This window comes from Salegentibacter salarius, assembly GCF_900168265.1.
GTDB lineage: Bacteria > Bacteroidota > Bacteroidia > Flavobacteriales > Flavobacteriaceae > Salegentibacter > Salegentibacter salarius.
Genome location: NZ_FVZF01000004.1, coordinates 1 through 57463 on the forward strand (window position 1 = coordinate 1; position 57463 = coordinate 57463).

General features: G+C 37.5%; 57 protein-coding genes, 1 tRNA gene, 1 pseudogene and 1 riboswitch (1 of these 60 cut by a window edge). Of the genes and pseudogenes, 13 read left to right on the forward strand and 46 right to left on the reverse strand.

The features are described from left to right. Positions 1-290 (reverse strand): annotated as a pseudogene (locus B5440_RS03485) (transposase); the annotation flags it as partial. A 236-nt stretch (positions 291-526) separates the two neighbouring features. Here B5440_RS03485 and B5440_RS03490 point away from each other — a divergent pair. Further along, positions 527-1714, forward strand: coding sequence for a proline dehydrogenase family protein (locus B5440_RS03490; RefSeq protein WP_070054939.1), 1188 nt, complete (start codon positions 527-529; stop codon positions 1712-1714). Between the two features lie 110 nt (positions 1715-1824). Here B5440_RS03490 and B5440_RS03495 read toward each other — a convergent pair whose 3' ends face one another. The 3 genes from B5440_RS03495 to B5440_RS03505 all read right to left on the reverse strand — a co-directional run bounded on the left by B5440_RS03495 (position 1825) and on the right by B5440_RS03505 (position 4686). Further along, positions 1825-3267: a phytoene desaturase family protein gene (locus B5440_RS03495; RefSeq protein WP_070054938.1), complete on the reverse strand. Its 1443-nt coding sequence runs from the start codon at positions 3265-3267 to the stop codon at positions 1825-1827. A gap of 46 nt (positions 3268-3313) precedes the next feature. After that, positions 3314-4183, reverse strand: a complete 870-nt coding sequence (locus B5440_RS03500) for an SDR family oxidoreductase (RefSeq protein WP_070054937.1) — start codon at positions 4181-4183, stop codon at positions 3314-3316. Between the two features lie 158 nt (positions 4184-4341). Beyond that, positions 4342-4686, reverse strand: coding sequence for a DUF1622 domain-containing protein (locus B5440_RS03505; RefSeq protein ID WP_070054936.1), 345 nt, complete (start codon positions 4684-4686; stop codon positions 4342-4344). Between the two features lie 382 nt (positions 4687-5068). On the opposite strand from B5440_RS03505, the gene B5440_RS15685 reads away from it, so the two are divergent. Both B5440_RS15685 and B5440_RS15690 read left to right on the forward strand, forming a co-directional pair. After that, positions 5069-6031, forward strand: coding sequence for an AMP-binding protein (locus B5440_RS15685; RefSeq protein WP_232756031.1), 963 nt, complete (start codon positions 5069-5071; stop codon positions 6029-6031). Beyond that, positions 6022-6864, forward strand: coding sequence for an AMP-dependent synthetase/ligase (locus B5440_RS15690; RefSeq protein ID WP_232756030.1), 843 nt, complete (start codon positions 6022-6024; stop codon positions 6862-6864). Before B5440_RS15685 ends, B5440_RS15690 begins: the two co-directional genes overlap by 10 nt. A gap of 180 nt (positions 6865-7044) precedes the next feature. On the opposite strand, the gene B5440_RS03515 is transcribed toward B5440_RS15690, so the two are convergent. From B5440_RS03515 to B5440_RS03545, 7 genes are all read right to left on the reverse strand, one after another. Further along, positions 7045-7524 carry an RES family NAD+ phosphorylase gene (locus tag B5440_RS03515; protein WP_070054935.1) on the reverse strand — a complete coding sequence of 160 codons (480 nt, stop codon included), beginning with the start codon at positions 7522-7524 and terminating at the stop codon, positions 7045-7047. Beyond that, a complete protein-coding gene (gene parS, locus B5440_RS03520) occupies positions 7524-8033 on the reverse strand; it encodes a type II RES/Xre toxin-antitoxin system antitoxin (protein ID WP_070054934.1) in 510 nt (169 codons plus the stop codon). The genes B5440_RS03515 and parS overlap by 1 nt, the downstream gene beginning before the upstream one ends. A gap of 185 nt (positions 8034-8218) precedes the next feature. After that, a complete protein-coding gene (rlmF, locus tag B5440_RS03525) occupies positions 8219-9169 on the reverse strand; it encodes a 23S rRNA (adenine(1618)-N(6))-methyltransferase RlmF (RefSeq protein WP_070054933.1) in 951 nt (316 codons plus the stop codon). 303 nt (positions 9170-9472) lie between these two features. Continuing rightward, positions 9473-11347 (reverse strand): sensor histidine kinase, encoded by a 1875-nt coding sequence (locus tag B5440_RS03530; protein ID WP_070054932.1) that lies wholly within the window; start codon positions 11345-11347, stop codon positions 9473-9475. 250 nt (positions 11348-11597) lie between these two features. After that, positions 11598-12029, reverse strand: coding sequence for a CHY zinc finger protein (locus B5440_RS03535; RefSeq protein WP_079711057.1), 432 nt, complete (start codon positions 12027-12029; stop codon positions 11598-11600). A 165-nt stretch (positions 12030-12194) separates the two neighbouring features. After that, positions 12195-12268: transfer RNA gene (locus B5440_RS03540), tRNA-Arg, on the reverse strand. A 61-nt stretch (positions 12269-12329) separates the two neighbouring features. Next, positions 12330-12782 (reverse strand): GatB/YqeY domain-containing protein, encoded by a 453-nt coding sequence (locus B5440_RS03545; protein ID WP_070054931.1) that lies wholly within the window; start codon positions 12780-12782, stop codon positions 12330-12332. A gap of 176 nt (positions 12783-12958) precedes the next feature. Between B5440_RS03545 and B5440_RS03550 the strand changes: the two genes are divergently transcribed. The 5 genes from B5440_RS03550 (at position 12959) to B5440_RS03570 (ending at position 15866) form a co-directional block, all read left to right on the forward strand. Further along, positions 12959-13150: a hypothetical protein gene (locus B5440_RS03550; protein WP_070054930.1), complete on the forward strand. Its 192-nt coding sequence runs from the start codon at positions 12959-12961 to the stop codon at positions 13148-13150. 79 nt (positions 13151-13229) lie between these two features. Continuing rightward, positions 13230-14489, forward strand: a complete 1260-nt coding sequence (locus B5440_RS03555; RefSeq protein WP_070054929.1) for a putative DNA modification/repair radical SAM protein — start codon at positions 13230-13232, stop codon at positions 14487-14489. A gap of 1 nt (position 14490) precedes the next feature. Beyond that, a complete protein-coding gene (locus B5440_RS03560) occupies positions 14491-15273 on the forward strand; it encodes a TIGR03915 family putative DNA repair protein (RefSeq protein ID WP_070054928.1) in 783 nt (260 codons plus the stop codon). Between the two features lie 46 nt (positions 15274-15319). Further along, positions 15320-15556 carry a hypothetical protein gene (locus tag B5440_RS03565; RefSeq protein WP_070054927.1) on the forward strand — a complete coding sequence of 79 codons (237 nt, stop codon included), beginning with the start codon at positions 15320-15322 and terminating at the stop codon, positions 15554-15556. A 79-nt stretch (positions 15557-15635) separates the two neighbouring features. Then, positions 15636-15866, forward strand: coding sequence for a hypothetical protein (locus B5440_RS03570; protein WP_070054926.1), 231 nt, complete (start codon positions 15636-15638; stop codon positions 15864-15866). Between the two features lie 137 nt (positions 15867-16003). On the opposite strand, the gene B5440_RS03575 is transcribed toward B5440_RS03570, so the two are convergent. From B5440_RS03575 to B5440_RS03640, 14 genes are all read right to left on the reverse strand, one after another. Then, positions 16004-16981 (reverse strand): polyprenyl synthetase family protein, encoded by a 978-nt coding sequence (locus B5440_RS03575; protein WP_070054925.1) that lies wholly within the window; start codon positions 16979-16981, stop codon positions 16004-16006. Between the two features lie 147 nt (positions 16982-17128). After that, positions 17129-18172 carry a dual-specificity RNA methyltransferase RlmN gene (gene rlmN / locus B5440_RS03580; RefSeq protein WP_070054924.1) on the reverse strand — a complete coding sequence of 348 codons (1044 nt, stop codon included), beginning with the start codon at positions 18170-18172 and terminating at the stop codon, positions 17129-17131. Between the two features lie 216 nt (positions 18173-18388). Further along, a complete protein-coding gene (gene queA / locus B5440_RS03585) occupies positions 18389-19444 on the reverse strand; it encodes a tRNA preQ1(34) S-adenosylmethionine ribosyltransferase-isomerase QueA (protein WP_176728219.1) in 1056 nt (351 codons plus the stop codon). 81 nt (positions 19445-19525) lie between these two features. Then, positions 19526-20755, reverse strand: coding sequence for a 3-phosphoshikimate 1-carboxyvinyltransferase (gene aroA / locus B5440_RS03590; RefSeq protein WP_070054923.1), 1230 nt, complete (start codon positions 20753-20755; stop codon positions 19526-19528). Positions 20756-20767: 12 nt separating this feature from the next. Beyond that, positions 20768-21031, reverse strand: a complete 264-nt coding sequence (locus B5440_RS03595) for a hypothetical protein (protein WP_070054922.1) — start codon at positions 21029-21031, stop codon at positions 20768-20770. Next, positions 21031-21357, reverse strand: a complete 327-nt coding sequence (locus B5440_RS03600; protein WP_070054921.1) for a nucleotide pyrophosphohydrolase — start codon at positions 21355-21357, stop codon at positions 21031-21033. Before B5440_RS03600 ends, B5440_RS03595 begins: the two co-directional genes overlap by 1 nt. A 6-nt stretch (positions 21358-21363) precedes the next feature. Beyond that, positions 21364-23376: a DUF3857 domain-containing protein gene (locus B5440_RS03605; protein ID WP_079711058.1), complete on the reverse strand. Its 2013-nt coding sequence runs from the start codon at positions 23374-23376 to the stop codon at positions 21364-21366. Between the two features lie 7 nt (positions 23377-23383). Beyond that, positions 23384-25291: a DUF3857 domain-containing protein gene (locus tag B5440_RS03610; RefSeq protein WP_070054919.1), complete on the reverse strand. Its 1908-nt coding sequence runs from the start codon at positions 25289-25291 to the stop codon at positions 23384-23386. A 52-nt stretch (positions 25292-25343) separates the two neighbouring features. Further along, positions 25344-25796 (reverse strand): D-aminoacyl-tRNA deacylase, encoded by a 453-nt coding sequence (dtd, locus tag B5440_RS03615; RefSeq protein ID WP_070054918.1) that lies wholly within the window; start codon positions 25794-25796, stop codon positions 25344-25346. Further along, positions 25793-26743 carry a ribosome small subunit-dependent GTPase A gene (gene rsgA, locus B5440_RS03620; protein ID WP_070054917.1) on the reverse strand — a complete coding sequence of 317 codons (951 nt, stop codon included), beginning with the start codon at positions 26741-26743 and terminating at the stop codon, positions 25793-25795. Before rsgA ends, dtd begins: the two co-directional genes overlap by 4 nt. 209 nt (positions 26744-26952) lie before the next feature. Next, entirely contained in the window at positions 26953-28035 is a 1083-nt protein-coding gene (locus B5440_RS03625; RefSeq protein WP_070054916.1) for a bifunctional 3-deoxy-7-phosphoheptulonate synthase/chorismate mutase type II, read from the reverse strand. A gap of 23 nt (positions 28036-28058) precedes the next feature. Further along, on the reverse strand, positions 28059-28907 hold the full coding sequence (locus B5440_RS03630) for a prephenate dehydrogenase (RefSeq protein WP_176728218.1): 849 nt from the start codon (positions 28905-28907) through the stop codon (positions 28059-28061). After that, positions 28907-30052 (reverse strand): pyridoxal phosphate-dependent aminotransferase, encoded by a 1146-nt coding sequence (locus tag B5440_RS03635; protein ID WP_070054914.1) that lies wholly within the window; start codon positions 30050-30052, stop codon positions 28907-28909. Before B5440_RS03635 ends, B5440_RS03630 begins: the two co-directional genes overlap by 1 nt. Further along, positions 30052-30876 (reverse strand): prephenate dehydratase, encoded by an 825-nt coding sequence (locus B5440_RS03640; protein ID WP_070054913.1) that lies wholly within the window; start codon positions 30874-30876, stop codon positions 30052-30054. Before B5440_RS03640 ends, B5440_RS03635 begins: the two co-directional genes overlap by 1 nt. A gap of 421 nt (positions 30877-31297) precedes the next feature. On the opposite strand from B5440_RS03640, the gene gldA reads away from it, so the two are divergent. Continuing rightward, a complete protein-coding gene (gene gldA / locus B5440_RS03645) occupies positions 31298-32215 on the forward strand; it encodes a gliding motility-associated ABC transporter ATP-binding subunit GldA (RefSeq protein WP_070054980.1) in 918 nt (305 codons plus the stop codon). Between the two features lie 125 nt (positions 32216-32340). On the opposite strand, the gene B5440_RS03650 is transcribed toward gldA, so the two are convergent. The 7 genes from B5440_RS03650 to B5440_RS03680 all read right to left on the reverse strand — a co-directional run bounded on the left by B5440_RS03650 (position 32341) and on the right by B5440_RS03680 (position 40700). Beyond that, positions 32341-33096 carry a head GIN domain-containing protein gene (locus B5440_RS03650; protein ID WP_070054912.1) on the reverse strand — a complete coding sequence of 252 codons (756 nt, stop codon included), beginning with the start codon at positions 33094-33096 and terminating at the stop codon, positions 32341-32343. Next, positions 33093-34193, reverse strand: a complete 1101-nt coding sequence (locus B5440_RS03655; protein WP_070054911.1) for an acyloxyacyl hydrolase — start codon at positions 34191-34193, stop codon at positions 33093-33095. Before B5440_RS03655 ends, B5440_RS03650 begins: the two co-directional genes overlap by 4 nt. Positions 34194-34217: 24 nt before the next feature. After that, positions 34218-35174: a methylenetetrahydrofolate reductase [NAD(P)H] gene (metF, locus tag B5440_RS03660; RefSeq protein ID WP_070054910.1), complete on the reverse strand. Its 957-nt coding sequence runs from the start codon at positions 35172-35174 to the stop codon at positions 34218-34220. A gap of 92 nt (positions 35175-35266) precedes the next feature. Then, a complete protein-coding gene (locus B5440_RS03665) occupies positions 35267-38389 on the reverse strand; it encodes a vitamin B12 dependent-methionine synthase activation domain-containing protein (RefSeq protein WP_176728217.1) in 3123 nt (1040 codons plus the stop codon). Between the two features lie 8 nt (positions 38390-38397). After that, complete coding sequence (locus tag B5440_RS03670; protein WP_070054908.1) at positions 38398-39414, reverse strand: homocysteine S-methyltransferase family protein; 1017 nt, start codon at positions 39412-39414, stop codon at positions 38398-38400. A 52-nt stretch (positions 39415-39466) separates the two neighbouring features. Continuing rightward, positions 39467-39577: riboswitch (SAM riboswitch) on the reverse strand. A gap of 194 nt (positions 39578-39771) precedes the next feature. Continuing rightward, positions 39772-40278: a hypothetical protein gene (locus B5440_RS03675; RefSeq protein ID WP_070054907.1), complete on the reverse strand. Its 507-nt coding sequence runs from the start codon at positions 40276-40278 to the stop codon at positions 39772-39774. Next, the gene (locus tag B5440_RS03680; RefSeq protein ID WP_070054906.1) at positions 40278-40700 is read right to left on the reverse strand and encodes an OsmC family protein; all 423 of its coding nucleotides are present in this window, start codon (positions 40698-40700) and stop codon (positions 40278-40280) included. The genes B5440_RS03675 and B5440_RS03680 overlap by 1 nt, the downstream gene beginning before the upstream one ends. A 239-nt stretch (positions 40701-40939) precedes the next feature. Between B5440_RS03680 and B5440_RS03685 the strand changes: the two genes are divergently transcribed. Both B5440_RS03685 and B5440_RS03690 read left to right on the forward strand, forming a co-directional pair. After that, entirely contained in the window at positions 40940-41293 is a 354-nt protein-coding gene (locus B5440_RS03685) for a hypothetical protein (protein ID WP_070054905.1), read from the forward strand. 129 nt (positions 41294-41422) lie between these two features. Continuing rightward, positions 41423-41692 carry a hypothetical protein gene (locus B5440_RS03690; RefSeq protein WP_070054904.1) on the forward strand — a complete coding sequence of 90 codons (270 nt, stop codon included), beginning with the start codon at positions 41423-41425 and terminating at the stop codon, positions 41690-41692. A 164-nt stretch (positions 41693-41856) separates the two neighbouring features. Here the strand turns inward: B5440_RS03690 and B5440_RS03695 are convergent, their stop codons facing one another. The 14 genes from B5440_RS03695 to B5440_RS03760 form a co-directional block, all read right to left on the reverse strand. Then, the gene (locus B5440_RS03695; RefSeq protein ID WP_070054903.1) at positions 41857-42246 is read right to left on the reverse strand and encodes a protein-export chaperone SecB; all 390 of its coding nucleotides are present in this window, start codon (positions 42244-42246) and stop codon (positions 41857-41859) included. Further along, positions 42246-42476 carry a hypothetical protein gene (locus B5440_RS03700; RefSeq protein ID WP_070054902.1) on the reverse strand — a complete coding sequence of 77 codons (231 nt, stop codon included), beginning with the start codon at positions 42474-42476 and terminating at the stop codon, positions 42246-42248. Before B5440_RS03700 ends, B5440_RS03695 begins: the two co-directional genes overlap by 1 nt. Further along, positions 42463-43059 carry a hypothetical protein gene (locus B5440_RS03705; RefSeq protein ID WP_232756029.1) on the reverse strand — a complete coding sequence of 199 codons (597 nt, stop codon included), beginning with the start codon at positions 43057-43059 and terminating at the stop codon, positions 42463-42465. The genes B5440_RS03700 and B5440_RS03705 overlap by 14 nt, the downstream gene beginning before the upstream one ends. A gap of 316 nt (positions 43060-43375) precedes the next feature. Next, a complete protein-coding gene (locus tag B5440_RS03710) occupies positions 43376-44437 on the reverse strand; it encodes an NAD(P)/FAD-dependent oxidoreductase (protein ID WP_070054900.1) in 1062 nt (353 codons plus the stop codon). After that, entirely contained in the window at positions 44430-45023 is a 594-nt protein-coding gene (locus B5440_RS03715; protein ID WP_070054899.1) for a precorrin-2 dehydrogenase/sirohydrochlorin ferrochelatase family protein, read from the reverse strand. The genes B5440_RS03710 and B5440_RS03715 overlap by 8 nt, the downstream gene beginning before the upstream one ends. 7 nt (positions 45024-45030) lie before the next feature. Then, positions 45031-45843 carry a uroporphyrinogen-III C-methyltransferase gene (cobA, locus tag B5440_RS03720; protein ID WP_394330421.1) on the reverse strand — a complete coding sequence of 271 codons (813 nt, stop codon included), beginning with the start codon at positions 45841-45843 and terminating at the stop codon, positions 45031-45033. Next, the gene (locus B5440_RS03725; RefSeq protein WP_070054897.1) at positions 45809-47902 is read right to left on the reverse strand and encodes a HEPN domain-containing protein; all 2094 of its coding nucleotides are present in this window, start codon (positions 47900-47902) and stop codon (positions 45809-45811) included. The genes cobA and B5440_RS03725 overlap by 35 nt, the downstream gene beginning before the upstream one ends. Before the next feature lie 173 nt (positions 47903-48075). After that, on the reverse strand, positions 48076-48705 hold the full coding sequence (locus B5440_RS03730; protein WP_057480529.1) for a phosphoadenosine phosphosulfate reductase domain-containing protein: 630 nt from the start codon (positions 48703-48705) through the stop codon (positions 48076-48078). A 66-nt stretch (positions 48706-48771) separates the two neighbouring features. Beyond that, positions 48772-49023 (reverse strand): DUF2061 domain-containing protein, encoded by a 252-nt coding sequence (locus B5440_RS03735; protein WP_070054896.1) that lies wholly within the window; start codon positions 49021-49023, stop codon positions 48772-48774. A gap of 128 nt (positions 49024-49151) precedes the next feature. Continuing rightward, on the reverse strand, positions 49152-49568 hold the full coding sequence (locus B5440_RS03740; protein WP_057480660.1) for an RrF2 family transcriptional regulator: 417 nt from the start codon (positions 49566-49568) through the stop codon (positions 49152-49154). Between the two features lie 95 nt (positions 49569-49663). After that, positions 49664-50827: a trans-sulfuration enzyme family protein gene (locus B5440_RS03745; RefSeq protein ID WP_070054895.1), complete on the reverse strand. Its 1164-nt coding sequence runs from the start codon at positions 50825-50827 to the stop codon at positions 49664-49666. Positions 50828-50846: 19 nt separating this feature from the next. Next, positions 50847-51920 (reverse strand): homoserine dehydrogenase family protein, encoded by a 1074-nt coding sequence (locus B5440_RS03750; protein ID WP_070054894.1) that lies wholly within the window; start codon positions 51918-51920, stop codon positions 50847-50849. A gap of 10 nt (positions 51921-51930) precedes the next feature. Further along, a complete protein-coding gene (locus B5440_RS03755; protein WP_070054893.1) occupies positions 51931-52995 on the reverse strand; it encodes an alpha/beta fold hydrolase in 1065 nt (354 codons plus the stop codon). An 84-nt stretch (positions 52996-53079) separates the two neighbouring features. Further along, positions 53080-54372 carry an O-acetylhomoserine aminocarboxypropyltransferase/cysteine synthase family protein gene (locus B5440_RS03760; protein ID WP_070054892.1) on the reverse strand — a complete coding sequence of 431 codons (1293 nt, stop codon included), beginning with the start codon at positions 54370-54372 and terminating at the stop codon, positions 53080-53082. A 931-nt stretch (positions 54373-55303) separates the two neighbouring features. Between B5440_RS03760 and metK the strand changes: the two genes are divergently transcribed. Both metK and B5440_RS03775 read left to right on the forward strand, forming a co-directional pair. Next, a complete protein-coding gene (gene metK / locus B5440_RS03770; protein ID WP_070054890.1) occupies positions 55304-56560 on the forward strand; it encodes a methionine adenosyltransferase in 1257 nt (418 codons plus the stop codon). A 133-nt stretch (positions 56561-56693) separates the two neighbouring features. Beyond that, positions 56694-57463: the 5' portion of an acyl-CoA dehydrogenase family protein gene (locus tag B5440_RS03775; RefSeq protein ID WP_070054889.1), read on the forward strand. Its footprint extends 595 nt past the window's final position; 770 of the gene's 1365 nt are visible here — the first part of the coding sequence; its start codon is at positions 56694-56696; its stop codon lies off the right edge, out of view.

Below are 57463 nucleotides of genomic sequence, written 5' to 3' on the forward strand. Positions count from 1 at the left end.
AATGGTTCTTTTACGGCAGGGCTTTAAAGCTTTTTTTCGATGATTTCTTTGGCCATTTGATGATCCAGGGATAGATTGGCATACATCTGCTTCAGCCTTCGGTTCTCTTCTTCAAGGTCCTTTAGGCGTTTAAGCTCTTTGCCGTTCATCCCGCCATAGCGTTCCCGCCATTTGTAGAATGCCCCTGTACTAATGCCATATTCACGGCTGATCTCTGCAGCTGTTTTTCCGTTATCGAATTCCTTTAAAATCTTTGCGATTTGCTGTGGTGAATATCTACTCTTCTTCATAATTACTGTTTAAAGTTATAAAATATATTATACTTTTAAACAGTTCGCTTTTAAGGGCAGCTTACAATCACTCATCCCCCCTACTCCTAAAATTCTTAATATATTAAGAGATTTCATTAACGCTTTTTATATTCCATTTCAAATTAATCTGAACTCTTTTCGCAATAAGCCGATCGGTCGGTTAAAGTTTAGCTAAACCACTTTCCTTAAACTAGTTTATAGGCTAGTTTTGAGGTATGATTGAGAAGAAAATATTTAACGATACAGCGACAGCATTTAGATTAAAGTCTGATTTAGAACTTAATAGAGCCTTACTTCTATTTAATGTAATGGGAATACCCTCCCTGATTAAACCGGGAATTTTATTGACTAAATTTTCCCTAAAGGCTAAACTTCCTATACAACCACTAATTAAGAACACCATCTTTGACCAGTTTTGTGCAGGGACCAGTAAAGACGATTGCAAGCCGGTTATTAAAGAAATGCACGAGGTAAATCTCTCCAGTATTCTTGACTATTCGGTAGAGGGAAAGAAAACCGAAGAAGAATTTGACTCGGCCTTTCGGGTGAAGAAAGATCTTATAAAATTTGCCAAAGAAGAAACAGAGATTCCATTTGCTATTTTTAAACCAACAGCACTGGGTAGCTTCGAAATCTGGCATAAACTTAGTTCTCACGTTAATCTTGATGATAAAGAAAAAGAGGAATGGGAGAAAACAAAAGCCCGGGTGGAAGGTCTTTGTGAAGAAGCACACAAGCAAGGGGTCCGTTTATACGCCGATGCTGAAGAGAGTTGGATGCAAGATGCAGCCGATGATCTAATGGAGGAAATGATGGAGAAATATAATACCGAAAAGGCACTTATTTTTAATACTTTTCAATGTTACCGTTGGGACAGGCTGGATTATCTAAAAGAGCTGCATACTAAAGCCAAGGAAAAAGGTTTTAAAATTGGAGCAAAGATAGTTCGCGGGGCTTATATGGAAAAAGAGAACAAAAGAGCTAAAAAGTACGGAAAACAGTCTCCTATTTGCGAAAGTAAAAAAGCTACCGATCTTCATTTCAACAATGTACTGGCGTACTGCCTTGATAATATTGATGATATCGCGGTCTTTATAGGAACTCACAATGAAATGAGCAATTACCTGGCGGTACAGATCATGGAAGACCAGGGAATTTCAAAAGATGATCCCCGGGTATGGTTTAGCCAGTTATACGGAATGAGTGACCAAATTAGTTATAACGTCGCCAGCAAGGATTATAATACGGCGAAGTTGGTTCCTTTTGGCCCGGTTAAAGATGTGGTTCCTTATCTATTAAGAAGGGCTGAAGAGAATTCTTCTGTAGAAGGACAAACCAATAGAGAGTTGAATTTACTTCGAAGAGAAAAACAAAGAAGGAAAGTAGCTCCCGAAGCGAGTTAAAATGACAGTCTGAAAGAGCGTCATGCTGAACTGGTTTCAGCATCTAAATGCAAAATTAGATTCATTAATAAAAGTTCGGCTGGAAAGTCGGACTTTTTTATGCTTGAATTTTAACTGAAGTGATCTTTGATAGCTTGTTTGGCTGCATTATACCCTCCCATTCCGTGAACGCCTCCACCGGGAGGAGTTGAAGAAGAGCACAAATAAACATTCACATTAGAAGTTTTATAAGGGGAAATTTTAGCTACAGGTCTTGTGAATAATTGGGTAATATCCTGCCGCCCGCCATTGATATCGCCTCCCACCAAATTAGGATTAAAAACTTCCAATTCCCTGGTATTCATCGTGCTTTTAGCAAGTATCAATTTTTTAAATCCTGGCGCTGCCTTTTCAATTTGATTTTCGATAATCCTGGTACAATCTTCTTCACTGCCATTAGGTACGTGGCAATAGGCCCAGGCGGTATGTTTCCCTTCCGGCGCCCTGGTTTTATCAAAAACACTGGGCTGTACCAATAACACATAAGGCTGTTCCGAAATTTTTCCTTCGGCCGTAAGTTGTTCCGACTTTTCCATTTCCTCGGGACTAAATCCAATGTGAATGGTACCTGAGCGCCTGCATTTATCACTTGTAAAAGGAATAGGTCCGTCTAATGCCCAATCTATTTTAAAAACTCCGGCGCCATATTTATAATTTTCTAATCGTTTTCTATAACTCGAACTTAGATCCAGGTCATCAATTTGCAACAATTGCCGGGGTGTGAGATCATAAATTTGAATTTTACTCCCGGGAAGTTCAGAAGCTTTCTTAACGGGAGCATTTAAAACTAACTCTCCGCCCATATCTTTATAATAATCTAATAATGCTTCAATTAGTTTTCCCGCACCTTGTTTAGGAAATGGCCAACCATTTAAATGTGCCATCAATCCAAGCACTACCCCGAAGGACGAAGAAAACAAGTTCGTTAATGGTAAGGTAGAATGTGCAGCTGCGCCATAAAACAAAGCTTTAGCCTCCTCCTCTTTAAAAAGGGAATTGGTCAGAAATTTAGCGGAAGGGAAAGCCTTTAAGCCAAACTTTAAAAATTTTATAGGATGAGCAGGAACCCCCAACGGCCCCAGCACATCTTCCCCAATGTCGCTCCAGTTTTCGACTAAAGGCTTCATAAAATCAATATAACCATCCCTATCCTTTCCTAGCTGAGCAGCGGTTTTTTCAATGCTTTTATAACAAGCTACTGCCTTTCCGTTCTCCAGGGTCTGCGAAAAAGGAATTTCCGGGTAGATCCATTCTAAACCATATTTTTCTAACGGAAGTTGCTGAAAAAAAGGAGAACTATATGCCATAGGAAGCACCGTAGAACCGATATCGTGCTTAAAGCCTGGCAAGGTAATTTCAGCCGTTTTTGTTGCACCGCCTGGAACAGATGATTTCTCGTAGATCACCGTACTCAAACCTTGCTGCTGTAGATGTATCGCAGCGGCAATTCCATTGGAACCACTGCCTATAACAACTGCATCGTACTTTTTTGAATGTGGCTTTTTGACTTCCATTTTGTAAAATTAAAAGGAATTAATCCCGAGCTTCTTAAGAGTTGCGTTATCCTATATTCTCCAGATCAATTTGATTCAAATATTCTTTAAAAGTTAATGAGCCCCGGGATTGCCCTATCATATCATTACTCATAATGTAACTGAAGTAATCGAGCTTATGACCCAGGTTTTCTTTAGCAAAAAGCTTTGGGACTTCACTACCTGATTTTGCTATGCTCTCCGGCACCTTAATTATCTTCCCTCCTATTTTTTCCTGAATCATCACAGCCATTTCTTCTCGAGTATGAATTTTTGGACCCCCTATTTCTAAAATTTCAGGTAATTCAGTAAAATTATTGCTTATAAAATTTGCCAAATCGCCGTGAAATATACTGTTAGTCTTAGCTTTTCCATCTCCAACGAGTGGAATCATCTTCTTTTTGGCCATAATAATTAGATCGTGTAAACCGGAATAAAACCCAACAGGTCTTATTATGGAATAATTGAGTCCTGAATTCTGGATCTCCTTCTCCGTTTTTCTATGAGTGCCAGGAATTTTATATTCCGAGGCGGTATCTGCTCCCATCATGGAAACATATATAAACTTTTTTACCCTATATTTTTTAGCATCTTCCAGTAGATGACTATTAGCCTTGTAATTACTTTCATAAAAAGTATCAGAATCGGGGTGAAAAAGGCTAATGGATTTTCCCAAAGCTGAGACAACATAATCCATATCTCTGGTAATTCCTTCTAATTTACCTTTATCTTCACTGGCATCCAGGTAATGGATATCTTTCACCTCTCCTTTGAGTTTCTCCAGACCTTCTTCTGAATGGGTTAGCGCTCTTATTTTAAAACCTCGAGACTTAAAATCCTTAAGAAGTTTGAAACCCAAAGCACCCGAAGCACCGGCAATTAAAATTGATTTAGACATTAGCTTTAATTTATTCGAAATTAGAAAACGCGAGCTATTTTCTAAAGTTAAGTAATGCCAAAGGAAAAAGGCGACATCTTATGATTTTGGAAAGAAATTATAGGAAAATTTTAGACTTTTCAGAATATAATCAAAACCTCTTTTACAAAGTTTACAATTTAATTCTTGTTTTTCTGCCAGGGAAACTTTCCTTCTAATTCAACCTGGAGTGAAAGGCTTAAAAAGGTTCTTATCAAAACGATTAAACCCAAAATAAATACAGAATTCAATGTTGGTGTAGTAACCACAGTGGCCATTATATCTGCTGCAATTAAAATTTCCAGCCCTAAAAGAATAGATTTCCCAACCGACTGTCGCAGCTCTAAATAACTAACCGGGTTTTTACTTCTAATTGAAAACATAAATTTCCCGATGGAATATAATGAGCCTAGGAAAATAGTTAGTACCCCAATTGTTTCTGTAATTTTTGCAACATAATCAATATAAACTTCAATGTTTTCCATTTCTCTCTTTTGACTTCCGATTAAGTAAGCCCCACGCTTTCAGCTAAGAAAAAGCAAAAATTAAGACGCAGGTATTCTAATTTGGACTGTTTTGATAATGAAGTTAATTATTTTATTGAAAACTTAAAGTCTATGGAAGATAATCCTTATTGATCTGACAAGAATGGATTAAAATAAACATTACAATTTACTCAAGTGAAGATCGGATTAAAAATTAGCGTGATTTTGAGCTGTTTATTTTTTTACACTAATATATCCGCCTATCCCCTAGCGATAATTGCTTGCAGAAGGTTCTAAATGGTAATTCCACTCGTAATTAATTGTACATTTGCAGCCTTAAAAAAGGTAGTATTTTCCTTTAATTTGAAATCAACAGCAGTTTATGAATAATAAACACTTAGTAGAAGTTATAAAACAAAATACCCAAGGTTTTAAAAGCAAGAATGCCTTTTATTACAAAAATAACGAGCTTGATAAGTGGGAAGGTATCTCCTGGTTAGCATTTTATAATCGTGTAGAAAAGCTGTCTAAAGCACTCTTGAATTTTGGAATAACGGAACAGCAAAAGCTTGCTATTTTTGCCGAAAATATGCCTAATTGGATCATTGCAGACCTTGCTATTATGAGTATAAAAGCGGTAAGCGTTCCAATTTTTGCGACCAATTCTACAAAAGAAGCTGAATATATTATCAATGATGCTGAGGTGAGCCTGCTTTTTGTAGGCGATCAAAGTGAATATGATAAGGCTTATGAACTTCTGGAAACTTCCAGTCATTTAAAATTAATTGTAGCCTTAACAAATACGATCAAACTTCAACCTTCAAATAAATCTATATATTTAGAAGATTTTGTTGCGGTTGAATCTACTAAAGAACTCGAAACCGAACTTCAAAAAAGGTATTATGAGCTGGATTTGAATGATCTGGCAAGTATTATTTATACCTCGGGAACTACCGGCGAGCCAAAAGGGGTTATGCTGGATCATCATAATTTTGCAGGTTTTTTAAAGGCCCATGAATCTGAAATAGACCTTTCGGAAGAAGATGCTTCGTTAAGTTTCTTACCCTTAAGTCATATTTACGAACGCAGCTGGGTGTTCTTTTGCTTAAACACTGGAGTTGAGGTTTATTTTAATCAGGACCCTAAAAAGATAGCAGAGGTTTTAAAAGAAGTAAAACCCACGGTAATGTGTACCGTGCCTCGTATTTTTGAGAAAATTTTTGCAGCAATCCAGGAGAAACGAAAAGAAGCTTCCCCGGCTAAAATGAAGCTGGCAAGTTGGGCTTTAGGAATTGGCAATAATTATTATAACAAGCACAAAGACTCGAAAAAAAGGTGCCTCTAGCCTTGCAATTAAAATATAAAATAGCCGATAAACTGGTGTTGAGTAAATTGCGAGAAGTATTTGGAGGGCGTATAAAATTTATGCCTTGTGGAGGTGCCCCTTTGGCGGCAGATATGGTTTCGTTTTTTCATTCCTTTGGGCTTAATGTTAAATGTGGCTATGGATTAACTGAAACTACCGCAACCGTTACTTTTTTTGGCGACACCCATTTTGAATTTAATTCTGCGGGGAAACCCCTAAAAGGCACTCAAATTAAAATTGCTGAAAACAACGAGATTTTAGTAAAGGGTCCCGGGGTAATAAAGGGTTATTACAAAAAACCTGAAGCTACGGCCCAGGCCTTTAAAAATGGTTGGTTTTGCACCGGGGATGCAGGAAAAATAGATGAAAAAGGCAACCTGGTAATTACCGATAGAATTAAAGATTTAATGAAGACTTCCGGCGGGAAATATATTGCTCCTCAAAAATTAGAAAGCGCCTTAATTAACGACTCATTTATCGAGCAAATTGCGGTAATTGGAGATCAGCAAAAATATGTTACTGCTTTGGCTGTTCCAAGTTTTGAGAATTTAAAGAAATACGCCTTAGAGCACAAAATCAGCTTTGAGAATGTAGAAGAATTAATTCATCATAACCAGATTAAGGATCTTTTTGAAAGACGATTTGAAGAGCTGCAAAAAGAGTTTTCTAAATTCGAGAAAATTAAAAAGTTCACCTTGCTACCTGAAGAATTTAGCATAGAATCAGGAGAAATTACAGCCACCTTAAAATTAAAACGAAAGGTAATTCAGAAAAAATACAAAACGCTTATCGATAAAATGTATTCAGAATAAGAGTCTTTAGGCCCTGGGTAGCAGCGGTTCTAAATAGCATTTAAGACTAATTCGGCAGTTGTGGTAATGAAGATGGGGATTAGTCCGATTTAGTGTTTTTACTCTTGATTTCTATAGACTTTGTATTAGCTGAATGCCCGCAATTGCGAATATGCGATATTGACACTATTTTTTTTAAAATTAATCTTTTTTGGTTTGTTTGAAACGTTCATCAAACTTTAAAGATTTTTTCGATACAATCGTTATCTTTTTAGAATCAGGATGATTTGGATTTATTAGATAATTATATTCTGGCTTTACAATGCTACTTGGTACTTTTAAAACAGCAGCTTCATTATCATTTACAAAATCATCACCTATAAATTGGGTTTCCAGGATTGGAGGTTTGAAATCCCAGTTTTCTGGTAAATCTTTATGTTTTAGTTCGAGTATTTCTATATCATCGGGAATATCAATTTCCACATAATAACGATCTTTTGGCAAGTCTTCGTTTAGGTCTAAATGAACAGAAACCTCTAAAGTAGCTAAAGCTCTTGATTCTGATGTATAGACTAAATACGTATTAAAACTATTCCATCTGTACCCGTTTGTACGAGCTGCTCCAATTCCTTTTAGTGTAGTTTCAAGATATTTTTTTCTTTCTATCCTATATACTCTCATTAGGCTAAATTTCCGTATTCAAGTCTATTTAAAGTATTTCGAACTTCCTGAATTCCAGTTAATGAATCGAATAGGCTTATTGGTGTTGCTCCACCCAATGAAATGTTGGGTTTTTGTAACCAACGTTGAAATTTTTCTTTTTCGGAATTGAATACATTTAGTCCAAATTCTAACAATTCTGTTAAGACTAAAACAATTTCACTATCTCTACCACTTAATAAATTTTTATCTCTCTTTCTTTTATTGTAAGTGGTTTGTGGTAAATTCAATAAATGAAGTACTTGTTTAATAGATAAATTGGATTTATCACTAATAAATTCAATGGATTCGTATGGTAATCCTTCTCTTATAAGAGAAACTCTTTCCATCTTACTACTCCAAACATATGAATTGTCAGATAGTTTAATAGTCCACTTTTGGCTCTTCGCTTTTCTAGTCGCTTTAGCGCGCTGAACACTTCTTTTTGGATTAAAAGATTTGTTTCCTGATTTTTTATCCTTAACTGGCATAACAATAAATTTGCTGTTAAATTACAGCAATATTACTGCAAAAGCAAATATTGTTTAAAATTAGTGTCAACAGGTTTTGATGAGGCTTCATATTTATATAATTATAAGCTATTGCATTTTTACAAAAGTAAAATGATGGTTATGAGCCGTTTACCTGTTTGAATGGAATTTCACAGCTTAGATTGTTACCAATCTTTTGTCCAAAGCTTTTGTTCTTTCTTTGAAAGGAACGTCCAGGCTACAATTCGGCTGCTTTTATTGCCGGTTCCCATCTCAATGGTTTTAAATTGAGTTGGTTTTACTTTTTCCAGTAATTTATCAATACCCTTAAGATTAGATTGCTTTGATACCAAAGTTGAAAACCAGAAACAGCTTTTAGCAAATTCTTCACTTTCGAGAATCATGTTTTTGATGAATTGATATTCTCCTCCTTCGTAGATAAGTTCATTTTTAGCTCCTGAGAAATTTAGTTTAGCTTCATTTCTTTTATTCCGGGAGAGATTCCTTACTTTTCGTCGGCTGCCTCTCTGGGCATCCTCAACAGAGGCGTGAAAGGGTGGGTTGCAAATGGTGAAATCAATTTTATCTTTTTTATCGATTATGCCTTTAAAAATTGAAGTCGGATTTTTTTGTAATCTACAATCTACTTTGTCTTTTAAAGATGGATTTGAATTGATAATTTGCTGAGCTGAGGCAATTGATTTGGGATCAATATCAGAAGCTATAAAGTTCCAATCGTATTCTGTAACGCCAATAATTGGGTAGATGCAAGTTGCTCCAACTCCAACATCAAGACCACAAATTTGACTTCCTTTTTGTATTTTACCGGCATTGCTTTCGCTCAGCAAGTCGGCAATATAATGAAGGTAATCAGCTCTACCCGGGATGGGTGGGCATAAATTCTCATCAGGGAACTCCCAGTTGTTTATACCATAATAATGCTTTAGGAGTGCTTGATTTAGAAGTTTTACGGCTTTTGGATTTGAAAAATCTACTGAATCCCCTCCATATTTATTGGGCTTAATATGGTTTTTTAATTTTGGAATAGCATCTACCAGAGCTTTCAAGTCATAAGGGTCCCGGTTTCTATTCCGATTATGAAGCCTGGTTTTGATTGGTGGATTTTTTGATGGCATAGGATGCTGAGGTTTCTTAGATATGCTTTAGATAACTTGTAGAGTAAGAGAATGAATTTCCCGGCTTAGTCTTGGTTCGTTGGTCAAGTTAAATATTTTCTTTCTAAGGCTGCGGGCTATTTGAACCGTTTTTGTCTAGCGTTTACATTTCACTTAATTCATAATCTGGCACTGCCTATGAGTAAATTAAAATTTTTGCTAGAGTAAGGAGATTTAGATTGGTTTTAAAAAGATGATTTTAAATTAATAACAGTCCACATCATAGAAGGTAAAATTAGTGATCTGGGCATTAATCAAACCCAATCATCGGGCAAAATCAAATTCTATATGAGTTCCATCTTCTACATGTTCCCTCATTTTCCCATTAAGCTGTTGAGTAAGTAATTTCACCAATTGGGACCCAAAACCGGTTCCTTTGGGAGCAAGCCCCCTGGTTTTACCTACACCATTATCCCTAATTTCTAATTTTAAGTTCTGATCGCTATCTTTTTCTAAACTGATATTGATAACGCCTTTTTGTTTTTCAGGAAATGCATATTTAAGTGCATTAGTAAGAAGTTCATTTACAATAAGGCCAATTGGAACCGCTGTATCTACATCCAGTTCCAGGTTATCCATAGCGCATTCTATTTTCACTTTATCTGCTGCATTAAAACTATCTAAAATACCTTCACTCAAATTGATGAAATAATCCTTCATTTCAATACTTCCAAGATTTTCTCCCTGATATAATTTCTGATGAATAATTCCCATAGACTGCACCCTGTTCTGGCTGGCTATCATAGCATCTTTAGTGGCCGGATCCTCTATTTGAGCTGATTGCAAAGCGATTAAGCTTTTCATCATTTCCAGGTTATTCTTTACGCGGTGGTGTATTTCTTTCAGCAATAATTCTTTTTCGGCATTTTTAGCCCGTATAATTTTAGTGGCCTTTTTATTCTTGTAGAAGAAATAAAGTAAAGAAAGCAGAAACAAAAGTAATAGCGAAGCTATCAAAATAAAGAGCATTTGCGTCTTACTTTTTTGTTCGATCAAAGCAGCTTGAGATGCCAGGGCTTCATCCTTTTTCCCGGTTTCATACTTTATAGCCATTTCAGATTCAATACTACTAATCCTGTCCTCAAGCATCTTTTCTGAATTGGCATTTGCTTTTTCTCTATAGCGCAAGGCATTTTCAAAATCGTCTAACTGCCTGTAAGTTTCCGATAGATCTAAATAAGGTTGAACAAAACCTATTTGCCCTTTATCTTCATAAGCGTTTACACCGGCTAACAGATGATCTAAAGCTAGCTCATATTCTTTCTGCAACAAATAAATTTTCCCAATTTCAGTGCGGTAAGTGGCGCAACGTTCTTCTCCTATATGCTCTATACACAGTTCCCAGGCTTTTAAATAATCTTTTAAAGCATGCTCATAATCCTCTGCTTTAATATAGACGTCACCGCGGTAGGAATATGCCCTAACTGGCACAAAAATTTCTTCCGGAACTTTGGTTCTAACAATTTCCAGGCATTCTTCTGTTGCCGCGTAAGCCTTTTCATATTCCCCCAATTCGCCATAACCAATAATTAAATTGAATTGAGCGATGGCTAAAGAACTGTAATTTTTGGTTTTTTCTAATAAAGGAATCGCCTGGTTTGTGTAAGCTACAGATTTTTCAAAATCTTCGGTCACGCGGAATTTCACACCTAAAGTACGATAAGCACTTCCCAGGCCCGCATCGTCATTTAATTCTTCATATAAGTCGATCGACTTAAACAAGACCTCCTGGGCTTTTTCTAATTCTCCGGTATTTAGATAATCTATAGAAAGAGACCTGTAAGTATCTGCAATTTTGTTTTTATCATTCGCCTTTATATGATAATCCAGTGCTTTTTCTGCGTGATACACTACCGAGTCTGGTGAGAAAACCCCATTATAAGAATGCCAGCTCGCTAAAGACTCGTGAACCTGGGCAGTTATGCTATCTGGCGCTGATTTCAAACTACGCATTAAAGTGTTTAATGCTATGGGGTGAAATTCTTCTAAATGCTCGCCTGAGGTCTCATGAGAGCGCATCCATCTAAGACTCGAATCTATAGGCTGATCTTTTAGATCATTTGCGTTTAGAGTTTTGGACTGCGAAAAACCGAGCCCGGCATAAAAACAAACCAGTACAATTACGAAAATTATTTTCATAGCTATTGAAATACTGGGAGCAAAGTATACTAGCTATGAATATACAACAATCTCTCTTAAAATCTACAGGAATAATTTCACAAAGAACTGAATTCCAATTAATTTACTATAGTCCTGGACTACTTCAGAAGAGAATACATTATTGTACTATGTGGAAAGCGGTATAGTTCTCGCCTTTTATTTTCGAATTTTTCGGAAAATATGGCTGAAGCATCTGGCCAGGTAATAATTAACAGCTTAAAGATCATAATTAAGCATCATCAGTTTCGAAATACAAATGATAATGATTACTGCATCCCGGGTTAAAACTAGCTTTACAATTTGGGCAGGTATTACTAGATTCCATGTATTCATTGATACTAAGTTCGTGGCCACAAACGCCACATAAAATGGCTTTTTCGGTAAACTCAGTTTTAGGCCAAACCTCGTGTTCGTGGTCAGCCGCTTCTTCGTGACATGAAAAGCAGGGGTAGTATTTATCGCAACATTTAAATTTAATAGCAATTACATCCAATGCTGAATGCCAATGTATACAACGAGTTTGTTTGTCTATAGATTGGCCGTAAACAGTAGTCCCGTTAAGCTGAAAAATATTGGTAGATTCCGGCATCTTTTCCTGGGCGTAAGTTGCGTTGAAACAAAACAATATTATTAAGAAGTTGATTAGGTACTTTATTTTCATTATTTGATAATTCTTTTCAAATATTAATGAACTGTAGATCCTCGTTAATTTCAATATAGAATCGATCAATTAGAAACTTTGAAATTAGCTACAGGCATTTGGAGTACAATCTTAAATAAAAAACCCGCAAAACACAATATAAAAAGTGTTTGCGGATTTATCTAGTGACCGCGGCAGGATTCAAACCTGCAACCCTCAGAGCCGAAATCTGATGCGCTATTCAGTTGCGCCACGCGGCCAGTATCTAGTTAGCAGTTAGCAAAAACTAAAAAATATTTATTTTCAATTTTATTTTGAAAATTACTTACTCAATTTTTTCTTAACGATGGTAGAAATGGTTTTACCATCAGCTCTACCGGCCAGTTCAGCACTTGCCATTCCCATCACTTTCCCCATATCCTGCATTCCGCTGGCTCCGGTTTTCGCGATAACTTCGTCTACTTTAGCTTCAATCTCAGCTTCGCTTAATTGTTCCGGTAAAAAAGACTCGATCACAGCGGCTTGCTTTTCTTCAGGCTCTGCCAAATCTGGTCTGTTTTGCTCGCGGTATATCACAGCGCTGTCTTTACGCTGCTTTACCAATTTTTGCAGAAGCTTTAACTCCTCATCCTCGGTTAAACCATCTTTTGCAGAACTTTCGGTATTTGCCAATAAAATAGCTCCTTTTACCGATCGTAAAGCTTCTAGCTTTTCGCTGTCTTTAGCCTTCATAGCAGCCTTCATCTCTGCCATTACTTTATCCTGTAAACTCATATATAACTTGTGTCATTTCCGCGCAGGCGGAAATCTAATTATTGTCAATTCCGTCTCGATAATTATCTGAAGCAAAAATCTAAATTCAGCAGCGAAGATAAAATATTAAAATTAAATTCCCCACTTATTCTCCCTTCAAAATTAAGTATCTTAAGACTTCAAACATAGCTTTTATTATGAAAAACCTCTTTATTTGTATCCTTCTTTTCCTAAGCTTTTCAATTTCAGCACAAGAGCGATTTATAGAAGATTCTTTTAAGCTCAAAAAAACCGAAACCAAAACTTACGCTACCAAAGATGGCGAAGCTTTAAAGCTGGATATTTACCAGCCGAAAAAAGATACCATGCAGCAAAGGCCGCTACACTGAAACCTATCCGGGCTTTAATAATTAGTATTTAATCCAAAATATAGGATTTTTTCCTATTTTTGGATCAAACTTCAAGACTATGATGTTTGAACGAATTAAGGAAAAACTCGAAATTCTTGCTGATGCAGCAAAATACGATGTTTCCTGCTCCAGTAGCGGCAGTAAACGTACTAACAAAAATAAAGGACTGGGAAATTCAGATGGAATGGGAATTTGCCACTCTTATACCCAGGACGGGCGCTGCGTTTCATTACTCAAAATTCTACTTACCAATCATTGTATTTTTGATTGTGCCTATTGCGTTACCCGCCGAAGTAACGATATAAAAAGAGCTGCTTTTAAAGTCCAGGAAGTAGTAGATCTAACGATTAATTTCTATCGAAGAAATTATATTGAAGGCCTGTTTTTGAGTTCCGGGATTTTTAAAGATGCCGATTTCACTATGGAGCGACTTATACGGGTGGCGAAGAAGCTGAGACTGGAAGAAAACTTTAATGGCTATATTCATTTAAAATCTATTCCCGGCGCAAGTGACGAACTTATGCGTGAAGCCGGTCTATATGCCGACAGGCTAAGCGTAAATATTGAAATTCCAACAATCTCCGGTCTAAAAAAACTTGCACCAGAGAAAAATCATTCTGATTTCATTAAACCCATGAATAAAGTGAAGAATGAAATTATACAGTATAATTCTGAAAAAAAATTAATTAAAAGCACGCCGAAATATGCACCTGCCGGCCAAAGCACCCAGATGATAGTTGGAGCCTCTGGGGAAAGCGATAGGGAAATTATGCTTTCGGCAAATTATTATTATAAAAATTATAATATGAAACGGGTGTATTACTCGGGCTATGTTCCAATAAGTAATGATCCAAGATTACCGTCGCTGGGTTCACAAGTTCCTATGCTTAGAGAAAACCGGCTTTATCAAACCGATTGGCTCATGCGTTTCTATGGTTTTGAGGTAAACGAATTATTGAATCAGCAATTTCCAAATTTAGATGTAGAGGTAGATCCAAAACTAAGCTGGGCTCTAAGAAATCAGCATCAGTTTCCGGTAGATGTGAATATTGCCGAAAAAGAAATGTTATTAAGAATTCCTGGAGTTGGTTTAAAGTCTGCTCATAAAATACTTCAGGCCAGAAGGTTTAGAAAACTCAATTACGATCATCTAAAGGCTATAGGCGTGGCTTTAAACCGCGCTCGCTACTTTATTATCTGTGATTCCCGAGGTTGGGAAACGCGCGACCTGGGACCGGCAAAAATAAAGTCTTTAATTCTTCGGAATTCTGTTGGAAAATTTAGGAAGGAATACAGCAGTCAATTAAGTTTATTTTAGAATGAAACCATCTACCTCTCTTATCTATGATGGCACCTTCCATGGTCTCCTCACCTGTGTTTATACCGCTTTTGAAGAAAAATTATTAGTGTATAATATTCTCCCACCCGGCATTCCTCAAACTGATATGTTTGCCGAAAATATTGAGGTTTTTACAGATGAAGTTAAAGCTAAACGTGTTTGGCTGGGATTTCAAAAATACGCTACGCAAAGGGGGCAAAACTCGATATATTATGCCTACCTGAGTGAATTACCTAAAATTGAACTTGATATTTTAAGGTATTTTCAGCATACCTTTAATTGCAAGACGAGTGTTGATGGCGATTTTGCCAATGTTCACGTTTTAAAAATTGCGCAAACGGCTAAGAAAGTGGGAAGGGAAAAACATAGAATGGAAGCTTTTGTTAGGTTTCAGCTTACTAAAGACAATATCTACTTTTCTAATATTGAACCCGATTTTAATGTACTTCCAATAATTGAAAAGCATTTTACGTCACGTTATAGCGATCAACAATGGATTATTTATGATCTAAAACGAAAGTTCGGATTATATTACGACTTAGAAAAGGCGAGAGTAATTCATATTAATTTTTCCAAAAACTTATCCTCATCAGAAGAAAAAGAGCTTTTATTCGATACTACAGAAATTAAATTTCAGCAATTATGGAAGAAATATTTTGAAGCTACCACTATCAAATCCCGCATAAACACAAGGCTTCACCACCAGCATGTACCTAAACGATATTGGAAATATTTGAGTGAAAAGAATCCCTTGCATAATTAAAAAATAGTTTAAATTTGCTACTTCAACTAATTAAACATATTCTAAAATGAAAAAATTATTCTTACTTTTTGCTGTTGCAACAATGTCTCTTTCTATCTACTCTTGTAGAGAAACTACTGAAGAAAAAACTGAAGACGCTATGGAGTCTGCAGGTGAAGATATAGAAAACGCAGCTGAAGAGGCCGGTGACGAAATGGAAGAAGCAGGTAACGAAATGGAAGCTGAAGCTGAAGAAGCTGAAGCAGAGATGGAAGAAGAAATGAACGAAGACGATAACATGTAATCGTTTCATTCTTGAAAAATTCCAAAAGCTGCTTTCTTCACAGGAAGCAGCTTTTTTCATTAAAAATAAAAATGTAAATATGAAAAAGTCAGTTTTAATTATAGGGGCCATTTTTGCTCTAAGCCTATATTCCTGCCGTGAAACTACCCAGGAAAAGACAGAAGATGCCGTAGAAGCTATAGGGGAAGACATTGAAGACAATGTGAACAAGGCCGGAGACAAAGTTAAAGAAGGCGCTGAAAAAATAGAAAAAGGTGCTGAAGAAGTAGAAAAAGAAATCGATGAAGAAATTCACGAAGATGATATGTAAGTCATAATAGCATACCCTTTAGTGAATTAAAGAAATTAGGGCTGTTTTTAAATATTTTACGCCTGTCTAAATGCTTTAATGCATTTAGATCCTGAACCAATATGGTTGAAAAGGCTAGTAAAGTTTATAAAACAGCTTTATTTTTTACGTTCTATTACGTAATTAACCATTAATTCCAGCGATTCACGATATGCTGAGGCAGAATATTCTTCCAGGATCACTAAAGCTTCCTGCTGAAATTCTTGCATGCGCCTCACGGAATAATCAAGGCCACCTTTATCTTTTACAAACTGGATCACCTCGTTTACACGCTTCTTATCTTTGTTGTGATTTTTAACCGAATTAATCACCCAATCTTTCTCTTTCTTAGTAGAATTATTTAAAGCATAAATTAGTGGCAAAGTCATTTTTTGCTCTTTAATATCAATGCCTGTAGGTTTTCCTATTTTTTCGTTTCCGTAGTCAAAGAGATCATCTTTTATCTGAAAGGCCATCCCTATCAACTCCCCAAATTTCCGCATTTTTTCAACCGCAACAGAATCTGGTTTCACTGAAGCAGCGCCTAAACTACAGCAAGCTGCAATAAGCGTAGCTGTTTTTTGCCGAATAATATCGTAATAAACCTCCTCTGTAATATCCAGCCTTCTGGCTTTTTCAATTTGTAGCAGTTCGCCTTCACTCATTTCCCTTACGGCAACCGAGATAATTTTTAACAGATCAAAATCATTGTTATCTATAGAGAGCAGCAAACCTTTAGAAAGTAAATAATCCCCAACTAGAACAGCAATTTTATTCTTCCACAATGCATTTATGCTGAAGAAGCCACGGCGGCGGTTAGAATCATCTACTACATCATCGTGAACCAAAGTAGCGGTATGAATAAGTTCTATAACTGAAGCTCCGCGATAAGTACGTTCGTTCACATTGCCCTCTGAAACCATTTTGGCGACCAGGAATACGAACATAGGCCGCATCTGCTTTCCTTTGCGGTTCACGATGTAATGAGTGATCCTGTTAAGAAGGGCAACCTTAGAAGACATGGCTTCCAGGAACTTTTTTTCAAAAAGTTCCATTTCTTTCTCGACCGGAAGTTTTATTTGGGAAATTACTTTCATTAAGCCACCAAAGATAATTATTTATAGAGAATATTCAGTGGTGGTTTTTCTTTCAAAATCAAGAATATTAGGCAGGTTTGAGAGATTCTAAAAATTATTTTGTAATTCAAGGGCTAGCTGTGGCAAATTCAGTGCTCCATCGGGCTTTTAAGCAGATTTATTCGCTAATTGTCCACAAGCAGCATCGATGTCTTTCCCGCGAGAACGTCTTACGGTTACCGTAATCCCATTACGCTCTAAAATTTGCTGATACATATCTGTAGCTTTAGAGGAAGCTTGCTGAAAGTTCCCATCGTCTATCGGGTTGTATTCAATCAAATTCACTTTACAAGGAACATAATTACAAAAACGCACCAGAGCTTCAGCATCTTTACGGGTATCGTTAATATCTTTCCAAACAATATACTCGTAAGTAATTCGGCTTTTGGTTTTTGAATACCAATATTCCAAAGCTTCCCGAAGATCGGCTAATGGAAAAGTTTCATTAAAAGGCATTATTTGCGTTCGCACCTCGTCTATTGCGGAATGAAGGGAAACCGCAAGTTTGATTTTAGCTTCATCATCGGCCAGTTTCTTGATCATTTTTGGCACTCCTGAGGTTGAAATGGTAATTCGTTTTGGAGACATTCCCAAACCTTCGGGAGAAGTGATCTTTTCTACCGCTTTCATTACGTTATTATAGTTCATAAGCGGTTCACCCATTCCCATAAAAACGATGTTGCTCAGCGGCCTGTCGAAATATAAACGGCTTTCATTATCTATGGCAACTACCTGATCGTAAATTTCATCTGGATTCAGGTTTCGCATTCTTTTTAGGCGAGCAGTTGCGCAAAACTGGCAATCTAAACTACAACCAACCTGCGAAGAAACACAAGCCGTAGTCCTGGTAGCCGTAGGAATTAAAACCGATTCTACCGTTAGCTGATCGTGAAGCTTCACGGCATTTTTAATGGTACCGTCGCTACTGCGTTGCATCCGGTCTACCCGAATATGGTTTATCACAAAATTCTCGTCCAGCATTTCCCGGGTAGCTTTAGAAATATTGGTCATCGCCTCAAAACTGTGCGCGCCTTTGTTCCAAAGCCATTCGTAAACCTGACTTCCGCGGAAAGATTTATCGCCATTGGCTACAAAAAATTCCTGCAGTTGTACTTTGGTAAGTGCCCGTATGTCTTTCTTCTTATTTTTCACGCTGCAAAAGTATGAAGAATTAAAGGATTTTTAAGTTAAGCTGAAGCTAAGTGTTTTAGATTCTGAGGATAAGAAAAATTTATTACTGAAAAACTTCCAAATCTTTCGGATTTTCAGAAACTTTGAAGGAATAACATCTTTCTTTCTTAAAATAAAAGAGCCACGAATTCATCTATTTTAGTGAATTCGTGGCCTAAGATTATATCAAATTAAAAACTAGATAATCAACATCGCATCTCCATAAGTATAGAAACGATATTTTTCTTTTACCGCTTCCTCATAAGCACGCTTCATAAAATCGTGACCTGCGAAGGCCGAGATCATCATAAGCAGTGTAGATTTTGGAGTATGGAAATTAGTGATCATACAGTTCGCAATACTAAAATCGTAAGGAGGAAAGATGAATTTATTGGTCCAGCCACTAAACTCATTCAAAGTATGGTTTGAAGAAACTGCGCTTTCCATAACACGCATTACGGTGGTACCTACCGCACAAACTCTCCTGTTTTCACGTTTCGCTTTATTAATAGTTTCAGTTGCTTTCCTTTCAATAAAAGCTTCCTCGCTATCCATTTTATGTTTGCTAAGATCTTCTACCTCAACCGGGCTAAAAGTTCCTAAACCAACGTGTAAGGTAACTTCAGCAAAATCTACTCCTTTAATTTCCAAACGCTTTAAAAGATGCTTAGAAAAGTGTAGTCCCGCAGTTGGTGCAGCTACAGCTCCCTCTTCTTTAGCGTAAATGGTTTGGTAACGCTCCTGGTCTTCAGGTTGCACGTCACGTTTGATGTATTTTGGAAGTGGAGTCTCCCCCAGTTCCTTTAATTTCTTTCTGAAATCTTCATAAGAACCATCGTAAAGAAAACGAAGTGTTCTTCCGCGGGAAGTAGTGTTATCTATAACTTCCGCCACTAAACTTTCGTCATCACCAAAGTAAAGTTTATTCCCGATTCTAATTTTTCTTGCAGGATCTACAAGTACATCCCAAAGTTTGGTTTCAGGATTTAATTCTCTTAATAGGAATACTTCAATCCTCGCACCGGTTTTCTCTTTATTTCCATATAAACGTGCCGGAAAAACTTTGGTGTTGTTCAATACCATAACATCTTCTGGCTCGAAATAATCTAGAATATCTTTAAATTGTTTGTGCTCAATTGTTTGTTCTTTTCGGTTAAGAACCATAAGCCTTGCTTCATCCCTGTTCTCAGAAGGATACTCGGCCAAAAGTTCATCCGGAAGTTCAAAATTGAAGTGTGAAAGTTTCATTCCCATAATTGAATTTTTAGAAGCGGCAAATATACAATCTCAAGATAGGGGTTGTCAAGTATTTAACGGTTTATTTAAAAAATGCTTTTAAATTGAGGTTTTTTCAACCTCGAAATCGAGTTTTTGAAAATCTTCCCAAAAGCCGGGATAAGATTTTGAAACTACTTCGGCATTTTCAATTTCAAATGGAACTTTTAGCCCTAAAGGAGCAAAAGCCATCGCCATACGATGATCGTTGTAAGTAGCTACCGAAACATTCTTTGAAAAATCTTTTTGTGGAAAAAGTTCCAGGCTATCCTGAGTAACCTCAACTCTACTACCAAATTTTTCAATTTCGGTTTTTAGAGCTACCAGCCTATCGGTTTCCTTGATTTTCAAGGTATGCAAACCGGTTAAATAACAAGATACATTTAAAGCTAAACAGGTTACCGCTATGGTTTGCGCGATATCGGGAGAGTTTTGAAGGTTTTCTTTTATATTTCTTGGTTTACTGCCGGGACGCTTTTCTAAAATAATATAATCGTCTTCAAATTTCGTAGTAACTCCAAATTGCTTATAGATTTCAGCAAGACAGGAATCCCCCTGTAAACTGGATTTCCTATACGTGCTCAATTTAAGTTCAGCAGATTCACTAATTGCAGCCAAACTATAATAATACGAAGCAGAACTCCAGTCTGATTCTACTGCCAAAGTTTGATCTTCTAATTGCTGTACCGGTTCAATTTTAATCGTATTCCCTTCAAAAGTTCCGGTTATACCGGCTCTTTGCAGGATCTCTAAGGTCATCTTAATATAAGGGGTAGAAGTAATCTTACCTTCTAAATTAATTTCGAGTCCGCTGGGTAAGGAAGGCGCAATAAGCATCAGGGCTGAAATGTACTGGCTGCTAATATTGGCTTCCAGGCTTACCGTTTTAGCTTCTAATTTCTTCCCTTTAATTCTAATTGGCGGATAACCTTCGTTCTTTTCGTAAGAAATATCGGCTCCCATTTTTTTAAGCGCATCTACCAGTAATTTAACCGGCCGCTCCGTCATTCTTTTACTTCCGGTTAAAACCACTTCCCTGCCTTCTATAGTAGAAAAATAAGCGGTTAAAAAGCGCATTGCGGTACCAGCGTGATGAATATCTATTAATTCATCTTCACTCTCCAGGGCCTTTTGCAAATAATGTGTATCATCACTATTAGAAAGGTTGCTGATCTTTAAACTAGGATATAAAGCCTGAAGAATCAACAAACGGTTCGATTCGCTTTTAGATCCGGTAATTTTAATATTTCCGGAGAGATGCTTGTTGGTATTTGAGATCTTTAAATTCATTATCTGCCTTTATTAATTTTCAGCATCTTTCTTATTTTTTCCTCTAAATTGTCCGAACGAGATTATAAAACCATAAGCAAAGGCAGCAAGGAACTGGCCTATAAGAAAGCGAAATAACTTACCATCTTCTGTACGTTCGGTAAAATAGGCTTCAAAATGAAATCCGCCGTATTCAAACAGCATACTTACAATGTCATAAACAATAAGGAAGCCTAACCCCAGTAATAAAACCGATTTCCAGAAGGCTTTTTTCGAAATCATTTCTTTGAACTTCATTATTTTAACTTTTGGTTATTATGATGCCTGTCGTGATCTCTTTTTGTTTTTATATCCAGTTTTTTATCAAAAGCTTCCTGAAGATTAACTCCCGTTTGATTGGCAAGGCAAAGCACTACAAACATCACGTCTGCAAGCTCTTCTCCCAAATCTTTTTCTTTATCTGATTCTTTTTCACTTTGCTCCCCATAACGGCGCGCAATAATTCGGGCAACTTCGCCTACTTCTTCGGTAAGTTGCGCCATATTGGTAAGCTCGTTGAAGTACCGAACTCCGTGTTCATTTATCCAGTCGTCTACAGCTTTTTGAGCGTTTTCTATGTTCATTTGTTCCTAAGATTTTGACAAAACTATGGCTTCTGAATGTTTATTTACCATTTCCCCATAGAAATTTTTAAGCCCTTCATAGTCCAGGGAAGTGTAAACCATATTATTCATATCTAAAGAAGATTCTATCCTTAGAAATCGTCCATTTAAACTCACTACAAATTTAAAAACTCCTTCTCCATTTTTAAGATTCACTATAGCACTTTCAGGCAAAGATTCTACTTCATAACCCTCTGGAATTAGAAGGTTTATTGTTTTACTATCGCTAGATGGAAAGTCAAAAAATATTGGGTAACTACGCTCTTCACCTTTAAAAGGATTTTCGTTAAGCCCGGCGAAAACCATAGGTTTAAAATAGATTTTTTCATTTATAACCTCCATCGCATCCCTGAGCTCAAAATTATAGCTTTGTTTTATGTTTTCTCCAATGGCTTTTTCGTTGGAAATAGCCACATCAGAAATAACTATATTTCCTTTATTTTTTTCTAAAACCTGAACGTAATCCTCATTGGCCAACCCTACATAATTATCCCTAAATTTTTTAGCGTGCAACCCGTTGATATTTCTTACCGATTTTCCTTTTAAAACCATTTCCTCATCAAACTGCATATTCAACATCGTGGTATTTTGAGATTTCACGGTAGGCATTAAATTCACCCAATCTGAGGAGCCATCTTCTCTTATAATCCTGCCCTGCCAGTTCATAGCTCTCTCCGGAAGTTCACCTATCGCCACGTTTTTATCAGTTGCATCCATTAAAATTATCTCGCCCTGGTCTTCAATAGCGGCCACTACGTAATTAAAACCATTTCGGGTTGGATAAATTGGAATCCCGTGTGCTTTAGTGCTCACCAGTACAGGATTGGCATCAAAACCGGCATATCGCAACATGCTTACAAGTAATAGGTTTATATCACCTGTATTTCCTTTTCCATATTTATAAGCAGTTTTTATCCCATTTTCGGCCTGAAATCCTATAAAATCATTCCAGGTAGTTTTATTCTTTACATACGTAAAAATTTTCGCTAGTTTTCCCGGGCGGTCTTTGGTTTCAGCAAGTAGTTGATCCAGATCTGTATCAAAAAAATTGGTTCTATTTACTTCTTGTTTTAGACCTGCATCATTATAAATACTTTTTGCCACACCTTCCCAGGTACGGGAATAATTTTCTATTGGAGAATCTGGGAATTTGGTGTACTGCAATTCCCAACGCAAATAGGCCGCGTAATTTTGCAGGTAATCTACATAAATTTCCTTTTTTAAAGGTGGAATATTATCTCTCTTAAAACCGTAAACATCTAGCATATAATCTATACTCTCCTGGCTATAATCTGTCTTGACTATTCGCTGGCCACTTCTTGTTTTCTGGGTATAATTATAAGTGAAACTTTCTCTTTTTTTATCAATTGGGAAAACTATAGGTGACTTAGGATTATAATGCATTCTGAAACCAAAAAATTCAGGAATTTTAACCTGGGCTTCCAGCCTATTTACCGGGATTTCAAACTGTAATGGCACATCGTCTATAGAGGTAACAAATGGCGATCTAATAGTATAGGTATATTCTATAACACTACCCTCGCTTACCGCCGGCATAGTGAACTTGGTTTTTAAGGAATACTTACTGGCTTCCTCTTTAAAAATGCCATTTTTTCTAAGCTTTTCGTCAACTAGCTTTCCATCAACCATATTATAGGTATACCCCTTAATACTACCAATATCTTCAGTTTCTGTTCCGTTTTGATATGCGCTTATGGTTTTAGTGGCCCAGTCAAAACCTTCCTTATTATATATTTTTATGCGTTCGTGAACTTCGGTAATTAGCCTTAAACCCGAATTTCTTTGAATATCGTAATAAACCCGGTGTTCTCTGAATAATATTGCCGCATTGGCTTCTTTAAACTCGGGATGCTCTTTTTCAAGCACTTCTTCCTCGGAAACTTTCCCGAATTTGTAATCCTGTGCCTGAAGCAAACACACTGAAAATAAACTGATGATAAAAAAATAAAAATGTTTCATAATAAGATTAATTACTGACTAATACTGCTTTTTGATTGGTATAAGATTTTATTTGATTCATAAACTCGCGATAAGCGATATAGGCTGAATTTTCCCAGTTTCCTTCGTTTAAAACCAAAAGTCGTTCTACTTTAAGCTCGGTTTCGTCGATACCGGCAATACTGGTTTTAAGGATTAATTTCCCAAACTCATTTTCGATAGTCACCGGTTCAGGGATAGATTCAATTTTATAACCTGCCGGTAATTTAAATTGGAAATAATCTTTATAAGTTTCTCCTCTTTCAATCACTAACGGAAGTTTTCTGGACTCATTTCTTGGTAAACTGAAGGTTTTTGCCTGTAGAAAATTAACGGGTAACAACAATCGATTCCCCGCCTTTGAAGCTAACTTGGTTCCTTTCACCTCTAATTTTTCAGTAAAGACAATGGAATCCCTGTTATTTTCAAAAGCAATTTTGCTAAATTCCAGTTCTTTTAAATGCCCCCAATTTTCCCGGTAGTATATTTTCTGGTGATCCTTTTTTTGATTCTTAATTCCATATATATTACCATATGGAATACCGGAATTCTTACGAGTGATCCTGGCTGAAAAGCCTCCCGACTCATCTAACTGAATTTCAACATTACTTTCCCTAAGATTCAACGCGGTAGCATAATTTGGAGTACTTATTATTTCTCCCCCTTCCGGAGTGATTTTCAAGACTTTTCTATCATCGGTAAAGTCACCTAAATAATTGAAGGGGTTGGATTGACTGGCACACTCAAGCCACACATCTTCTTCTGCCAATGGCAAATTGAGAATTACGTGGTTACCCTGCATAGAAGCAAATTCAGGATCAATATTAGTTTTATCACCACCGTAAACCACCGTGTAATAAGAAGGGATATTTTGAGATTCCAGGAGAGCTTTGGTGTAATTGGTTAAAGCTTTACAATCACCATAACCTAGCGCATCAACATCTTTGGCAAGCATTGGTTCCCAACCGCCAATTCCCAGCTGTACACTTATATAACGCGTGTTTTCCTGAACGTAATTATAAACTATTTCAGCCTTCTCCCGGTCTGATTTCGCATTTTCCGTAAGTTCATTTAGCTTTAAAATGGTTTCCTGTGGAAGTTCAGTTTTTTCCTTTAGCAAAAAGTCATATTGCCATTTTCCTAATTCCTTCCAATTAGCAGCCTTGCCCTCTACTCCAACCAATGCGAATTCATTCAGCGCAACTAACACCTGGGGAGTATATGTCGAAAGATCCGGACTTAAAACTTCATTTTCAACTGCACTGATATTTTCTGCTTTATAATATAAACCTGAAGTTGTATTGTTCTTTTCTAGCGCTAAGTCTTCCAAATTTCTTTCCTCAAACCTAAATGGAATAGCCTTTGGATTTACAAGTTTATACGAAGATTGTTCAACGCTAAGATTATAATTTCCCAGCGGTTTCCAGGGTTGAATAAAAATAGTAGAATTAGTTTCTACCTCACTTTCATAAGCAATGGTAATAGGATAATCTTTAATGGTATAATTTAAATAACTAAGTCGGTTGTCACTGTAAAGCGTATTGGAACCTACCAGACTACGATCATCAAATTCACGCTCCTTAATTTTTTCTATCTCTTCCCCCATGCTATTATAAACAATAGCTTCCTGGGATTTTATTTTGCTGTTCTCATCATAGAAATCGTAAGCCTGCACGTGTTGTTCTCCATGTTCATTGAGAACGGTCACCACTCGCTTTGTTTTTACTCTCATCTTATCCAGAGCAAGAATTGAGATCTCTACAGATTGATTGCGTAATACGGCGTTTGCGTTGGAAAGTAAGTTAGGATCAATTGAAAAAGCAGCATAATCCTGACTAAAAATTGGGGAGGTACCTATTTGAAAAAATAAAAATAGGGCTAATAAAATCTTGCGCATTTATCTAAAGAGATGAAGTTTAGATTTGCAAGATATAAATTTTTAACTAATTTTAACTTTTATCTTTAGAATCCATTAAGATTGTTACCGGGCCATCATTAATCAGTTCCACTTTCATATCGGCACCAAATTTCCCGCTTCCAACTGGTTTCCCTAGAGCTTCCTCTAATTTTTCTAAAAATTTTTCATAAAGCGGAACCGCAACATCGGGTTTTGCTGCTTTTATAAAACTTGGGCGGTTTCCCTTTTTAGTAGAAGCGTGCAAAGTAAACTGACTCACCACAATAGCATCACCATCTACATCTAGTAAAGATAAATTCATGGCATCATTTTCATCATTAAAAATGCGCATTTTCACGATCTTATTACAAAGCCAGTCTATATCTTCCTGACCATCTTCGGCTTCAATTCCCAGTAAAATTAAAAGCCCGTGCTGCATCACTGCATTAATTTCGTGATGCACTTGCACCGAAGCTTTAGAAACCCGCTGTAATACTACTCTCATTTTTTTGGATAAATATCTGTTCTGTAATTATCTTCTTCCCCTTCCAAAATCTGCAAATAACTTTTATAACGGCTCCAGGCGATCTCGCCTTCTTCCAGGGCGTCTTTTACAGCACATTTTGGTTCCTCCAGGTGTAAACAATTGTGAAATTTACAATCCTGTTTTAATTCAAAGAATTCAGGAAAATAATCACCCAATTCTTCACGTTCAATTTCTACCACTCCAAAACCTTTAATTCCCGGGGTGTCAATAATTCTTGCATCAAAACTAAGATCAAACATTTCTGCAAAAGTAGTAGTGTGTTGCCCTTGTTTATGCTGTTCAGAAATCTGGGAAGTTTTCAAGTTTAAACCGGGTTCTATGGCATTGATCAAGGTAGATTTTCCCGTACCGCTATGGCCGGCAAACATACTGGTTTTACCCAGCATCATTTCCTTAACCTTATCCACATTTTTACCGGTAGTTGCTGAAATTCCTATACATTCATAACCTGCATTTCTATACATGGCCGCCAGATATTTCACCTCCACCAATTCGTCTTCATTATAGCTATCAACTTTATTGAAAAGCAAAACCGCCTTTACGTGGTAAGCTTCAGCTGTAACCAGAAACCGGTCTATAAAAGTAGTAAGCGTAGGCGGATTATTAAGTGTAACCAGTAAAAAAACCTGGTCTATATTGGACGCAATTATATGGGTTTGCTTAGAAAGATTAACCGATTTTCGAATAATATAATTTTCGCGTTTATCAATTTTCTTGATCACTCCTTGCTCTGCACCTTCCTTATCTTCAATATCAAATTCTACGCGGTCACCCACAGCTACAGGATTGGTGCTTTTAATACCTTTAATCCTGAATTTCCCTTTAATTCGGCAATCATAAAACGTTCCCGCTTCACTTTTCACCTGGTACCAGCTTCCGGTAGATTTATAAACGGTTCCTTTCATTCACATTATGGTTTTTTAAGTGGCTGTTTGAAAGATTTAATCCTCGTCAAGCTGAACTTGTTTCAGCTTCTAACTTGATAACATATTAGATCCTGAAATAAATTCAGGATGACGCCTATAAGTTAACCTCCAAACAACCACTTTGCTAAAATAGCAAATGCAACATTCACTACTTGCCTTTAAACCAAAAATCATGGAAAACAAGATTTTTAAGCTTTCATTATTTTCTCCTGGTGGTTAATGGATTCCTGGTGAACCGCTTTAAATAAACGCAGAATAAATTCTTCGCTTAATCCATGTTGCTCTCCTTCCAATACCATATTTCCAAGAATTTCGTTCCATCTTTTAGTTTGTAAAACCGAAACGTTCTGTGCCTTTTTCACCTGGCCAATTTCATCAGAAATTTTCATTCTTTTTGAAAGCAGCTCGATAAGTTGATTATCGGCTACATCAATTTTAGCTCTTAAAGTGCTTAATTTATTCTGAAATTCTTCACTTTCTGAAACCTCTTTTCTAATCTTCAAATCTTTCATAATCTGAACAAGTGTTGCGGGGGTGATTTGCTGTGCAGCGTCACTCCAGGCATCATCGGGAGTATGGTGGGTCTCAACCATTAGTCCGTCGTAATTAAGGTCTAAAGCGGTTTGGCAAAGATCAAAAATTATATCTCTACGCCCTGCGATATGCGAAGGATCTAAAATTAGCGGAAGATCTGGGTATTTATTCTGAAGCTCAATAGCGATCTGCCATTCAGGATTATTTCTGTATTTCGTTTTTTCGTAAGCTGAAAATCCACGGTGAATTACTCCTAAATTTTTGATATCGGCAGTATGAAATCTTTCTACCGCACCTAACCAAAGTGAAAGATCCGGGTTTACCGGGTTTTTAACCAAAACGGTTTTATCGGTTCCTTTAAGTGCATCAGCGATATCCTGAACAATAAACGGCGAAACCGTTGTTCTGGCGCCAATCCACAGAATATCAACATCGTTTTCCAAAGCAAGGTCTACGTGGTGTGCATTTGCAACTTCGGTAGTGGTTAGCATTCCGGTTTCTTCTTTGGCTTTTTTCAACCATTTTAAACCTAGCGCTCCAACTCCTTCAAAATTTCCCGGTCTGGTTCTGGGTTTCCAAATTCCGGCACGTAAAACCGTGGCGTCGGTATCTTTTAATTGGTGAGCGATCTTTAAAACCTGTTCTTCGGTTTCAGCGCTACAAGGCCCAGCGATTACTAGCGGATGGTCTAATCCGAAATCGTCGAGCCACTTTCTTTGTTCTTTGTTGTTTTCCATAATTTAAAATTTAATCCTGATTTTTAATTTATTCCGTTTAGAATTGATTTAATATGATTGGTACGTTGCATTTCATTATAAACTTCCTGGAAATCATCATTTTCCAGCAAGTCTTTAAAATGCGTAAGATTATTGATATATTCAGTTAAAGTCTCCAGCACATTCTCTTTATTTTCCTTGAAAATTGGCGACCACATTGCCGGAGAACTTTTGGCAAGTCTCACCGTAGAAGCAAATCCACTGCCTGCCAAATCAAAAATATCGCGCTCGTTGCGTTCTTTTTCCAAAACCGTTTTTCCAAGCATAAATGAACTTATATGCGATAAATGCGAAACATAAGCGATATGCCTGTCGTGCGAAACCGGATCCATATATCGAATTCGCATTCCCAGTTTCTGAAAAATATCCAGCGCTCTTTCCTGAAGTTTAAAAGCTGTTTTTTCAACTTCACAAATTATATTTGTTTTATTCCTATATAGATTAGGAATTGCTGCTTCAGGGCCGGAAAATTCGGTTCCTGCAATAGGATGAGCCGCTAAAAAATTCCTCCTGTTTTGATGATTTGCAATTTCTTTACAAAGCCCCGATTTAGTAGAACCGGCATCAAAAACCAGGGTATTTTCACCTGCCAAATCTAAAACTTCAACCACTACTTTGTTAGCAACATCTACCGGAACAGCCACCAAAACAACATCGGCATGTTGAACATCTTCCATTTTCGAAAAATGATCTATAATTCCCAGTTCCTTTGCTTTTTTTAAATTCTTTTCATCGGCATCAATTCCATAGATTTCTCCTTCGGGAAAAGCCGATTTAATATCCAGCGCAAAAGAACCGCCTATAAGTCCTATTCCTATTATTTGAACTTTCATTATACTATCCTTTTAATTGCCTGGTTTATATTTTCTTCGGTCGCGCAAAGTGAAAATCGAATATATCCTTCGCCATTACTTCCAAAAATAAAACCCGGAGCGGTAAAAATGTGGTATTTATTTAGCAGAAAATCTACAAAAGCTTCTGCGTTTGTTCCCTTTGGAACCTTTGCCCAAACAAACATTCCGGTTTGATCTTTTTCGGGTTCGCATTGCAAAGCTTCAGCCAATTTCAATACTTTTTCTTTTCTGCTTTGATAAATCTCATTTTGGGCAGAAAACCAATCTCCGTTTAAACGCAATGCCGCTGCAGCACCAGCCTGAAGCGGATAAAACATTCCGCTATCCATATTGGTTTTTACTTTTAAAACTGTGTTTAGGTTTTTCTCGCTTCCGCAGAGCATTCCTATTCTCCAGCCGGCCATATTAAAGCTTTTGCTTAAAGAATTCAGTTCTAAAACCACATCTTTGGCGCCCTCCGCTTTTAAAATACTTTTTGGATTGTCGTTCAGGATAAAACTGTACGGATTATCGTTTACAACGAGGATATTGTTTTCCTTTCCAAACTTTACCAAATCGGCAAAAAGCTTTTCATTCGCTGAAGCTCCGGTTGGCATATGCGGATAATTAACCCACATTAACTTCACCTTGCTTAAATCTTTTTTAGCCAGCTCTTCCAAATTCGGAAGCCAGTTCCCTTCAGCATTTAAGTCGTAGAAAACAGCCTTCGCTCCTACAAGTTCGGTAACTGAAGAATAGGTTGGATAACCGGGATTTGGAATAAGCACCTCATCACCTTCGTTTAAAAAGGCCATTGAAATATGCGTAATTCCTTCTTTGCTACCCATTAGCGGCAGGATTTCTGTTTCGGCATCAAGAGAAACCTGGTAATGATTTTGATAAAATTCAGCAATCGCATTTCTAAAATCTGGCGTGCCTTTATATGGCTGATATTGGTGTGCCCCGGGATTTACCAAAGCTTCGTTTAAAGCCGAAATTACCTGCTGCGGTGGCGCCAAATCTGGGCTACCAATTCCAAGATTAATAATATCTTTCCCGGCAGCTGCCATTGCACGCACTTCCCTTAACTTTGAAGAAAAGTAGTACTCTTTTACATTATCCAACCTGTTGGCCTGCTCTATCATTACAAACTGTTTTTGTAGGTTCCTAAAATTGTTAATCGCTCGGTCATTACTTCCAGAATATCCATCGCTTTCTGGAATTCCGAATAATTTTCAAAGATCACATCGATAAAAAATGAATATTTCCACGGAAATTCTATAATGGGCATACTCTGTATTTTCGTCATATCAAGATTGAAATCCCTTAAGATATTCAATACCGAAACAAGGCTGCCACGTTTACTTTCCAGTTCAAACTTTAAAGAAGCTTTATCTATTTTATCGCCGTTTGGCTCTTTCTTTTTAGTGCTAATAATCAAAAAACGAGTCGCGTTGCTTTTCTTGGTATGAATACTTTCTGCAAGAATTTCCAATCCGAATAATTGGGCTGCTGCTTTACTGGCTACCGCCGCAACTTTTGTACTACCCTTTTCTGAAATTCTTCGGGCAACTTCGGCCGTATCACTGTCTTCAATTAATTTAATATGCGGATACTTTTTAAAAAATTCCTTGCACTGCAACAACGCCATAGGGTGCGAATAGACTTTTTTAATGTTCTCGATTTTCTGTCCCGGCATCGCCATAAAATTCATATCTATCGGGATATAGTGTTCACCTACCACTTTTAGATTATTTTCATCTATCAAAGCATAATTCGGCAAAATTGAACCGGCGATGGAGTTTTCTATAGCCATCACGCCTTCGTTAGCTTCACCTTTTAAAAGGCTTTTAGTAAGTTCGGCAAAAGACATGCATTCTAAAACCTCAACCTCCTGGTGGTAATATTCTTGGGCCACTAAATGATGAAATGAGCCCTGCACTCCCTGTATTGCAATAATTTTATCCATTAATTTTTGTAATAAATCTCGATTATCGAGTAAAAAAAAAGTCCCGATATTTATCGGGACTTTTTTATATAATTTCTTACTTAATTACATAGCATTCCCGTTCCTATCTCTGAAATAGAAATAAAAAAAGTAAAATGCGTTCCAGCTAATTAAGTGATTCATTGTTTCGTTGTTATGGGGCTAAAGTAGAATATTATTGCCTAAACAAAAACCCTTTTTTAGATTTTTTTAGGCTTTCATAAGCTTTTTATAGACTTGATTTTTTTTCTAAAGAATCATCGAAATATTTATAATAGCTTTTAAAATAAACACTTAGTAATTCCGAAATCTCTAACGAGATGACTTTTCTAAAACCTGATATATCTAATTTCGAACTATTATTTGCGAGTTAAAAATCCTTACTTTTGAAAAAATGCTTGCTATGTCTATTCATGTTGAAGGAATTTCAAAATTTTATGGCGAACAAAAAGCGCTGGATTCTGTTTCTTTTAAGCTGAACAAAGGAGAAATTGTAGGTTTTTTGGGGCCAAACGGCGCCGGAAAATCCACTTTAATGAAAATCCTTACCGGTTATTTAACGGCTTCAGAAGGAAAAGCAGAAGTAAATGGAATTTCCCTTGAAGACGATTTACATAAAATTCAGCAGCAAATTGGATATTTACCGGAACACAATCCATTATATACTGAAATGTACGTTCGGGAATATCTGGAATTTAATTCCAGGATCTATAAGACCGATAAATCACGAATTGAAGAAGTTATTGAACTCACCGGACTAAAGCCTGAAGCCAATAAAAAAATAGAGCAGCTCTCTAAAGGCTATCGCCAACGAGTTGGGTTAGCCACCGCCCTGCTACACGATCCCGAAGTTTTAATTTTGGATGAACCTACCACTGGTTTAGATCCTAATCAATTAGCAGAGATCAGGAACCTAATTAAGAATATTGGAAAGGAAAAATCTGGAAAAACCATATTTCTTTCCACTCATATTATGCAGGAAGTAGAAGCTATTTGCGACCGGGTGATTATTATTAATAAAGGAAAGGTAGTTGCCGATAAGAATTTAAAAGATTTAAGAGAAGAAAATGAACAGGTGATTTTAGTGGAATTCGATTACCGGGTGGAGCAAGTTGCGCTTCAGAAAATACCACATCTTCTTTCTGCTAAAAATGTTGGCGGATTTGCTTATGAACTCACTTTTGACACCAAAAAAGATATGCGTCCCGCAGTATTCGATTTTGCCCACGATAACGGGTTAAAAACTTTACAGCTGAATCAAAAAACAAAGAATTTAGAAAGTTTATTTGCTGAACTCACAGCCCCCCAAAAAGCCCCCTAACCCCCGAAGGGGGAACTCTAAGCGTTGCGTAAAATGCCTAGCCAACTCGACTGAATTTATATTAAAAAATAATATCACCAAAGAATCAGCAACTAAACTCCCCCTTCGGGGGCCAGGGGGGCTAGCTATTCAAAAATAAGTCGGCCGGTGTAGTGTTCTTCAATATCGACCTCTGGTGGACGGTTTTTTGAAATTATATCTCCAAACCCAAAAATATCACCTCTTAAAGACTGCTGCGGATTGATAATTAATTTATTGGTTCCGCGATGTAAAATATCGTAATGCTGAACGATAAAATCTCCGGCTTCAAGCCTGCCGTCGCCATTTGCAAAAAATAGGTTTACATTTTCGGCATTTCCGGTGAGGAAATAATTGGAAATATTATCGTTGGTAATTCTTAAATTTTCAACCTCAAGATCAAGGATAAAATCACCATTGGTATGAATATCGGGATCACGTTCCTGGTTAAAAGACCGCAACCAAAGTTCAGGAAAATTAAGCGTTCCAACACTTTCAATCGCGCTGCCACTGCTATTCTGTAACCAGTTTAAAGTTGGTGTAGTAACATAGATTTTTGTGATCTGGTAATCTCGAAAAAGATTACAGGAATTCTCATTTCTCAGTTCAAGTCGGTTTGCAACTACTTCAGCATAAACAGCTTCTCGAAGATTTTCTCCGGTTTCGATCTTCACTTTATATTCATCTCCCTGTTCAATGAACAATTTCACACGTTCATAAACGATAATTTCCTCAAAAGCTTCAACACTAAATTCTTCAGAAATAATTTCTCCGGAAGTCTTTACACAAGTCGGCACTTCTTCAGAATCACATCCTAAAAAGACAAAAATCAATATCGCTATTCCTAAAACCTGCTTTTTCATAAACGATAGCCAATTGAAAATTCTACAGCTTCAGCATTCGCATAATGAGAGCGAACAGTAAGCGATGCCCAAAGATCTTCCGTGATTTTTCTTTGCAGACCAACCCTATTATAAAGCTGATCTACAAAATGCTCGTAGGGATAATACGCATAATATCCCAGATGCGTGATCACCGATAATTTATTGAAGTTTAGCTGGTGCCCAACAAAAACTCCTACTCGCTTGGAATCTTCATCTCCGGTGGTATTTCCGGAAGGAAAAGCTACCGACTGATAATAAATACGTTCTTCCATAGCTTTGGAAAAGAAAACTTCGGTTCCCGCCTGGAGCGTACTTTTATGATTAAGCACCTTATCGGCATAAGCTGAAAAAGTTAAAAACGGATACTGTTTAGAACCGATAATTCCCATAGTATTTACGCCACTTCGCAACACAAAATTAAAATGAATGGGTTCTGTATATTTTTCTCGTGGGCCTTTCGGAATATAATTAGGGAGGTTTTGATTGTCCAGCACGTAATTTAACCCAAGGTTAAAGGTGATCGTATTTGTACTGGAATTGGGCGATTTAAAATCGGCGTTGGAATAATGAATGAGGGAAAGCCCGGCCTGTAACCCCAAACCTTCAAAAATTTTTTCTTTTTTATAATTTGCCATTAGGTAAGTTGAACTAAGCAAGCGCGAACCGTAGGCATTATTCTTATAATTATCATCTGGATTATATGGATTGGAAGTATACACCAGCCCCTGCCCTATTCTAAACATTAAATTTCTTTTGAAAAGGTAGAAATTCATATGCGCATAGAGGCCGTAATTCTCACCTAAACTGGGATTTTTCATATCCTGGTAGGTAAAAGAAGCGCCAACATCGGGATAATTATAGCGCTTTTCCCAATCTTCAAATCCGAAACTTTTTTTATTAAAACCAAGAATTAACCCAGTTGGATGCCCGGTAATTAAATGGGCAATATCAGGATTATGTTCGGCGATGGTTCCGTAGAAATAACTGGCATCAAAAGAATAATAGTTCTTCCCGAACTCCTGGGCAGAACTATTAAAAATGCTGAAAAGAAAAATAAGGGCGGTAATTTTCTTCATTACCGGCAAATGTAGCCTAATATTTTAAAAAACCGCTTTCGCAATTTTTTGAATATTGGTACTTTTTCCCATTGAATAATAATGTAAAACCGGAACACCCGCTTTTACCAATTCTTTACTCTGCTGAATTCCCCACTCTATACCAACCTGCCGAACTTCCTTGTTATCCTTGCATTTTTCAACTTCGCTGATAAGATCTTCGGGCATATCAACGTGAAATCTATGCGGAATTATACTCAGTTGCCTTTTTGTAGCCAAAGGTTTCAATCCTGGAATTATAGGAACGGTAATACCGCTTTCGCGACACTTATCTACAAATTCAAAATATTTACTGTTATCAAAAAACATTTGAGTCACCACATATTCAGCGCCAGCTTCAATTTTCTCTTTCAGCCTACAAATATCCTTGTCCAGACTTGGGGCTTCCATATGTTTTTCGGGGTAACCGGCCACGCCAACACAAAAGTTGGTATTATGACCTTTTTCAATCACCTCGTCCTGGTAATTCCCTTTATTCATTTCCATAATTTGTTCCACCAGGTCTTTGGCAAATTTATTGCCCTTGGGTTCCGGGGTAAAATAGGTTTCACTCTTAATGGCATCACCTCGCAAGGCTACTACATTTTGAATTCCCAGGAAATCAAGATCAATGAGGAAATTCTCGGTGTCTTCTTTGCTAAAACCTCCGCATAGAATATGAGGCACGGCATCTACACCATATTTACTCTGTATAGCTGCACAAATCCCAACTGTCCCGGGACGTTTTCTTACAATTCTCTTTTCCAGCAATCCGTTTTCCTTTTCATTAAAAACGTGCTCTTCCCGATGATAAGTTACATCTATAAATGGCGGTTTAAATTCCATTAAAGGATCTATTCCGTCATAAATTGATTGAATATTTTGCCCTTTTAATGGTGGCAAAATTTCAAAAGAGAATAAAGATCTTCCTTTAGCTTTTTCTATATGTTCGGTAATTTTCATTCTTTTTAATTCACTTAAGTGTTTAAAATCTAAAGTTTACAAGTTTTAAAACCATCCAATTCCTCCCCATTGGGGAGGCCAGGTGGGGCTTTTTAATCTGCAATATTTGGGTTAAGCCATTTTTCGGCTTTTTTCAGCGGAATTCCTTTTCTTTCAGCAAAATCTTTCACCTGGTCATCTTTAATCTTTCCCAGGCCAAAATAACGAGCTTCGGGATTAGCAAAATAATATCCACTAACACTGGCTGCCGGCCACATCGCTAAACTTTCGGTAAGTTCAACTCCAATTCGTTCTTTAACCTTTAAAATTTCCCAAATACTTAGTTTCTCTAAATGATCTGGGCAGGCGGGATAGCCCGGGGCCGGACGAATTCCCTTATAAGTTTCCTTAATCAATTCTTCGTTGCTTAAATTCTCTTCGGGCGCATAGCCCCAGTCTTCCCGTCTTATCTTTTTATGTAAATATTCCGCAAAAGCTTCTGCAAGGCGATCTGCCAGGGCTTTGATCATTATTGAATTATAATCGTCGAAATCTTCCTCAAATTTTTTCGCCAGTTCTGCGGTACCAAATCCTGTAGTGACGCAAAAACAACCTATATAATCCTGGATTCCGCTTTCCTTTGGCGCAATAAAGTCGGAAAGTGCAAAATTTGGTTTTCCACCGTGTTTTTTTAATTGCTGCCGAAGTGTTCTGAAAAGGATAGTTTTTCCTTCAGAATCTTCTTCATAAGCAACTTCAATATCATCATCATTAACCGTATTCGCCGGAAACAATCCGTAGACCGCTTTTGCTTTCAGTAATTTCTCATCAAGGATTCTTTTCAGCAAAACTTTGGCATCTTCAAATAATGAAGTTGCCTGTTCACCAACTACTTTATCCTCTAAAATATCCGGATAACGCCCGTGGAGATCCCAGCTTCTAAAAAACGGACTCCAGTCTATAAAAGCTTCCAGTTCTTTTAAATCGAAATCATCTATTTGCTGAATTCCGGGTTTATTAGGCTTGGTAATTTGAGTGTTGTTCCAATCTATACTATACTTATTTTTTCGGGCTTCGTCTATAGGTAAAAAAGATTTCACCTTACTTCTTTTCTTAAAATTAAGCCTGAATTTATCATATTCAGCCTTAAGATCGCTCATATATTTTTGACGCGTATTCTCTTTTAAAAGGTCTCCAATTACCGTAACTGCACGGGAAGCATCGTTTACGTGGGCTACCGCATTTTTATATTGCGGATCTATTTTAACCGCTGTATGCGCTTTTGAAGTAGTGGCGCCACCAATAAGTAAAGGCACGTTAAAATTCTGGCGTTCCATTTCCTTAGCTAAAAAAACCATTTCGTCTAAAGAAGGAGTTATTAATCCGCTTAAACCAATGGCATCTACGCCTTCTGCTTTTGCAGTTTCTATAATTTTTTCCGGAGGCACCATTACGCCAAGGTCAATAATTTCGTAATTATTACAGCCCAAAACCACACTCACAATATTCTTCCCAATATCGTGAACATCTCCTTTAACGGTTGCCATAAGGACTTTTCCAGCCCCCCCCGCCCCCGATGGGGGAGCCTTTTTAAGTGTACGCAAAATTTTATCCTGTACCTGATCTAAATTGCCAAGCACTTCTTCATTGGTAAACCTAATCACACGGAATTCGTGTTCTTTTAACCAGGCTGTCCTCTCCTTATCACTTTTTTTATTTTCAGGTAATTGATGAATTAAACCATCAACTTCTATTACAAGTTTCTTTTTAAGACAAACAAAATCGGCTATATAGCTTCCAATAATATGCTGTCTTCTAAACTTAAAGCCTTCAAGTTGCTTATTTTTTAATGATTCCCAGAGAACAGTTTCAGCTTCAGTTGGCTGATTATATCGGTTCTTTTTAGCAAATTCTTTCATTATACCGTAGAGTGCCGGTTCAGCCGTCTGCCAGTAGCGCTCCCCCTTTGGGGGTTGGGGGGCTTCTTTTGCCTCTTCAATATATGGAAGCAGGTAGGCCACTGCTTTTTTCATTACCCTGGCCGATTTTACTACTTGCGGAAGAAACATTTTTCCGCTTCCAAAAAGATCGCCAACCACGTTCATTCCAATCATTAAATGACCTTCAATTACCTCAATAGGTTTTTCGGCTTCCTGGCGGGCCTGTTCTATATCCTCTAGAATATAAGCGTCTATTCCTTTCACCAAAGCGTGAGTAATCCTATCCTGAAGCGCGTTCTCACGCCAGGAAAGATCTACTTTGCTCTCCTTTTTAGAACCCACTACGGTTTCAGCAAATTCAAGTAAACGCTCGGTAGCGTCTTCTCTTCTATCAAGAATTACATCTTCTACGTGTTCTAAAAGGTCTTTCGGAATATTATCATAAACTTCCAGAAGCGCCGGATTTACGATCCCGATATTCATTCCCGCTTTAATCGCATGATACAAAAACACCGAATGCATGGCTTCCCGCACCGGATTATTTCCGCGAAAAGAAAATGAAACATTGCTCACACCACCACTAATACTACAATGCGCTAGGTTTTCTTTTACCCAACGTGTTCCTTCAATAAAATCTATCGCATTTCTTTTATGCTCGTCCATCCCGGTTCCTACAGGAAAAATATTCAGGTCAAAAATGATGTCTTCCGGTGGTAATTTTACTTTATTAACTAAAATATTATAAGAACGCTCTGCAATTTCAATTCGGCGGTCATAATTATCGGCCTGCCCAACTTCATCAAAAGCCATCACAATTACCGCAGCCCCGTAGCGTTTTATTTTCTTAGCGTGATCTATAAATTCTTCTTCGCCTTCTTTAAGGCTTATAGAATTCACCACGCATTTTCCCTGCACCACCTGTAAACCGGCTTCAATAATTTCCCATTTAGAACTATCTATCATAATAGGCACACGGGCAATATCGGGTTCAGCTACAATAAGGTTAAGGAATTTTACCATTGCCTCTTTCCCTTCAATAAGACCATCGTCCATATTGATATCGATAATCTGTGCGCCACCGTCTACCTGGTCCCTGGCGACTTCCAAAGCTTCTTCAAAATTCTCCTCTTTAATTAAGCGCAGGAATTTTTTAGAACCCGCAACATTGGTACGTTCCCCAACATTCACAAAATTGCTTTCGGGAGTAATTATAAGCGGTTCAAGGCCTGATAATTTTAACGGCCTGACTATTTTTTCTACTTCAGTAGATTTTTCCTGACCTTTTTCTTTATTCATCGTTTCTATCATAAAGCAGTCGAAAACTCAGGTTTTACAATTTTTCTTGGGTCATATTCTTTAGCGATTTCAGCTATAGCTTTTATATGCTCGGGGGTGGTACCACAGCAGCCACCTAAAATATTCACCAGTCCTTTTTCTAAATATTCCCTGATCTGCGCTGCCATTTCTTCAGCATCCTGGTCGTATTCCCCAAAGGCATTTGGTAAGCCTGCGTTGGGATAAGCAGAAACCCCGGAACTGGCAAAACGGTTTAGAACTTCAAGGTGCGGAGTTAATTGTTTGGCGCCCAATGCACAGTTAAAACCCACACTCAATAAGGGAATATGCGATACTGAAATTAGAAAAGCCTCAGCCGTTTGCCCCGAAAGCGTTCTCCCGGAAGCATCGGTAATCGTTCCGCTTACCATTATAGGAATATCTAGCTGCAATTCTTCCTTAAGTTCATCTATGGCAAAAAGTGCGGCTTTGGCATTTAAAGTGTCAAAAACGGTTTCTACCAGTAGAATATCCACGCCACCTTCTATTAAAGCTTTGGCCTGTTGTTTATAAGCTACGCGTAATTCTTCAAAAGAAATTGCTCTAAAGCCGGGATCGTTCACATCTGGGCTCATACTCGCGGTTTTGTTGGTAGGCCCAATGGCACCGGCTACAAAACGAGGTTTTTCCGGATTTTCTTTAGTTAGAGTTACAGCGACTTCTTTGGCAATCCTGGCCGACTCATAATTGAGTTCGTCTACCAGCTCCTCCATCTTATAATCGGCCATAGCGATTGTGGTTGCAGAAAAGGTATTGGTTTCTACAATATCGGCGCCGACTTCAAAATATTTACGATGAATTGTAGCAATGGCTTCAGGCTGCGTAAGGGACAAAAGATCGTTATTTCCCTGCACGGAAACCGGCCAATCTTTAAAACGATCCCCACGGAAATCTTCTTCAGAGAATTTATATTCCTGAAGCATCGTGCCCATGGCACCGTCTAAAATGAGTATATTTTTTTGAAGTTGTTCTTCTAATTTTGACATATAATTCTATCTAAAATCACTATCAAAAAAAGAAGCGGGAAAGTATTCTTTCTTGTTATCTATCTGCGCCAAAGAAGCGAAGTAGAATGTAGCACCTTCTCCCATTACAGGAGGGTTGCCAAGGCGTCAACGGGTCTATTCCCTCAACCTTTCTTGATAACGATGTTGTAAAACAATGAACTTGAACTAGCAAATATACGGCACAGGCTTCTAAGCGCAAGGCCTTGCAGTTATTTTTATGAATAATATATTTTAAATGTTTTTCTGAGATATATTTTCAGAAAAAAGGAAGATCGATATGTGAAAAATAAATATTGTATTCTAAAAAGACCAGAATAATCAGAACATTCAAATCAATTAAAAAGAGGGATTTCCAAATTTTTTAAATGAAATCGAATCGCCGGTGCTTAATTCTTCCAGGAAAATTTTCAACTCTTCTTCCATTTGTTTGTTCTGAAGAATGATTTCATAATTGTATCTTTCACCTGAAAGCCTGGTAAAATAAATATGATTTTTATTTCCGTGTAAAGTATACTTCCAGAAACTGGCATAACCTGCATATTTGAAACCGATTTCCTTCAATTCAGAAATTAAAAATTTCTCCTTAGAATTGGCTAGATCTATTTTCACCCTGGTTTCATCGATCTCCATATCACCGAGGTATTTAGGCTTCACAAACGACTGACTTAAAGCTCCAAACATTCCCAGTATAAAAGCAATACTACCGGTAACTCTAAGCCACTTCGCTTCTACCTCAAAAACCGATGTTAGTGCGCCACCTCCAAGAAGAAGGATAATAAAAACAATCCTTAAGAAGACCGAAGGCTCCAAGGTTTTAACTATTCTGGTTTCGAAAGAGTTCATTAATTGATAAGCTCGCCATTTAAAGTGATCGCATAATTAATCTCGGCGGCTTTTTCCAACATTTTAGAAACCGAACAGTATTTTTCCATAGAAAGATCTACGGCACGTTTGGCTTTCGCCGCCGGCACATCTCCTTTTAAAAGAAAATTAACCTGAATTTTCTTAAAAACGTTAGGCACTGCGCCATCTTCCCTAAAACCTTCGACCTCAACCTGAAGATCTTCAAGTTCCAGGTGTTGCTTTTTTAAGATCATTACAATATCAATACTGCTGCAACCCGCAATGGCTCGCAGTAAAAGATCCATTGGGCTTGCACCTTTAGGTTCGGCATCGGTTTTATTGTCTAAATGAACAATGTCTCCACGTTCGTTTACGGTTTCAAAATGGTAATCTTTATTAAGTCTTTTAAGGCTGATCTTCATGATAAATCTTGTTTTAAACAAATTTAGGGAAAGCTTATTAAAAAACCTCACAGTTCCAAAGCTTATACCAGGTTAGGGTTTTCCGTAAACGATATTAACAAATTTTTAATAGATTTACAGGAAGTTTAGAATAAAAATGCTTTTATCCAGAATACGAAATTTGCTATAGTTTGGAAAGCTGGGGATAAAAGGAGTTGTAAACAATTTTATAGGAAATTCTTGAGTTCAAAAATATCTAAATGGAGAAAACAGAAATACTAGAAAATATCACCAAATCTGTTAACGAAAGATTAAAAATTTCAATAATCATTACTTACATAAGTGTATTAATTATTTATAATTGGGATATATTATTTTATCTATTCTTTGAAAATAGTTCTGCTTCTACTAGAATACTTGAAATAAAAGAAAATTACAGCGATGTATACTATCAGCGGATCCTTATTTGTCTAGCTATTTCTATTCTGTTAATAGTCATTTTCACAGCCTTAAATACCTTATTAAACTTAGGTTTAAAATGGTTTTACAGAAAGGATAAAGAAACTAAATCTGAAATCGAAAACTTCGAGAAAATCACACAATTATCTGAATAACTCTCTCAATCAATTGAAAAAACAAAAAATTTAAATTCAGAAATTGAAAACCTCCAAAAAATAAATTCAAACCTATCTTCAAGTATTCTAGACATTGATATTAGTGAAATTTCAAAGAAAGACTATCAATTGTTACTAGGTGAAATAAATTCAAGAACAGATAAAGAAAAGTTAAGATATAGTCTTAAACAGTTCATTGATGAATTTAAAAAAAATAATAAGATCACTAAATTTCAAATTTTAAATTCAGCAACTTATGAACACGAAATGAAAAGCCTATTGGATATTTTGCAAAATCGTAAGCTTTTAAAAACTAAGAATAAATATCAAAATGGTTTTACAACAGAGTCTTTTGAATTAAATAAATCATTTGAGGATATTTTGAAAATGAAATCCTAACGATAGTTAAATTCCAGCATAAAACTGTTTACAACAACGGTTCATCGCCAATAGCCGGCAGTGTTAGAAGAAAAATAATTAACTTGACCAACGAACAAGTCTATAGTTAACAACGCCAGTCGAGGCCCTTACTCCGTCACTTGCGATAATAAAGACCGTTGGCGCTAATTTTCATCATTTTCGCTATCTCTAACAAGATTCACAAAATTGATTGAAGGAAGCATTACGGGGTCAAATCCAGATTGAAGAGTTAAATTTGATACGTATGCCCTTAAATAAGGAAAAGCAATAGCAGGAGCATTTATTTTAGGAAAATCTGAAATTTTAAATTTTTCAGTAATTTTTTCATCAAGACTGAACATAAAAATTGCTTCAATACTTAGATCGAATTTTTTATCCTTAATTTCTATTTCAAATCCTACTCCAAAAGTTTTGGACTTATCTTCAGGAAAAAAATTCCCAGTTTTCAAATCAAACGAGTTCTCCAATCTTTCTTCTTCTCTAGAAGAAAAATTTAGATTTAAAATTTTCCAGTTATCTAATTGTATTTTCATTAAGCAGCTAAAGGCGTAGTATTATGATCCATTTTATCTAGATCAATCCTATTATCTAAATTAGAACTATAAACATTTTGTCCAACTTTAGAAAAAGATTGATTGTCTAAGTCGATATCTATATTTTCTTTAAAACCGTATTTAGATATAGCAGTCTCATACAATTCTTGAGCAGATATATTATCGAAATAATTATCGATTCTTTTTTTTATGTCTTCAGTTAGCTTCATTTCCTATGTCTCCTGTACTTTGAATGTGGTTTTCTATAATGTTCTTTGTTGGATCAAGAACTGTACAAATTGTGCAATTAGGAGTTCTCAAATTAAATCCTTTGATTCTTTCTTTTGCAAATTTAATGTAAAAATTCCCTTTAACAACTTCTATTGGCAAAATACCTTCTTTGACTGCAAAGTTAATAACTAAACCATCAATATACTTAAATCTTTTGTTAAGACGAGAAATCTTATCTTCAAACCTCTCTATTAAATAGTTTAAAACACTTACTCCATCTTCTGAAGTTAAATCTAATAAACAATTATCGTCAACTTCAATTTTCGATTTAATTACGCAAAACCTTTTATACCTATTTCTCCTCTCTATATTATCCCAAGCTTGAGCAATAGCCCAAAGTTTAGCTTGCTCACCAGGCTTAGAACTAATACCACTTATAAAAAAATAGACACCATTTCCAATCCACTCATCATCTCCTATAGATAATTCATAATTAGAATCTAATATCTCTTCAGCAGATGTGAAACTAGTACCGTGAAAACCATCAAATTGATGCAAAGTAGAAATTAAATTAATTTTCAAACAAACTTAAGAAAAAAAACCACCGTTAACATGGGTTGATAGCAAATAATAGATATAATTTATAAGGGATAAGCAAAGAGACTAATAGAGAAAATCGTTAATCCAGCAAGTCCGTCGCCGTACTCCCTCAACTTTGGTATAACCGGAACTTTTAAATTTTTATAGTTCCTTCCCTTCTCAACGGTAGCTGGCATTCTGCAGAAATGACGGAAGGGTTCAACCACCCCGGCCAATCGGCCACCCCTCCTTTTAAAGGAGGGGAACTATTAAGCTTTAAAAAACATTTCTTTTATTCCCCCTTTGGGGGCTAGGGGGCCTATCCAATACTCTGTACCACTTCTTTTTTAGCTTCTTTTTTACTACCGTCAAATCCGATTACACCTCCAACGGTTGTATATTTAAGCACATATTTTTTATCAGGAAAAATTCGCTGGTACGCACTTTGACACATAATCGCGGCTTCGTGAAATCCGGAAAGGATCAATTTAAGTTTTCCTCTATAGGTATTTACATCACCAATCGCATAAACGCCGGGAATGTTGGTTTGATAATCGTAAGAATTATCAACTTTAATCGCGTTTTTCTCTATTTCGAGTCCCCAGCTTCCAATTGGGCCCAGTTTAGGCGACAATCCGAAAAGCGGGATAAAATCGTCCACATCTTTAAATTCTTCCCCGCGAGCTTCATCTTTATGTCTAATTACTACTTGCTGAAGATTATCTTCGCCTCTTAAGCCAACCACCTCAGCATTGGTAATCATTTCAATCTTACCGAGTTTAGCCAATTCTGAAACTCTTTCTACCGAATCCAAAGCCCCACGGAACTCCGCTCTACGGTGCACCAGGGCAACTTCAGCAGCAACATCTGCCAGGTAAATGGCCCAGTCTAAAGCTGAATCTCCACCACCGGCAATAACTACCTTTTTATCGCGATATACTTCAGGATCTTTAATAAAATAAGAAACGCCTTTATCTTCAAAATCTGTAATATTAGCGATTGGGGGCTTTCTTGGCTCAAAAGAACCTAAGCCGCCGGCAATTGCCACCACCGGCGCGTGGTGTTTAGTGCCTTTATTGGTGGTTACTATAAAAGTACCATCGTCCAGCTTTTCCAAAGTTTCGGCGCGTTCGCCCAAAGTGAAGCCAGGTTCAAAAGGTTTTATTTGTTCCATTAGATTTCCAACCAGATCTCCCGCTAAAATTTCAGGAAACGCCGGAATATCATAAATCGGTTTTTTAGGATATATCTCAGAACACTGCCCGCCGGGTTGCGGCAATGCATCGATTAAATGGGTTTTTAATTTTAGTAATCCCGCTTCAAAAACGGTAAACAAACCGGTTGGCCCGGCCCCAATTATCAGGATATCTGTTTTAATCATCACTCTTGTTTTTAACTTTTAAAGATTCGGTTATAGAATTCATTTGATCTACTTTAGCCTCAAAATCACCTTTTATAGTACTTCGGTATTCATTTAAATTTTCTACCATTTGATTTACATTTTCAGGAATTACCTCCTCAAAAAATTGCCGTAAACGTTTTGCCGCGGTAGGCGATTTTCCGTTGGTGGAAATCGCGATTTTTACGTGACCTTTATTTACAATTCCGCCCATATAAAAATCACAGAGTTCGGGCTTATCGGCTATATTGGCCAGTAAATAACGCTTTTTGGCGTGTTTATAAACGCGTTTATTCAATTTTGCATCGTTGGTTGCAGCAATTACAAAATGACGGTTTTTAAGGTATTTTCTTCTATACCTGCCCTTAGTCAATTTTGCGCCGTGTTTTTTTGCCAGTTCTTCTGTTTCCGGTAAAAACCATTTTGCGACCACTTCCACCTTAGCATTCGGACTAGATTTAAACAGAAAATGCAATTTTTCGTGACCTACCTGTCCGCCGCCAACGACCAGGATATTCAGTTTATTTACTTTTAAAAAGACCGGGTATAATTCGTTTCTTTCTTCCATAGGCCTCCTAGCCCCCAATGGGGGAATTTATAATTACTGATTCTTCAATTGCGTTCTGCATTACCGACTTTAATTTCCCGCTTTCTCTTACCACTTCGCCAATAACAATAATCGCCGGGGCGGTTAATTGCTTTTCAGCAACAACTTTTTCTATACTTTTAATAGTTCCGAAACCTGATTTTTCATTAGTGGTAGTTCCATTTTGAATAATCCCAACCGGAGTATTTTGTTTGCCGTAGTAACTAAAAATATCCACGATTTCAGGAAGTTTTGCCATTCCCATTAAAATCACCACCGTCGCGGTAGATTGTGCTGCCAGGCGAACATCTTCTGAAAGTTTCTTTTGTGTGGTGGTTCCTGTAATTACCCAAAAACTCTCAGAAGTTCCTCGTTGCGTAAGCGGAATTCCAACATTTGCAGGAACTGCTATTGAAGACGTAATCCCGGAAACAACTGCAGTTTCCAAACCTTTACTTTTGGCATAATTAATTTCTTCAGAACCTCTTCCGAAGATAAATGGATCTCCTCCTTTTAAACGAACCACGTGCCCTCTTTCCAAAGCATATTTTACAATAAGCTCGTTGATCTCATCCTGAGAATACCTATGCTTATCTTTTCGTTTTCCAACAAAAATATGCTCGGCTTGCGGTGCATATTCTAGCAATTCGCGGTTGATAAGCGCATCAAAAAGCACCACTTTGGCATCTTTTAAAGTATTTAGCGCTTTAATTGTGATCAATTCCGGGTCTCCGGGACCAGCGCCTACCACGCTTAGTTTTGGTGTATTATACATTTTGTACCTCCTTTGTTCTAAATGCATCTACCCTTTTTAGGAATAGTTGCGCGTCTTCTAAATATTTATTGGCCAAAGCTTCGGTTGGCTCGTGCTCGTTCATTTGATAAGCAAATTCTTTGAAGGAAGTCGATAATTCAATTTTACCGGTGTCTACAAACAATTCGTCAAACTGTGCAATTATTCCCGCCTGGGTATTGGTTTTTACATCTTCCGCAAGTAATAAAGCCTTGGCAGAATTTACGATTGAAGTATAGGAATGATAAATACTATCTGCCCAGGCTTTTCTTTCCTGTGCACTTTTGGCATTATCGATCTTCTCCTCGCTTTCAAATAATAAAGTAGCGATAAGATCTATTACCACGCCGGCACACTCGCCCACTCCCACTGCTTTTATATAAGGTTTTTCGTGACCCCAATCCACAAATTCATTTTCTGTTAGATTTGAGGTATCGGCCAAATCTTTTAGCAAATCGTAGAAATAAGTTTTTCCCTGCCGGTCATAATATTCTGCGAATTTTTCTTCGGAATTTGCTTTCGCTTCAAAATCATTGAGTAACAATCTTAAAGCTTGCGGCCCGCGTTTACTGGGTACTTTTATTACTTTATCGGCAAATCTACCTTTTCCATCTCCCAGCGTTCCGCCGCCAAGCAAAACCTGAAGTGCCGGCGCCACGGTTTTGCCAACTTTAACCGACATTCCCTGGAAGCCAATCTCAGCCATATTATGCTGCCCACAGGCATTCATACAACCGCTTATTTTTATGGTAATATCTTTCCCATTTATAAATTGCGGGTATTCTTCTTTTAAAACATCTTCCAGCACGTCGGCAATTCCGGTACTGCTGGCAATTCCAAGATTACAGGTATCTGTTCCGGGGCAGGCGGTAATATCTACGGTTTTATTATAACCGGTTTCGGCATAACCCAGTTTTTTTAATTCTGAATAGAAAAATGCTAAAAACTCTTCCCGAACGTGACGAATTAAGATATCCTGTCTTAAACTCAGTCTTATTTCATTTCCTGCATATTTCTTTACCAAATCGGCAAGTTTCCTCGCACCGCCGGTATAAAAATCGCCTAGCGGAACACGAATTCCAACCGCAAATAAACCTTCCTGTTTATGCGGAAGCACATTGGTACTTTTCCAGGTTTCAAAATCTTTCTGATCTTCAATTGTTACTGCAGGAACCTCAACCTCCTGAAGTGACGGTGCAGTTTCAAATTTTTCAACTTCAAATTTCGGATGGTTTTTAGAGAGTGCCGTATTTTGTTCGGAAACTAATTCCATAAAGGCATCCTTACCAATGTCTTTTATAAGGAATTTCATCCTGGCTTTTAAGCGTTTTGCACGTTCCCCGTGTCGATCAAAAACTCTTAGAACACCTTCTATCAGCGGTAGCAATTCTTCGGCAGGAAGAAAATCATAAAGTTCATCGGCGTGTCTTGGCTGAGAACCGAGTCCGCCGCCTAGCATCACTTTGAAGCCGCGTTTTCCGTCTTTCAATTTTGCGATAAAACCAAGATCGTGAATGTAACTCAGCGCAGTATCTTCATCTGAAGAGGAGAACGAAATTTTGAATTTCCTTCCCATTTCCTGGCAAATCGGGTTCCGAAGGAAAAACTGAAATGTTCCGTGCGCATAGGGCGAAACATCAAAAGGTTCGTTTACATCAATTCCCGCAGTTGGCGAAGCGGTTACGTTTCTTACCGTGTTTCCGCAGGCTTCACGCAAAGTAATATCATCTTTTTCCAGCTGCGTCCAAAGTTCCGGGGTTCTGTCTAAACTCACGTGGTGAATCTGGATATCCTGGCGCGTAGTGATATGCAAACGCCCTTTAGAATATTCATCTGAAACATCAGCAATTCTATGCAGTTGTTCTGATGTCACTTTTCCAAATGGCAGTTTTATTCGAACCATTTGTACCCCGGCCTGCCTTTGGCCGTAAACCCCACGTGCTAAACGCAGACTTCGGAATTTTTCTTCATCGGCTTTTCCCTCTCGAAACAACCTGATTTTCTTTTCCAGATCCAGGATGTCTTTCTCTACAACGGGGTTTTCAATTTCGGTTCTAAAACTTTGCATTGCTAATAATTTTTAAAAATGGCGCCTAAAACAGGCATTAATAAAAAGGTCCTTTTGAGTTTACACTTAAAAGGACCTTTATAATTTTTATAAAAAGATACTTTTAGGTGAGAGAATCACACATACAACGGCACATCATAATATTTGAATTTTGCTTCTTCATTTTTTCAAAATTAAGCGTGGAGGCCACATTCGCGGTTTTCCAAAACCTTGGTAGGATCAAAATATTTAAACTCATTTGGCAGGGCATTTTCCTCTAAATACGCATCCAGTTTTTCATCACTCCAATGGTAAAAAGGACTCACTTTTAATATTCCGTCTTTACTATAGCTTAAAATATCTATGCTATTTCTAAAACTGGTTTGGCCCTTTCTAAGATTTGTAAACCAAACATCAGGGTTTTGCTGCTCCATAGCTCGCAGGAAAGGTTCCAGTTTTACCTGCCGGGTGAACTCTTCGTGCTGCGGATTATTGATATCGGGAATTCCTCCAAAAAGCGCATCACGATAAGCCGCCGTTTCCTTTGGCGTGTATAGCTTTACATTCAGTTTTAATTGATCAATTACCTGCTTTGCGTGCCTGTAAGTTTGTGGCGTATTATAACCGGTATCACACCAAATTACTTTCATTACCGGGTCTATATCTGAAACTGCGTGCAGAATTGCAGCCTCATAAGGTCTAAAATTGGTAGTAACCACCGGTCTTGCCGCATTGGAAACTACCCATTGCACGATCTCAGCCGGGGTTATTCCCTTAAACTGCTGGTTGAGGATCTTTAATTCTTTTTCGCTGTACCGTTTCATTTTTTCTAAAAATTTATGGTCGTTACCCGACTTAACTATACTTTATATTTTTTTGCTCTCTCAATCTTATTCTTTTCCGAAACTTATCATATTCCATAGTCGCTCGTGCCCAAAATAAAGGATCATTTTAGTCACTAATTCTACAGATCCAATGGCAAGTGCAGTTTCAATCTCTCCCGTAAGCACCCAGGAAATCGCAATTGTATCTACAGTTCCTACAATTCTCCAGCTTACCGTTTTCAATATACTTCGTAAGGGTTTCTCTGAAGTAGTATCCTTCTTATAAGTGCTTTTAGATTTTACCTGATCCAGTATCATACTGCTTTTTCATTTATTTCTATTAACCTATCGGATTACTAGGTTATAAAACAAAAGTAACTTTGTTTTTTTATCAGACCAACTAATAGTGGCCTAATTTCCAGTTTTTAACATTTAAAATTTGATCTTTATTTTTTAGCAGAAATATCGGCTAAGGTATTATCGCCCAGAACTTTTAAGGTGCTATCCCTTACCTGGATCATTAAACTATGAACCGAACAGGTTTCCTCGCTGGGACAATCATCACACTTTTCGTAATAATTAAGGCTCACGCAAGGCACCATAGCGATGGGACCTTCCAGTACCCGAATTACCGCCGTCATTTGAATCGCTTCCGGTTCTTTGATCAGATAATAGCCGCCGCCTTTTCCTTTTTTAGATCCTAAAAATCCCGATTTTCGTAATTCCAGAAGAATGCTTTCAAGGAATTTTTGCGAGATATTTTCACTTTTTGAGATCTCTGAAGTTTGCACGGGTTTTCTATCTTCCCTTTTTGCTATGAACGCGAGGGCTTTAATTCCGTATTTAGTCTTTTTTGAAAGCATATGGCGAATATACTTAAATATTGACTTTTTCGCATTTATTATTGATTTCTCTACTGAAAGATCAAAAAGCCCTATTCCTGCTGAAATTACCATAACTAAATTGAATTTAAAGCTTGTTTTAAATCATCTATAACATCATCTACATGTTCCAAACCTACTGAAACTCTTATCAAACCGGGTTTTATTCCAACCTCCAGCCTATTTTCCTCGCTTAATTTACTGTGCGTTGTAGAAGCAGGATGTGTTACAATACTTCTTGTGTCTCCCAGGTTTGCAGATCTTGAACAAAGCTTGATCGCGTCTATAAATTTTCTTCCCGCTTCGATTCCTCCTTTAATCTCAAAGGCAACGATATTTCCGCCTTTTTTCATCTGCTTTTTCGCAATTTCGTATTGAGGATGCGATTTGAGAAAAGGGTATTTTACATTTTCAGCATTGACTTCGGTTTCTAAAAATTCGGCTACTTTTTCGGCATTTTCGCAATGCTTGTCCAGCCTTACCGAAAGTGTCTCCAAACTTTTAGAAAGCACCCAGGCATTAAACGGGGACAAAGCCGGTCCCGTATTCCTTGAGAACAGGTAGATTTCCCGAATTAAATCGGCATTCCCAACTGTCACACCGCCCAGAACACGGCCCTGCCCGTCTATTAATTTTGTAGCCGAATGTATTACCAAATGCGCGCCGAATTTTATAGGGTTTTGCAGCCAGGGCGTGGCAAAACAATTATCAATTATTAAAATAAGATTATGCTTTTTCGCAATTTCCCCCAGCAATTCTAAATCCAGAACATCTACACCGGGATTTGTAGGTGTTTCGGCGAAAATAATTTTTGTTTCCGGCTTTATTAAACTTTCAATTTTATCAACTTCGTCCACATTAAAATAGGAATGAGAAATATTCCATTTGGGGAAAAATTTGGTAAACAAACTATGCGTAGAACCAAAAACCGATCTTGCCGAAATAATATGATCTCCACTATTAAGCAACGCAGCAAGGCTGGAAAACACGGCACTCATTCCCGTTGCAAAAGAAAACCCGGCCTCTGCCCCTTCCATTTTTGCGATTTTCTCGGTAAATTCTGAAGTATTAGGATTAGTAAATCTGCTATAAATATTACGTTCTTTTTCTTCAGAAAATGAAGCTCGCATATCTTCGGCATCATCAAAAACATAACTGGACGTTAAGTACAGTGGCGTGGAATGCTCCTGGTATTGCGTGCGCTCGTTTTGCGTTCTTATGGCTTCGGTTTCGAAATGCATAATTATTGGGTTTAATTTTTTAATTAAGTCTTTGTGATAATTTGAGCACATCGCTTGCCACGCCACGGGCGGTTACTGCGGCTCCTGCGCCGGCTCCCTGGATCACCAGCGGTTGGTCTCCGTAAGATTCGGTATAAATTTCAAAAATGTTATCGGCGCCTTTAATTTGGCCCAAGGCGGTATTTTTAGGTTCAGAAATGAGTTTTGCCTCCAGGGTGGCTTTTTCTACCTCAATTTCTCCAATATATCTTAATACGTGACCCTGATCTTGTTGTTTTTTATGCTGATTAAAAATCTCATCCAGTTCACTAATCCTATTCTGAAATTCTTCTGCGGAAGTCTCCCCGTTTAATTTTTCCGGAATTAAAGATTGAATTTTCACCTCCTGAAATTCTTTATCCAACTGAAGCTCCCGTGCCAGGATCAATAATTTTCTACCCACATCGTTTCCCGAAAGGTCTTCACGAGCATCGGGCTCGGTATAACCCAGGTTTCCGGCTTTCTTTAAAACATCAGAAAACTTCTCTTTATTTTCAGAAAAAGTATTGAAAATAAAACTCAATGAACCGGAGAAGACTCCACGAATTTTAGTGACTTTCTCTCCCGCCTGGTGCAAGCCCTTTACGGTTTGCACAATTGGTAAACCGGCGCCTACATTGGTTTCGTAGAAAAAATGCTTCCCGTGATAATCCAATTCTTTTCGTAATTTTTTATAAAAATCGGCAGAAAGTGTGTTGGCTACTTTATTGGCCGCTACCAGGTTAAAGCCGTTTTGGATTAAGCGAATATAAATCTCTACAAATTCCTTACTCGCCGTAGCATCTATTGCAATAAGATGTTCCAGATCGTGCTCTTTAGTAAAATCGAGAATGTCTTCCAGTTTATATTCTTTAGCCGATCTTTTAAAATCCTTTTCCCAGTTTTCAGTAATTCCTTCGGCTATAAGCAGTGCTTTAGTTGAATTGGCGATTACCGGAATATTGACCGAAACTCCCGAATTCTCTTCCCATTGCTTTTTTGCGCTAAGTAGTTGCTCGATTAAGGTCTTGCCAACGTTCCCTATTCCAAATAAAATGATGTTTACTTTTTTCATTTAATTAATTCTAGATCCCAACCTGGGAATTTGAAACAGACCAATTTTCATTAGCCTGAGTATTAAAAATTTTAGTTTCCAGTTTCGTTCTGGTTTCAGCTTCTTTATTAATGCTACCAAATACTGGTTTTAAAAACCTGGCCAGTTGCGAAGCTTCGATTAAAAAAGCATCGTGCCCGTGAATTGATCTTATTTCGTGAATACTCACATTATTTTTTACCAGCGAAAGGTTTACATAAGTATCCCAATTCTCATCGGCCAGGAAAAACCAATCGGAATTCACCGTAACAATATGGATGTTCCCCTCTATTTTTTTTGCCTCTTCCAGGTAGTTTTCGCTGCCTTTGCTAATATCTATAGTGGTTAGCAAATGATTCATCAACTTATAAGAAGCGAGCTGAAAACGCTCTTCCAGTTTATCTCCGTGATATTGCAACCAACCTTCTACTTTATAACAAGGCTTCACTTCTTCTTTTGTACGATTAAATTTTTTACTTAAAGATTGTGGGGTGCGATAGAAAGTCATCGCGTGCATTCTCGCATCTTTTACCGGTGAGTTAGAATTATTCAGGATTTGTTCCTGCACTTTACAATTTGCCAAAACCCAATCGGTCGCTTTATAATCTGTGGCGATGGGAATAATATTTTCGGCTAAATCTGGTTTAAGAGCCGCGAGTTCCCAGGCTAAAGCGCCACCTATGGAACCTCCAATTATTGCAAAAAGCTTTTCAATCTTTAATTGCTGAAGCGCCAGTGCCTGAATTTTAGCTATATCTGCAAGCGTAAATTCTTTATAATTGTCAATTAAATGTTCCTTTTTTCCGTTGAAACCATTACCCGGAATATTAAAAGCCAGGATGCTGAATTTTTCGGTATCTATAGATTTTTCGGGGCCTACAATATTAGTCCACCAGCCTAATTTTCCTGTAATTTGGGAATTCCCGGTAAGCGCGTGATTTATTAAAACCACCGGTGCAGTTTTGGAATCCTGACCAAATTGCTGAAAACTCAAATAGATATCCTGAACCGTTCCCGCGGAATTTTCAAAATCTTTTAAACAGAGTTCCTGTAGCATATTTTTCTTTTTTGATTTAGAAAGAGCAAAAGGAAAAAGACTTAACCTGGCTGCTTTTCCCTTTGTCTTTCCACCAACAATAAATTATACCAATGCTTTTTTCTGAATTTTGGCAAAAGCCTCTTTTAGATCTGTTTTTAGATCTTCCACATCTTCCAGGCCTACCGAAAGGCGAATAAGATCTTGTGTAACTCCGGTAGTAGCTTGTTGCTTTTCGTCCAGCTGCTGATGCGTAGTGCTCGCAGGATGAATAATCAGGGATTTAGTATCACCAATATTGGCAACGAGCGAGAAAAGTTTTGTTTCATCGGCAACAACTTTAGCCGATTCAAAGCCTCCTTCAACTCCAAAAGTTACTACGCCACTTTGGCCTTTTGGGAGATATTCTTTGGCAAGTTTATTATACTTACTGCTTTCTAAGCCGGGATAATTCACCCATTTTACTTCTTCCTGCTGCTCTAGCCACTTAGCAAGATTTAAGGCATTTTCGCTATGCTGCTTTATTCTAATTTCAAGAGTTTCTAAACCTTGTAAGATCTGAAACGCGTTATAAGGACTTAGAGCCGCACCGTGATCACGAAGCCCTTCAATTCTAACTTTAGCAATAAATGCTGCTTCTTTTAAAGCTTCGTGGTAAACAAGTCCGTGGTAGCCCGGTGAAGGTTCTGTGAATTCCGGGAACTTTCCATTGGCCCAATTAAAATTCCCGGCATCTATAATGGCACCACCAAGCGAAGTTCCATTTCCGCTTATATATTTAGTAAGGGATTCAATAACAATATCGGCGCCGTGCTCTATAGGTTTTAGTAAGGAAGGTGTAGCAACTGTATTATCCACTATAAAAGGGACTTTAAGTGCATTAGCCTCAGCAGAAATTGCTTTTAGATCTAAGACATCCAGCTTTGGATTTCCAAGCGATTCTACAAAAACAGCCCGTGTATTTTCCTTAGCAGCCTTTTTAAAATTCTCTGGATATTCGGGGTCTACAAAAGTGGTTGTGATTCCAAATCTAGGTAGCGTTACACTTAGCAAATTGTAAGTTCCGCCGTATAAACTACTGGAAGCAACAATATGGTCCCCGGCTTTTAATAGCGTTAGCAGCGTAGTATTAATGGCCGCAGTTCCTGATGCGGTTACTACCGCAGCAATTCCCCCTTCCAGCGAAGCAAGGCGTTGTTCCAAAATATCGTTGGTAGGATTATTTAAGCGGGTGTAGATGTAACCCGGTTCTGCAAGTGAGAAAAGATTGGCAGCGTGATCTGAATTATTAAAAACATAAGAAGTTGTTTGGTAAATAGGCACCGCTCTTGTTCCTCCGTTAGCTTTAGTATCGTGACCGGCGTGTAATGCGTTTGTTGAAAATTTTTGAGTACTCATAATTTCTAGTTTTTTAAAGTTGCTTCTAATTTTTGAAGCTTGATTTTGTTTTTTGATAGATTCCCACCTTCGTGGGAATGACGATTTAGTTAATAAAAAAAGTCCCCTTAAGTAGCTATTACCAAGGGGACCTTTTAATTGAACTCTAAACAAACTAAGTTACATTCGGTTTTGGCAATAGCGTTTCATGTGTCGCATAGACATACACATCATCATAGTGCGCATCATCATGTTATTTATTGCCTTTATCATCATATTGATTTTTGTCATTCCCACGCAGGTGGGAATCTAATTTTAATTTATTCTTTCAAATTCAAATTTATTCTTCTTTGGATTTCCGCCTTCGCGGAAATGACTTAATTGCATAAAAAAAGCCGCTGCGGTTGGCAGCGGCTTTTTGCAATTTATATCTTTTCAGAATTAAGCAATTGAGCGCGCTGCGGAAGTTCTCCACATCATCATACGCATCATATTGCAAATTATCTGGTACATTTCGTTGTTTTGTTGGTTACAAAGATAAGGGCAGAAATTTTTAATATCCAAACCCAAACTTCATTTTTACGAAAAATAAATTTTAAAGCTTGTAAAATGAATAATCAGGAATTGAATTGGATTAAAAATGATTATTATCTAATTTTTCTTCGCAGGAACTTACAAGATGCTAAATTCCAGTATTTTACAAATCAGTTTAATTCAAAACTTTTTCCTCTTCAATATTAAGCTCCTTCAACCTATTAAAAAAGAAAGTTAAAGCAAGTTTGAGTTCTGCTTATTTTTATACATTTGTAACCGAATTATTTAAAGGGAAGGATTTGACTGATTGCAACCCTTTTATACTTTTAAAGTGTAAGAAAAATGCTAAAGCAGTATCACTACTTCCTTAGCTCCCCGTCAAATTCAACCCGTATTTTTTAAAAACTAATTTAAAAATATGGCTTATTTATTTACTTCAGAGAGTGTATCTGAAGGACACCCAGATAAAATCGCAGATCAGATTAGCGATACTTTACTTGATAATTTCCTTGCTTTCGATGAAAATTCTAAAGTTGCCTGTGAGACATTAGTAACTACAGGCCAGGTGGTACTTGCCGGTGAAGTTAGAAGCGACACTTATCTAGATGTGCAAAACATTGCCCGCGAAGTAATAAACGAGATTGGTTATACCAAAGGAGCTTATAAATTTAGTGGGGATTCTTGTGGCGTGATCTCTCTAATTCACGAACAATCCCAGGAAATTTACCAGGGTGTAGATCGTGAAAATAAAGAAGAACAGGGCGCCGGAGACCAAGGAATGATGTTTGGTTATGCCACCAACGAGACCGAAAATTATATGCCCCTGGCCTTAGATATTTCTCACAAAATCCTCATCGAATTGGCGAAATTAAGGCGTGAAGGCAAAGATATCCCCTATTTACGTCCCGATTCTAAAAGCCAGGTTACCATAGAGTATAGTGATGATAATGTTCCGCAGAAAATTGTGGCCATTGTGGTTTCTACCCAGCATGATGAGTTTGATGAGGATGATGATGAAATGCTGAAAAAGATCAAGAAAGATATTCTTGAAATTCTTATTCCACGAGTAAAGGAACAATTACCTGAATACGTTCAGAAACTATTTAATGATGATATTACTTATCATATAAACCCAACCGGGAAGTTTGTTATTGGTGGGCCTCATGGCGATGCCGGACTTACCGGAAGAAAAATTATCGTAGATACCTACGGCGGAAAAGGCGCTCACGGTGGTGGTGCTTTTTCCGGGAAAGATCCTAGTAAAGTTGATCGCTCGGCAGCCTACGCATCACGTCACGTTGCCAAAAACCTGGTTGCTGCAGGCCTTGCAGATGAAGTTTTAGTGCAGGTTTCTTATGCCATTGGCGTGGTAGAACCTACTTCTATTTCAGTAGAAACTTATGGCACCGCAAAGGTAGATATGAAGGATGGGGAAATTGCGAAAAAAGTAGCGCAAATATTTGATATGCGCCCCTGGGCCATTGAAGATAGGTTAAAACTCAGAAATCCTATTTATAGAGAAACCGCCGCCTACGGCCATATGGGAAAAGAACCAAGAACCGTGACTAAAATCTTTAAAAGTCCGTATTCCGGGGAGGTAAAAAAAGAAGTGGAATTGTTTACCTGGGAAAAACTGGATTATGTAGATAAAGTGAAGGAAGCTTTTAAGCTTTAAACTGAAAACCCTATAATTATTTAAAATACCGCTGTAATCAGCGGTATTTTTTTTTGACGTTTTCTTCGGAAACCTTTAACAACGGGACGCAGTTTTAATTCCTAATTTTAGAATTCCACCAATCAAACACCTTATGTCTGTTTTTAAAAAAGTAAGAAACACCATCAACCTATTAAAGTCGGTTGATATGGATCAATTAGCGAAAATAAATCAGCAAATAGATCTTTCAGAAGCGATGAAAAGTTTAGGCCAGCTTGATGAGCGGCAACTTAAAGGTTTGATGAAAATGTTAAAAACCAAACGTAAAAAAGGTCAAAGCGACCTCCCTCCTATAGATGGTGATTTTTACAATTTGGATCTTAAATTAACAGAAGAGCAACGCAAGTTGCAGATGGATGTGCGAAATTTTATGGAAGATGAAGTAAGACCTTTGGTAAACGACCATTGGAACCGCGCTAAATTTCCGCACGAGATCATAGAGAAATTCAAAAAATTAAATATTACCGGCGTGCCTTACGAGGGCTACGGTTGCCCAAATCTTCCGTTTTTAATGGAAGGCATCATCGCGCAGGAAATTGCCCGTGTAGATGTTTCCATTTCAACTTTTTTCGGGGTACATAGCGGTCTCGCCATGGGATCTATATACCTATGCGGAAGTGAAGAACAAAAGCAAGAATGGCTTCCGAAGATGCAAAAATTAGATGCTATTGGCGCCTTTGGACTTACAGAACCAAATGTAGGATCTGGAGTTGCGGGCGGTCTTGAAACCACCTGTAAGTTTGATGGTGAAAACTGGATATTAAACGGACAGAAAAAATGGATAGGTAACGCCACCTTTGCCGATGTGATCATTATTTGGGCACGAGACGAAGATAGCAATCAGGTAAAAGGTTTCCTTGTTAG

What these genes read in the sequence shown, in the direction of transcription:
- B5440_RS03490 (WP_070054939.1), top strand. Translation starts at nt 527, where the DNA reads ATGATTGAGAAGAAAATATTTAACGATACAGCGACAGCATTTAGATTA.
- B5440_RS03495 (WP_070054938.1), bottom strand. Translation starts at nt 3,267, where the DNA reads ATGGAAGTCAAAAAGCCACATTCAAAAAAGTACGATGCAGTTGTTATA.
- B5440_RS03500 (WP_070054937.1), bottom strand. Translation starts at nt 4,183, where the DNA reads ATGTCTAAATCAATTTTAATTGCCGGTGCTTCGGGTGCTTTGGGTTTC.
- B5440_RS03505 (WP_070054936.1), bottom strand. Translation starts at nt 4,686, where the DNA reads ATGGAAAACATTGAAGTTTATATTGATTATGTTGCAAAAATTACAGAA.
- B5440_RS15685 (WP_232756031.1), top strand. Translation starts at nt 5,069, where the DNA reads ATGAATAATAAACACTTAGTAGAAGTTATAAAACAAAATACCCAAGGT.
- B5440_RS03515 (WP_070054935.1), bottom strand. Translation starts at nt 7,524, where the DNA reads ATGAGAGTATATAGGATAGAAAGAAAAAAATATCTTGAAACTACACTA.
- parS (WP_070054934.1), bottom strand. Translation starts at nt 8,033, where the DNA reads ATGCCAGTTAAGGATAAAAAATCAGGAAACAAATCTTTTAATCCAAAA.
- rlmF (WP_070054933.1), bottom strand. Translation starts at nt 9,169, where the DNA reads ATGCCATCAAAAAATCCACCAATCAAAACCAGGCTTCATAATCGGAAT.
- B5440_RS03530 (WP_070054932.1), bottom strand. Translation starts at nt 11,347, where the DNA reads ATGAAAATAATTTTCGTAATTGTACTGGTTTGTTTTTATGCCGGGCTC.
- B5440_RS03535 (WP_079711057.1), bottom strand. Translation starts at nt 12,029, where the DNA reads ATGAAAATAAAGTACCTAATCAACTTCTTAATAATATTGTTTTGTTTC.
- B5440_RS03545 (WP_070054931.1), bottom strand. Translation starts at nt 12,782, where the DNA reads ATGAGTTTACAGGATAAAGTAATGGCAGAGATGAAGGCTGCTATGAAG.
- B5440_RS03550 (WP_070054930.1), top strand. Translation starts at nt 12,959, where the DNA reads ATGAAAAACCTCTTTATTTGTATCCTTCTTTTCCTAAGCTTTTCAATT.
- B5440_RS03555 (WP_070054929.1), top strand. Translation starts at nt 13,230, where the DNA reads ATGATGTTTGAACGAATTAAGGAAAAACTCGAAATTCTTGCTGATGCA.
- B5440_RS03560 (WP_070054928.1), top strand. Translation starts at nt 14,491, where the DNA reads ATGAAACCATCTACCTCTCTTATCTATGATGGCACCTTCCATGGTCTC.
- B5440_RS03565 (WP_070054927.1), top strand. Translation starts at nt 15,320, where the DNA reads ATGAAAAAATTATTCTTACTTTTTGCTGTTGCAACAATGTCTCTTTCT.
- B5440_RS03570 (WP_070054926.1), top strand. Translation starts at nt 15,636, where the DNA reads ATGAAAAAGTCAGTTTTAATTATAGGGGCCATTTTTGCTCTAAGCCTA.
- B5440_RS03575 (WP_070054925.1), bottom strand. Translation starts at nt 16,981, where the DNA reads ATGAAAGTAATTTCCCAAATAAAACTTCCGGTCGAGAAAGAAATGGAA.
- queA (WP_176728219.1), bottom strand. Translation starts at nt 19,444, where the DNA reads ATGGGAATGAAACTTTCACACTTCAATTTTGAACTTCCGGATGAACTT.
- aroA (WP_070054923.1), bottom strand. Translation starts at nt 20,755, where the DNA reads ATGAATTTAAAGATCTCAAATACCAACAAGCATCTCTCCGGAAATATT.
- B5440_RS03595 (WP_070054922.1), bottom strand. Translation starts at nt 21,031, where the DNA reads ATGAAGTTCAAAGAAATGATTTCGAAAAAAGCCTTCTGGAAATCGGTT.
- B5440_RS03600 (WP_070054921.1), bottom strand. Translation starts at nt 21,357, where the DNA reads ATGAACATAGAAAACGCTCAAAAAGCTGTAGACGACTGGATAAATGAA.
- B5440_RS03605 (WP_079711058.1), bottom strand. Translation starts at nt 23,376, where the DNA reads ATGAAACATTTTTATTTTTTTATCATCAGTTTATTTTCAGTGTGTTTG.
- B5440_RS03610 (WP_070054919.1), bottom strand. Translation starts at nt 25,291, where the DNA reads ATGCGCAAGATTTTATTAGCCCTATTTTTATTTTTTCAAATAGGTACC.
- dtd (WP_070054918.1), bottom strand. Translation starts at nt 25,796, where the DNA reads ATGAGAGTAGTATTACAGCGGGTTTCTAAAGCTTCGGTGCAAGTGCAT.
- rsgA (WP_070054917.1), bottom strand. Translation starts at nt 26,743, where the DNA reads ATGAAAGGAACCGTTTATAAATCTACCGGAAGCTGGTACCAGGTGAAA.
- B5440_RS03625 (WP_070054916.1), bottom strand. Translation starts at nt 28,035, where the DNA reads ATGGAAAACAACAAAGAACAAAGAAAGTGGCTCGACGATTTCGGATTA.
- B5440_RS03630 (WP_176728218.1), bottom strand. Translation starts at nt 28,907, where the DNA reads ATGAAAGTTCAAATAATAGGAATAGGACTTATAGGCGGTTCTTTTGCG.
- B5440_RS03635 (WP_070054914.1), bottom strand. Translation starts at nt 30,052, where the DNA reads ATGATAGAGCAGGCCAACAGGTTGGATAATGTAAAAGAGTACTACTTT.
- B5440_RS03640 (WP_070054913.1), bottom strand. Translation starts at nt 30,876, where the DNA reads ATGGATAAAATTATTGCAATACAGGGAGTGCAGGGCTCATTTCATCAT.
- gldA (WP_070054980.1), top strand. Translation starts at nt 31,298, where the DNA reads ATGTCTATTCATGTTGAAGGAATTTCAAAATTTTATGGCGAACAAAAA.
- B5440_RS03650 (WP_070054912.1), bottom strand. Translation starts at nt 33,096, where the DNA reads ATGAAAAAGCAGGTTTTAGGAATAGCGATATTGATTTTTGTCTTTTTA.
- B5440_RS03655 (WP_070054911.1), bottom strand. Translation starts at nt 34,193, where the DNA reads ATGAAGAAAATTACCGCCCTTATTTTTCTTTTCAGCATTTTTAATAGT.
- metF (WP_070054910.1), bottom strand. Translation starts at nt 35,174, where the DNA reads ATGAAAATTACCGAACATATAGAAAAAGCTAAAGGAAGATCTTTATTC.
- B5440_RS03665 (WP_176728217.1), bottom strand. Translation starts at nt 38,389, where the DNA reads ATGAATAAAGAAAAAGGTCAGGAAAAATCTACTGAAGTAGAAAAAATA.
- B5440_RS03670 (WP_070054908.1), bottom strand. Translation starts at nt 39,414, where the DNA reads ATGTCAAAATTAGAAGAACAACTTCAAAAAAATATACTCATTTTAGAC.
- B5440_RS03675 (WP_070054907.1), bottom strand. Translation starts at nt 40,278, where the DNA reads ATGAACTCTTTCGAAACCAGAATAGTTAAAACCTTGGAGCCTTCGGTC.
- B5440_RS03680 (WP_070054906.1), bottom strand. Translation starts at nt 40,700, where the DNA reads ATGAAGATCAGCCTTAAAAGACTTAATAAAGATTACCATTTTGAAACC.
- B5440_RS03685 (WP_070054905.1), top strand. Translation starts at nt 40,940, where the DNA reads ATGGAGAAAACAGAAATACTAGAAAATATCACCAAATCTGTTAACGAA.
- B5440_RS03695 (WP_070054903.1), bottom strand. Translation starts at nt 42,246, where the DNA reads ATGAAAATACAATTAGATAACTGGAAAATTTTAAATCTAAATTTTTCT.
- B5440_RS03700 (WP_070054902.1), bottom strand. Translation starts at nt 42,476, where the DNA reads ATGAAGCTAACTGAAGACATAAAAAAAAGAATCGATAATTATTTCGAT.
- B5440_RS03710 (WP_070054900.1), bottom strand. Translation starts at nt 44,437, where the DNA reads ATGATTAAAACAGATATCCTGATAATTGGGGCCGGGCCAACCGGTTTG.
- B5440_RS03715 (WP_070054899.1), bottom strand. Translation starts at nt 45,023, where the DNA reads ATGGAAGAAAGAAACGAATTATACCCGGTCTTTTTAAAAGTAAATAAA.
- cobA (WP_394330421.1), bottom strand. Translation starts at nt 45,843, where the DNA reads ATGCATTTAGAACAAAGGAGGTACAAAATGTATAATACACCAAAACTA.
- B5440_RS03725 (WP_070054897.1), bottom strand. Translation starts at nt 47,902, where the DNA reads ATGCAAAGTTTTAGAACCGAAATTGAAAACCCCGTTGTAGAGAAAGAC.
- B5440_RS03730 (WP_057480529.1), bottom strand. Translation starts at nt 48,705, where the DNA reads ATGAAACGGTACAGCGAAAAAGAATTAAAGATCCTCAACCAGCAGTTT.
- B5440_RS03735 (WP_070054896.1), bottom strand. Translation starts at nt 49,023, where the DNA reads ATGATACTGGATCAGGTAAAATCTAAAAGCACTTATAAGAAGGATACT.
- B5440_RS03740 (WP_057480660.1), bottom strand. Translation starts at nt 49,568, where the DNA reads ATGCTTTCAAAAAAGACTAAATACGGAATTAAAGCCCTCGCGTTCATA.
- B5440_RS03745 (WP_070054895.1), bottom strand. Translation starts at nt 50,827, where the DNA reads ATGCATTTCGAAACCGAAGCCATAAGAACGCAAAACGAGCGCACGCAA.
- B5440_RS03750 (WP_070054894.1), bottom strand. Translation starts at nt 51,920, where the DNA reads ATGAAAAAAGTAAACATCATTTTATTTGGAATAGGGAACGTTGGCAAG.
- B5440_RS03755 (WP_070054893.1), bottom strand. Translation starts at nt 52,995, where the DNA reads ATGCTACAGGAACTCTGTTTAAAAGATTTTGAAAATTCCGCGGGAACG.
- B5440_RS03760 (WP_070054892.1), bottom strand. Translation starts at nt 54,372, where the DNA reads ATGAGTACTCAAAAATTTTCAACAAACGCATTACACGCCGGTCACGAT.
- metK (WP_070054890.1), top strand. Translation starts at nt 55,304, where the DNA reads ATGGCTTATTTATTTACTTCAGAGAGTGTATCTGAAGGACACCCAGAT.